Source organism: Solibacillus sp. FSL H8-0538 (assembly GCF_038003525.1).
Lineage (GTDB): Bacteria > Bacillota > Bacilli > Bacillales_A > Planococcaceae > JBBOPI01.
Map to the genome: position 1 here is coordinate 288,015 of NZ_JBBOPI010000001.1, position 57,671 is coordinate 345,685.

At 39.8% G+C, this 57,671-nt stretch carries 44 protein-coding genes, 17 tRNA genes, 3 rRNA genes, 3 pseudogenes and 1 riboswitch (2 of these 68 cut by a window edge); of the genes and pseudogenes, 48 read left to right on the forward strand and 19 right to left on the reverse strand.

The genetic code is table 11. The features are described from left to right. From MHH87_RS01320 to thiC, 3 genes and pseudogenes are all read left to right on the forward strand, one after another. Positions 1-1,384: the 3' portion of a methyl-accepting chemotaxis protein gene (locus tag MHH87_RS01320; protein ID WP_340747550.1), read on the forward strand. It extends 722 nt beyond the left edge of the window; the window shows 1,384 of its 2,106 coding nt (coding positions 723-2,106); its start codon lies beyond the left edge, outside the window; the stop codon is at positions 1,382-1,384. 269 nt (positions 1,385-1,653) lie between these two features. Further along, positions 1,654-2,580 (forward strand): annotated as a pseudogene (locus MHH87_RS01325) (AEC family transporter). A gap of 59 nt (positions 2,581-2,639) precedes the next feature. After that, a riboswitch (TPP riboswitch) is annotated at positions 2,640-2,754 on the forward strand. A 151-nt stretch (positions 2,755-2,905) separates the two neighbouring features. Beyond that, positions 2,906-4,684 (forward strand): phosphomethylpyrimidine synthase ThiC, encoded by a 1,779-nt coding sequence (gene thiC / locus MHH87_RS01330; RefSeq protein ID WP_340747551.1) that lies wholly within the window; start codon positions 2,906-2,908, stop codon positions 4,682-4,684. 101 nt (positions 4,685-4,785) lie between these two features. Here thiC and MHH87_RS01335 read toward each other — a convergent pair whose 3' ends face one another. After that, positions 4,786-5,028, reverse strand: a complete 243-nt coding sequence (locus MHH87_RS01335; RefSeq protein WP_340747552.1) for a hypothetical protein — start codon at positions 5,026-5,028, stop codon at positions 4,786-4,788. Between the two features lie 191 nt (positions 5,029-5,219). Continuing rightward, positions 5,220-5,432 (reverse strand): annotated as a pseudogene (locus MHH87_RS01340) (manganese catalase family protein); the annotation flags it as partial. A gap of 447 nt (positions 5,433-5,879) precedes the next feature. Between MHH87_RS01340 and MHH87_RS01345 the strand changes: the two are divergent. The 4 genes from MHH87_RS01345 (at position 5,880) to MHH87_RS01360 (ending at position 10,226) form a co-directional block, all read left to right on the forward strand. Next, positions 5,880-6,131, forward strand: coding sequence for an acyl carrier protein (locus MHH87_RS01345; protein WP_340747553.1), 252 nt, complete (start codon positions 5,880-5,882; stop codon positions 6,129-6,131). Then, entirely contained in the window at positions 6,124-7,518 is a 1,395-nt protein-coding gene (locus MHH87_RS01350; protein ID WP_340747554.1) for an AMP-binding protein, read from the forward strand. Before MHH87_RS01345 ends, MHH87_RS01350 begins: the two co-directional genes overlap by 8 nt. Before the next feature lie 254 nt (positions 7,519-7,772). Beyond that, on the forward strand, positions 7,773-9,224 hold the full coding sequence (locus tag MHH87_RS01355; protein WP_340747555.1) for an MBOAT family O-acyltransferase: 1,452 nt from the start codon (positions 7,773-7,775) through the stop codon (positions 9,222-9,224). Positions 9,225-9,305: 81 nt separating this feature from the next. After that, the gene (locus MHH87_RS01360) at positions 9,306-10,226 is read left to right on the forward strand and encodes a hypothetical protein (RefSeq protein ID WP_340747556.1); all 921 of its coding nucleotides are present in this window, start codon (positions 9,306-9,308) and stop codon (positions 10,224-10,226) included. Positions 10,227-10,706: 480 nt separating this feature from the next. Here the strand turns inward: MHH87_RS01360 and MHH87_RS01365 are convergent. Next, positions 10,707-11,540: pseudogene (locus tag MHH87_RS01365) on the reverse strand (IS3 family transposase); the annotation flags it as partial. 14 nt (positions 11,541-11,554) lie between these two features. Further along, positions 11,555-11,869, reverse strand: a complete 315-nt coding sequence (locus MHH87_RS01370) for a hypothetical protein (protein ID WP_340747557.1) — start codon at positions 11,867-11,869, stop codon at positions 11,555-11,557. Positions 11,870-12,200: 331 nt separating this feature from the next. Between MHH87_RS01370 and nhaC (MHH87_RS01375) the strand changes: the two genes are divergently transcribed. Continuing rightward, complete coding sequence (nhaC, locus tag MHH87_RS01375; protein ID WP_340747558.1) at positions 12,201-13,634, forward strand: Na+/H+ antiporter NhaC; 1,434 nt, start codon at positions 12,201-12,203, stop codon at positions 13,632-13,634. A 31-nt stretch (positions 13,635-13,665) separates the two neighbouring features. Here nhaC (MHH87_RS01375) and MHH87_RS01380 read toward each other — a convergent pair whose 3' ends face one another. Then, the gene (locus MHH87_RS01380) at positions 13,666-14,943 is read right to left on the reverse strand and encodes a hypothetical protein (RefSeq protein ID WP_340747559.1); all 1,278 of its coding nucleotides are present in this window, start codon (positions 14,941-14,943) and stop codon (positions 13,666-13,668) included. A gap of 44 nt (positions 14,944-14,987) precedes the next feature. On the opposite strand from MHH87_RS01380, the gene MHH87_RS01385 reads away from it, so the two are divergent. Beyond that, on the forward strand, positions 14,988-16,097 hold the full coding sequence (locus MHH87_RS01385) for a mandelate racemase/muconate lactonizing enzyme family protein (RefSeq protein ID WP_340747560.1): 1,110 nt from the start codon (positions 14,988-14,990) through the stop codon (positions 16,095-16,097). Beyond that, positions 16,098-16,778 carry a GNAT family N-acetyltransferase gene (locus MHH87_RS01390; RefSeq protein ID WP_340747561.1) on the forward strand — a complete coding sequence of 227 codons (681 nt, stop codon included), beginning with the start codon at positions 16,098-16,100 and terminating at the stop codon, positions 16,776-16,778. Positions 16,779-16,823: 45 nt separating this feature from the next. On the opposite strand, the gene MHH87_RS01395 is transcribed toward MHH87_RS01390, so the two are convergent. Then, complete coding sequence (locus tag MHH87_RS01395; protein ID WP_340747562.1) at positions 16,824-17,729, reverse strand: transporter substrate-binding domain-containing protein; 906 nt, start codon at positions 17,727-17,729, stop codon at positions 16,824-16,826. Positions 17,730-17,906: 177 nt separating this feature from the next. Continuing rightward, a complete protein-coding gene (locus MHH87_RS01400) occupies positions 17,907-18,569 on the reverse strand; it encodes a MerR family transcriptional regulator (protein WP_340747563.1) in 663 nt (220 codons plus the stop codon). 140 nt (positions 18,570-18,709) lie between these two features. Between MHH87_RS01400 and MHH87_RS01405 the strand changes: the two genes are divergently transcribed. From MHH87_RS01405 to MHH87_RS01525, 25 genes are all read left to right on the forward strand, one after another. Continuing rightward, positions 18,710-19,612: an ADP-ribosylglycohydrolase family protein gene (locus MHH87_RS01405; RefSeq protein WP_340747564.1), complete on the forward strand. Its 903-nt coding sequence runs from the start codon at positions 18,710-18,712 to the stop codon at positions 19,610-19,612. 1,128 nt (positions 19,613-20,740) lie between these two features. After that, positions 20,741-22,293: ribosomal RNA gene (locus tag MHH87_RS01410) — 16S ribosomal RNA — on the forward strand. Positions 22,294-22,505: 212 nt separating this feature from the next. Next, positions 22,506-25,435: ribosomal RNA gene (locus tag MHH87_RS01415) — 23S ribosomal RNA — on the forward strand. Positions 25,436-25,508: 73 nt separating this feature from the next. Next, positions 25,509-25,624 (forward strand): 5S ribosomal RNA (gene rrf / locus MHH87_RS01420). Together the 16S, 23S and 5S rRNA genes with 17 tRNA genes alongside form the textbook arrangement of a ribosomal RNA operon. 13 nt (positions 25,625-25,637) lie before the next feature. Continuing rightward, positions 25,638-25,713 (forward strand) — tRNA-Val (locus MHH87_RS01425). Positions 25,714-25,720: 7 nt separating this feature from the next. Further along, positions 25,721-25,796 (forward strand) — tRNA-Thr (locus MHH87_RS01430). A gap of 6 nt (positions 25,797-25,802) precedes the next feature. After that, a tRNA-Lys gene (locus MHH87_RS01435) sits at positions 25,803-25,878 on the forward strand. An 18-nt stretch (positions 25,879-25,896) separates the two neighbouring features. After that, positions 25,897-25,981 (forward strand) — tRNA-Leu (locus tag MHH87_RS01440). Positions 25,982-26,024: 43 nt separating this feature from the next. Further along, a tRNA-Gly gene (locus MHH87_RS01445) sits at positions 26,025-26,099 on the forward strand. Positions 26,100-26,105: 6 nt separating this feature from the next. Then, a tRNA-Leu gene (locus MHH87_RS01450) sits at positions 26,106-26,194 on the forward strand. Positions 26,195-26,219: 25 nt separating this feature from the next. After that, positions 26,220-26,296: transfer RNA gene (locus MHH87_RS01455), tRNA-Arg, on the forward strand. Positions 26,297-26,302: 6 nt separating this feature from the next. Beyond that, positions 26,303-26,379: transfer RNA gene (locus MHH87_RS01460), tRNA-Pro, on the forward strand. Between the two features lie 10 nt (positions 26,380-26,389). Continuing rightward, positions 26,390-26,465, forward strand: a tRNA-Ala gene (locus MHH87_RS01465). A 15-nt stretch (positions 26,466-26,480) separates the two neighbouring features. Then, a tRNA-Ser gene (locus tag MHH87_RS01470) sits at positions 26,481-26,573 on the forward strand. Between the two features lie 52 nt (positions 26,574-26,625). Continuing rightward, a tRNA-Met gene (locus MHH87_RS01475) sits at positions 26,626-26,700 on the forward strand. 3 nt (positions 26,701-26,703) lie between these two features. Further along, a tRNA-Asp gene (locus MHH87_RS01480) sits at positions 26,704-26,779 on the forward strand. Between the two features lie 11 nt (positions 26,780-26,790). Beyond that, a tRNA-Phe gene (locus tag MHH87_RS01485) sits at positions 26,791-26,866 on the forward strand. A 5-nt stretch (positions 26,867-26,871) separates the two neighbouring features. Further along, positions 26,872-26,945: transfer RNA gene (locus MHH87_RS01490), tRNA-Gly, on the forward strand. Positions 26,946-26,953: 8 nt separating this feature from the next. After that, positions 26,954-27,030 (forward strand) — tRNA-Ile (locus MHH87_RS01495). Between the two features lie 15 nt (positions 27,031-27,045). Then, positions 27,046-27,120 (forward strand) — tRNA-Asn (locus MHH87_RS01500). Between the two features lies 1 nt (position 27,121). Then, positions 27,122-27,193 (forward strand) — tRNA-Glu (locus MHH87_RS01505). A gap of 190 nt (positions 27,194-27,383) precedes the next feature. Next, positions 27,384-27,545 (forward strand): hypothetical protein, encoded by a 162-nt coding sequence (locus tag MHH87_RS01510; RefSeq protein ID WP_340747565.1) that lies wholly within the window; start codon positions 27,384-27,386, stop codon positions 27,543-27,545. A 123-nt stretch (positions 27,546-27,668) separates the two neighbouring features. After that, positions 27,669-27,791 (forward strand): hypothetical protein, encoded by a 123-nt coding sequence (locus tag MHH87_RS01515; RefSeq protein ID WP_340751054.1) that lies wholly within the window; start codon positions 27,669-27,671, stop codon positions 27,789-27,791. 644 nt (positions 27,792-28,435) lie between these two features. Beyond that, a complete protein-coding gene (locus tag MHH87_RS01520; protein ID WP_340747566.1) occupies positions 28,436-28,876 on the forward strand; it encodes a cell wall hydrolase in 441 nt (146 codons plus the stop codon). Positions 28,877-29,358: 482 nt separating this feature from the next. Further along, positions 29,359-29,532: a Fe3+ hydroxamate ABC transporter substrate-binding protein gene (locus MHH87_RS01525; RefSeq protein WP_340747567.1), complete on the forward strand. Its 174-nt coding sequence runs from the start codon at positions 29,359-29,361 to the stop codon at positions 29,530-29,532. An 875-nt stretch (positions 29,533-30,407) separates the two neighbouring features. Here the strand turns inward: MHH87_RS01525 and MHH87_RS01530 are convergent. Both MHH87_RS01530 and MHH87_RS01535 read right to left on the reverse strand, forming a co-directional pair. Beyond that, a complete protein-coding gene (locus MHH87_RS01530; protein ID WP_340747568.1) occupies positions 30,408-31,079 on the reverse strand; it encodes a YfbR-like 5'-deoxynucleotidase in 672 nt (223 codons plus the stop codon). A gap of 122 nt (positions 31,080-31,201) precedes the next feature. Further along, positions 31,202-31,384, reverse strand: coding sequence for a putative motility protein (locus MHH87_RS01535; RefSeq protein ID WP_340747569.1), 183 nt, complete (start codon positions 31,382-31,384; stop codon positions 31,202-31,204). 336 nt (positions 31,385-31,720) lie between these two features. Between MHH87_RS01535 and MHH87_RS01540 the strand changes: the two genes are divergently transcribed. From MHH87_RS01540 to MHH87_RS01570, 7 genes are all read left to right on the forward strand, one after another. After that, positions 31,721-32,455, forward strand: a complete 735-nt coding sequence (locus tag MHH87_RS01540) for a LysM peptidoglycan-binding and 3D domain-containing protein (RefSeq protein WP_340747570.1) — start codon at positions 31,721-31,723, stop codon at positions 32,453-32,455. Positions 32,456-32,949: 494 nt separating this feature from the next. Next, a complete protein-coding gene (locus MHH87_RS01545) occupies positions 32,950-33,495 on the forward strand; it encodes a superoxide dismutase family protein (RefSeq protein WP_340747571.1) in 546 nt (181 codons plus the stop codon). A 353-nt stretch (positions 33,496-33,848) separates the two neighbouring features. Further along, positions 33,849-34,877: a TAXI family TRAP transporter solute-binding subunit gene (locus MHH87_RS01550; RefSeq protein ID WP_340750845.1), complete on the forward strand. Its 1,029-nt coding sequence runs from the start codon at positions 33,849-33,851 to the stop codon at positions 34,875-34,877. A gap of 72 nt (positions 34,878-34,949) precedes the next feature. Continuing rightward, entirely contained in the window at positions 34,950-35,459 is a 510-nt protein-coding gene (locus tag MHH87_RS01555) for a DUF1850 domain-containing protein (RefSeq protein WP_340747572.1), read from the forward strand. Further along, on the forward strand, positions 35,449-37,464 hold the full coding sequence (locus MHH87_RS01560; RefSeq protein ID WP_340747573.1) for a TRAP transporter permease: 2,016 nt from the start codon (positions 35,449-35,451) through the stop codon (positions 37,462-37,464). The genes MHH87_RS01555 and MHH87_RS01560 overlap by 11 nt, the downstream gene beginning before the upstream one ends. Before the next feature lie 173 nt (positions 37,465-37,637). Then, on the forward strand, positions 37,638-37,781 hold the full coding sequence (locus MHH87_RS01565) for a hypothetical protein (protein ID WP_340747574.1): 144 nt from the start codon (positions 37,638-37,640) through the stop codon (positions 37,779-37,781). A gap of 180 nt (positions 37,782-37,961) precedes the next feature. Then, complete coding sequence (locus MHH87_RS01570) at positions 37,962-39,074, forward strand: amidohydrolase (RefSeq protein WP_340747575.1); 1,113 nt, start codon at positions 37,962-37,964, stop codon at positions 39,072-39,074. A 487-nt stretch (positions 39,075-39,561) separates the two neighbouring features. Here MHH87_RS01570 and MHH87_RS01575 read toward each other — a convergent pair whose 3' ends face one another. After that, entirely contained in the window at positions 39,562-40,269 is a 708-nt protein-coding gene (locus MHH87_RS01575) for a Fe-S oxidoreductase (protein WP_340747576.1), read from the reverse strand. Between the two features lie 104 nt (positions 40,270-40,373). Here MHH87_RS01575 and MHH87_RS01580 point away from each other — a divergent pair, with 104 nt between their 5' ends. After that, positions 40,374-40,814, forward strand: coding sequence for a DUF4395 domain-containing protein (locus tag MHH87_RS01580; RefSeq protein WP_340747577.1), 441 nt, complete (start codon positions 40,374-40,376; stop codon positions 40,812-40,814). A gap of 412 nt (positions 40,815-41,226) precedes the next feature. On the opposite strand, the gene MHH87_RS01585 is transcribed toward MHH87_RS01580, so the two are convergent. The 4 genes from MHH87_RS01585 to MHH87_RS01600 all read right to left on the reverse strand — a co-directional run bounded on the left by MHH87_RS01585 (position 41,227) and on the right by MHH87_RS01600 (position 45,246). After that, on the reverse strand, positions 41,227-42,303 hold the full coding sequence (locus tag MHH87_RS01585) for a sulfate/molybdate ABC transporter ATP-binding protein (protein WP_340747578.1): 1,077 nt from the start codon (positions 42,301-42,303) through the stop codon (positions 41,227-41,229). Between the two features lie 12 nt (positions 42,304-42,315). Further along, on the reverse strand, positions 42,316-43,194 hold the full coding sequence (gene cysW, locus MHH87_RS01590; protein ID WP_340747579.1) for a sulfate ABC transporter permease subunit CysW: 879 nt from the start codon (positions 43,192-43,194) through the stop codon (positions 42,316-42,318). Positions 43,195-43,205: 11 nt separating this feature from the next. After that, entirely contained in the window at positions 43,206-44,045 is an 840-nt protein-coding gene (cysT, locus tag MHH87_RS01595; protein ID WP_340747580.1) for a sulfate ABC transporter permease subunit CysT, read from the reverse strand. Positions 44,046-44,154: 109 nt separating this feature from the next. Further along, positions 44,155-45,246, reverse strand: a complete 1,092-nt coding sequence (locus tag MHH87_RS01600) for a sulfate ABC transporter substrate-binding protein (RefSeq protein ID WP_445683068.1) — start codon at positions 45,244-45,246, stop codon at positions 44,155-44,157. Positions 45,247-45,712: 466 nt separating this feature from the next. Here MHH87_RS01600 and MHH87_RS01605 point away from each other — a divergent pair, with 466 nt between their 5' ends. The 4 genes from MHH87_RS01605 to cysC are packed head-to-tail and all read left to right on the forward strand — an operon-like array spanning position 45,713 to position 49,272. Next, positions 45,713-46,414, forward strand: a complete 702-nt coding sequence (locus MHH87_RS01605) for a phosphoadenylyl-sulfate reductase (protein WP_340747581.1) — start codon at positions 45,713-45,715, stop codon at positions 46,412-46,414. A 12-nt stretch (positions 46,415-46,426) separates the two neighbouring features. Next, a complete protein-coding gene (locus tag MHH87_RS01610; protein WP_340747582.1) occupies positions 46,427-47,491 on the forward strand; it encodes an inorganic phosphate transporter in 1,065 nt (354 codons plus the stop codon). Positions 47,492-47,526: 35 nt separating this feature from the next. Continuing rightward, positions 47,527-48,666: a sulfate adenylyltransferase gene (sat, locus tag MHH87_RS01615; RefSeq protein WP_340747583.1), complete on the forward strand. Its 1,140-nt coding sequence runs from the start codon at positions 47,527-47,529 to the stop codon at positions 48,664-48,666. A gap of 12 nt (positions 48,667-48,678) precedes the next feature. Next, positions 48,679-49,272 (forward strand): adenylyl-sulfate kinase, encoded by a 594-nt coding sequence (gene cysC / locus MHH87_RS01620; RefSeq protein ID WP_340747584.1) that lies wholly within the window; start codon positions 48,679-48,681, stop codon positions 49,270-49,272. 156 nt (positions 49,273-49,428) lie between these two features. On the opposite strand, the gene MHH87_RS01625 is transcribed toward cysC, so the two are convergent. From MHH87_RS01625 to MHH87_RS01645, 5 genes are all read right to left on the reverse strand, one after another. Further along, positions 49,429-50,925, reverse strand: coding sequence for an aldehyde dehydrogenase family protein (locus MHH87_RS01625; RefSeq protein WP_340747585.1), 1,497 nt, complete (start codon positions 50,923-50,925; stop codon positions 49,429-49,431). Positions 50,926-51,042: 117 nt separating this feature from the next. Continuing rightward, on the reverse strand, positions 51,043-52,407 hold the full coding sequence (locus tag MHH87_RS01630) for a putrescine aminotransferase (RefSeq protein WP_340747586.1): 1,365 nt from the start codon (positions 52,405-52,407) through the stop codon (positions 51,043-51,045). A 112-nt stretch (positions 52,408-52,519) separates the two neighbouring features. After that, entirely contained in the window at positions 52,520-53,101 is a 582-nt protein-coding gene (locus tag MHH87_RS01635) for a TetR family transcriptional regulator (RefSeq protein WP_340747587.1), read from the reverse strand. Between the two features lie 85 nt (positions 53,102-53,186). Beyond that, positions 53,187-54,635: a Na+/H+ antiporter NhaC gene (gene nhaC / locus MHH87_RS01640; protein WP_340747588.1), complete on the reverse strand. Its 1,449-nt coding sequence runs from the start codon at positions 54,633-54,635 to the stop codon at positions 53,187-53,189. Positions 54,636-55,037: 402 nt separating this feature from the next. Further along, the gene (locus tag MHH87_RS01645) at positions 55,038-56,420 is read right to left on the reverse strand and encodes a sigma-54 interaction domain-containing protein (RefSeq protein ID WP_340747589.1); all 1,383 of its coding nucleotides are present in this window, start codon (positions 56,418-56,420) and stop codon (positions 55,038-55,040) included. Positions 56,421-56,612: 192 nt separating this feature from the next. On the opposite strand from MHH87_RS01645, the gene MHH87_RS01650 reads away from it, so the two are divergent. After that, positions 56,613-57,671, forward strand: partial view of an aminotransferase family protein gene (locus MHH87_RS01650; RefSeq protein WP_445683111.1) — the 5' portion only. The gene runs 249 nt beyond the window's last position; the window shows 1,059 of its 1,308 coding nt (coding positions 1-1,059); it begins with the start codon at positions 56,613-56,615; the stop codon falls past the right edge of the window.

Here is a 57,671-nt window from a genome sequence, read left to right on the forward strand (position 1 = left end):
CATTAACGAGAAGTTAGATGGAACAAATATGCAGGATGCCATTGATTGGACAGGCGTTAAAAATGCAATGGAAAATGGAAAGCCAGATAGTATTTATGTGGATTCTAAGCAACTAGGAGAAAACTCATTTAATGCTTTTGCCCCTATGATTCTAGACGGAATTGACGATACTTGGTCGGTTCAATTAGTACTACCAAAATCCAAAATTCTAGAAACCTATAATCAGGTTCTTGTATTCACGGTGGTAGCAGCCATTGTCATGGTCCTTTTAATGGCGACTGTCAGTGCAAGGTTTATATTTAAACAATTAAAGCCATTGAAGCTTTTGGGAGAATCAATTGAAACAGCAGCAGAGGGAGATCTAACTAAAAAAATAGATAAAAAATATATTAAATCAGATGAAATTGGCGCAGTTGCATTAGCTTATAATAATATGCTAGACAAAACGAATCATGCCATACAGACTGTGTTGAATTCTGCGACAATGCTCAATCAATCATCCAATCACATTCATGCAGCTTTTAACGAAATCGTAGCTTCTAGCCAAGAAGTTTCCGTAGCAATCAATGAAATTGCACAAGGTGCTTCGAAGCAATCCGAAGATACGGAAGTAACAAATTATCGCATGATCGATTTATCTGATCAAATCGATGCCATTACAATGCTATCGAATCAAATGGACGAATTGTCAAACAAAACAAGAGCCACTACAGACAAAGGGATGAAAGAAGTCGAAAGTTTGCGGGAACGTAATGCAGAAACGAATGAAATGAATGGAAGAATACAACAGCAAATTGAATCACTAGCCTCCAACATTGCAAACATCCATCAAGTTATTGCATCCATTCAAGGTATTACGGAGCAAACAAATCTGCTTGCACTAAATGCAAGTATTGAAGCTGCTCGCGCTGGAGAGCATGGTAAAGGCTTTGCCGTGGTAGCAGAGGAAGTTAGAAAACTGGCGGAACAGTCAAGAAAAGAAACCGAAGTCATTAAGACAACCGTGGAAAGTATTTTAGAGGACTCCAAACAAACAGTCTCAGTAATTTCCTCCAATGTCGGCTTAATGCAAGCTCAAAATGAATCAGTTCAAAGTACGGAATCGGCATTTAAAGATAATAGTGAGCTTTCTAGTTCTATTGCAACGGCAATTAATGAACTACTCTCTGAACTCTCTAATATGTTGAATCATAAAAATCAAGCAATGATGGCTATCCAAAGTATCTCAGCTATTTCAGAAGAAACAGCTGCTTCAGCGGAAGAGGTAAGTGCGTCAGCCGTTGATCAACAAGCAGAGCTAGAGAAAGTAGCAGATTCCATCAATAATATGAATCAAATTGCACATGAGTTACAAGCGGTTGTCAATCGATTCAAACTCACTTAATCAATTAGGTACTCATGTAGAAGCAAAAAGCAAGGCTGCCACCTAAAGTCAGGGACACTTGACTTTGGGTGGCAGTCTTTTTCGTTCATTTTAATTAGGAACAGAGAGGATAAGCGCTGCACTGGTAGGACGCCGCCCCGCTCAGGTAAGTGGCCGCAGCGCTCCGGTAGTACATCACTATGCTCTGCCGAACCCTCCCACATTCATTAGGATTGACCAACCCACTGGACAGTTCTACTATAAAAGCAGAACGAAAGGGGGACAACCACATGATGTATCTCGGCATGATTTTCTTTCAAATTGTTGCCCCGATTTTAGTGTTGCTGCTGGGCGCTGTTTTGCAGAAGAAGTTTCGCTTTAATTTGAAGGCCTTGTCGTAGCTGATTACGTATTGCTTTATGCCAGCTGCTGTTTTTGTGAATTTATATGAAACGAGTGTGGAGCTGTCGGTGCTTGGGCAGGTGTCGGTGTTTATCACATTATTTATCGGCAGTCAGATGGTGCTTAGTCACTTTTTAGCAAAGGGGCTCGGTCTTGCCAAAACGGAATCGGCGGTGTTTAAAAATAGTGTAGTGCTCATTAACTCGGGCAACTACGGTATTCCGGTGGCGCAAATGATTTTCGTGACGCAGCCGATAGGGGTAGCAATTCAGTTGATCCTTGTGATTTTTCAAAATATGACGACGTATACATATGGGCTATATAATTTGATTTCCTCGACGAAATCAGGGCTTGCCATTGTGAAGGATTTCTTAAAAATGCCGATTATTCATGCACTAATTATTGGTGTCGGCATGAAATTCTTAGATATTGGCATTCCGCAGTTTATTCGTATTCCGATTGATCATGTGGCAGATGGCTTCATCGCTGTGGCACTGATTACACTTGGGGCACAGCTTTCTCAGCTAGAAATCAAGTCGATGTTCAATAAGACAGTCTTTGTGAGTTGCTTTACGCAACTCATTATTGGGCCAACTGTGGCGTTACTCATTATTTTCGTACTTGGCTTAGATGGTGTGGTGGCGCAATCGCTCTTTATCGCCAGTGCTTTTCCAACCATACTCAATAGCTCGAGTCTTGCGTTAGAATATGACGTGGAATCAGCAACCGCTGCGCAAACGGTGTTACTCTCAACTATTGTTAGCTGTATAACAGTGACGGTTGTCATTTATATAGCAGAAATACTTTTTGCGTAAAAATGAAAATGAATCTTCCATCTATTAGTAATATCTGCTAAACTAACATCAAACTAAATAGCCTTAACTAGGGGAGTCTGATGAGTCAGGCTGAGAGAGAAACGCATAGAGGTTTCTTGACCCTTTGGACCTGATCTGGCTCATACCAGCGTGGGAAAGTTAACGATTATCGCCATACGTGAAATGTGCGATAAATGAAACCCTTACAACACAGCCGGATCCAATATTTCTTGGATTCGGCTTTTCTTATTTAGCAATAGTATCTGTTGGGGTGAGCTGGATTCGGTCCTATTTCAAAAATCTTTTACTAGGGGAGAATTCGTTTATGACAACAGTTAGCGAAAAAAACATTTCCATCATGTCCAACTTTGAGGGAAGTAAAAAAGTGTACTTGGAAGGATCACGACCAGATATTTTAGTGCCGATGCGTGAAATTACACTCAGTCCAACAACAGGTAGCTTTGGTGAAGAGGACAATGCACCAGTGCGTGTTTATGATACGAGTGGTCCGTATACAGATCCTACCTATAATATTGACATTACAAAGGGTTTGCCTGCTTTACGCAGTGCGTGGATAATAGAACGTGGCGATGTCGAGGAATACGAGGGTCGTACGATTAAGCCAGAGGATAATGGCTACCGCAATGCTGATGATCCACGTATGAAAGAAAATGTTTTTCCTGAACTTTCCCGAAAGCCTCTACGTGCAAAAAAGGGCCGTAATGTGACACAGCTACACTACGCAAGAAAGGGCATTATTACACCCGAAATGGAGTTTGTAGCAATTCGTGAAAATATGGACCCTGAATTTGTCCGTGCTGAAATTGCCGCAGGTCGTGCGATTATGCCGTCGAATATTAACCATCCAGAGGCAGAACCAATGATTATTGGGCGTAACTTCCACGTGAAAATCAACGCGAATATTGGTAATTCAGCCGTATCCTCTTCCATTGCAGAGGAAGTGGAAAAAATGACATGGGCAACGCGCTGGGGTGCGGACAATATTATGGATTTATCTACGGGTAAGCATATTCATACAACGCGAGAATGGATCATTCGCAATGCGGCTGTGCCAGTAGGAACGGTACCAATTTATCAAGCGCTTGAAAAAGTGAATGGCATCGCGGAGGATTTAACGTGGGAGGTCTATCGTGATACGTTAATCGAGCAAGCAGAGCAAGGGGTCGATTACTTTACGATTCATGCAGGCGTATTGCTGCGTTATGTGCCACTGACAGCCAATCGTGTGACGGGCATCGTGTCTCGTGGCGGTTCTATACTGGCGCAGTGGTGCTTATATCATCATGAGGAAAACTTCCTATACACGCATTTTGAAGAAATCTGTGAAATTATGAAAACGTATGATGTGGCCTTTTCATTAGGGGATGGCTTACGTCCTGGCTCAATTGCAGATGCCAATGACGAGGCACAGTTTGCAGAGCTTGAAACACTGGGAGAGCTAACGCAAATTGCATGGCAGCATGATGTACAGGTTATGGTGGAAGGGCCAGGTCACGTGCCGATGCATCTTATTAAGGAAAATATGGACAAGCAATTGGAAGTATGTAAGGAAGCTCCGTTTTATACATTGGGGCCATTAACAACAGATATTGCGCCAGGTTATGACCATATTACATCAGCTATTGGTGCAGCCATGATTGGTTGGTTCGGTACGGCCATGCTGTGCTATGTAACACCGAAAGAACATCTAGGTTTACCAAATCGTGAAGATGTGCGTGTTGGGGTGATTACGTATAAAATTGCAGCACATGCGGCAGATTTGGCAAAAGGTCATCCAGGAGCCCAAGTGCGTGATGATGCATTATCAAAGGCACGCTTTGAATTCCGTTGGCGCGATCAATTCAACTTATCGCTAGACCCAGAGCGAGCAGTGGAATATCACGATGAAACATTGCCTGCAGAGGGTGCAAAAACAGCACATTTCTGTTCAATGTGTGGGCCAAAGTTTTGCAGTATGAAAATTTCGCAGGATATTCGTAATTTTGCAAAGGACAAGGATTTAAATACGACAGAGGCTATTCATCAAGGGATGCAGGAAAAAGCAGCGGAATTTAAAAAAGCAGGTAGTCAACTGTATCAGTAAGAGAGAATTGTTCAATTCGTCAATAGTTTTCTGCAGTACCCTATAATGTGAAAAGCAGTCCTCTGTAAACGTCTAGTTACAGGGAACTGCTTTCTTTGTTATTAAACTTTAAATTTATTAATTTCCTGTTGGACATGTACGGCGCCTTCACTTAATGATTTCGCAACGGCACTAATTTCATGGATTGTGGCTGTTTGTTCTTCAACAGCAGCTGCAATCATTTCAGATTGTTCGGCCGCATTACTTGCCACAGAGGACATTTCATTGACGGATGCAGCAACCTCTTCAGTACTCGCAGAAACTTGTTGTGTAGAAGCCGAAACATCTTCGATTTGAGACGTCATGTCTTCAATTGCACCCTGTTTGAGAAAATCTTTAACGATATTAATCAAGATAAAATCTAATTAATTTTCTTATGTAACTAAAGCATGCTTTAGTTTTATAGTGTTATTTTACTAAATCTATAATTTGATCTCTAATCTTTTCCCAAATACCCATTTGTATTGATACGTCTTTAATCTGTTTGACTATCATTGGCAATCATCTCATGGTGAGAAAATTCTGCAGTTGCGATGTCTGTTAGGAGTCCGACAACTTTGTCAGGAATGGAGTAGCGCTGGTTTATATATCGGAGAGTTTCGGCGATTTCGCCGTCAGTACCGTATTGTCGACTAGGAATTTAGCTAGTTTGAGGTTACAGGTGCTTACTTTTACGGGGTATTGTAGCTTTTTTTTCGTATATCCACATTTAAAAGAACTCCTTTTCCAAAACTGTGAATCAGGCAAAAAGCCCTTATTTTAGTTATTGACCTTCTGAAAAGCGTTATGCTAGAATCATATCTGCAAATGATTCTCGTTATCAAGAAAAGATAATGAAAATGTGCTAATAAGTGCTGTCTCGATGAAAAATAACAGAATTATTGAATTGAGTAATCCATAATGGTTGCGCATTTTGTCCATTATTTCTTCCAACGATATTCTAAATATTTTTCTTCGAGCTAGAGTGTGCATTATCCATGACAAAAAAGTATAACTTCAGACAGATCTAATATGGATTAGGTTACCGTAGATTTCAGGTGCATCATCTTCAAGATGGGGTTGCTGAACCCTAGAAGATTTGTCAGATATAAAAACTGTTTGAGCTAACAAGATCTTCACACAGATGCAGGAGAAAGTAATTATTGAAAGGGTGTAAATGATGAGAAATATCGAAAAATATAGAAATACATTTATCAATGTGCTGGACTTAGAGGAAGATGATGTATGTGAAAATTTAGCACTTGGAGTAACAAGAGAATGGGATTCAATTGGACATATGACACTCATTTCTGAGATTGAGGATGTTTTTGATGTCTCATTAGATTCTGAATGGATTACAGAGTTCGATTCTTACCTATCAGGAATGGAGCTATTGAAACGGTTGGGAGTAGACTTTATTAATGAATAGTTTCAAAAAATTTGAGGAGTTTTGGAACCGCACTGCTGTATATGCTGAACGAGAATATTCTTACTCTGAAATGATAGAAATTGCTGACGCTATCTGTGGTAAAGTAGGTGAAAGAACGCTCGTTTTTTGTTTATGTTCAAATAATAAAGAGTCTTTATTTGGCTACGTAGGTTTTATTAGAGGTGGTGTTGTACCTGTACTTTTGGATGCATCCATCCATATTGATCGGTTGCGCAGACTCATTAACCTTTATAAGCCTACATACATTTGGGCGAGTAGTGAAAATCAAGACCTATTAAAAGTAATGGATAGTTCATTTGCGTTTGGAGATTACACATTATATAAGTGTCCGACATTTTTCCAACATGATCTTGATGAACATCTTGCGCTTCTTTTAACAACCTCGGGAAGTACTGGGAGCCCAAAATTTGTTCGCTTAAGTTATGAAAATATTTTCAAAAATGCTGAATCCATAGCGAAGTACCTAGACATCAATGCAGACGATAAACCTATAACAACACTTCCAATGAACTACTCCTATGGTCTTTCTATCATCAATAGTCATTTCATATGCGGGGCGACGATAATTGTAACGGATGCATCTATCATGAAAAAAGAGTTTTGGGACTTATGTAGAGAGCAACGGGTAACAACTTTTGGAGGAGTTCCTTTCATATATGAGATGCTTAATAGGCTGAAGTTTGAAGAGTTTAATCTTCCAAGTTTAAAAAAACTAACTCAAGCAGGTGGGAAATTAAGCTCAATGTTATCGTACAAATTTGCTAAAGTATGTAATCAGAAAGGAATTCATTTTTTTAGCATGTACGGTCAAACTGAAGCAACAGCGCGGATGACCTATTTACCATGTGAAAAAAATCTTGATAAAGTCGGAAGTATTGGTATCGCCATTCCAGATGGAGAACTGATTCTGCAAGATGATAATGGCAACAAAATTACAGCGCCTAATATTATCGGCGAATTGATATACAAAGGAGCAAATGTTTCTTTGGGGTATGCTGAGTCGTTATTCGATCTTTCGAAAAAAGATGAGAACAACGGTATTTTGCGCACAGGTGATTTGGCTTACTTTGATCAGGATGGGTATTATTTTATATCTGGCCGAATCAAAAGAATGATTAAAGTCTATGGAAACCGTATCAGCCTAGATGAAGTTGAAGGACTTTTAAATGAGCATGGTCATGATTGTATCTGCGCTGGGACGGATGATCAAATGTATATTTACACGTTAAAAGAAGATCGTGTTCAAATTAAAAAAATAATTAAGGAAAAATTAAACTTAAAGGGCTTTGAAATTATAAGAATTGAGGAAATCCCACGTAATCATTTTGGAAAAATCCTCTATTCTGAGTTACCTAAATATGGATAATTTATAATCACCTGAACCCGTAACAGGAAATGTGATACACGTGACAAAACCTTAAATACTGAGATCTGAAACTGAGTGTGCACCTTCTAGGTGAAACATTGAAATAACGTGAAACCTACATTAGTACATGGTTTATTAGTTCTTAAGCGTTTCGTCGACACATTTCAGGGTTTCATGCAACTTGGACAACTTTAGGGGTATTTTTTGCCTCGTTTTATGAAAAATCTTAAGTTTATTTTTTATCAGGTGATTGGATGAGTTTTATATCAATTGAGTTTCTTCTATTTCTCGCAATAATCGTTTTTACGTATTATTTAATCCCACATCGATTGAGATGGATTCTTTTATTAGTAGCAAGTTACGTTTTTTACGCTATCTTGAGTATCCAATTTATACCGTTACTACTTGCAAGCACAGCTTTTACTTATTTTACTGGAATTATAATTGAAAAACAGGAGACAAGAAAACAGAAGAAAAAAGTCATGCTAGTTGGTATTTCCGTATTATTATTTTTTCTCGGTTGGTTTAAATATTTTAATTTTGTAAATGACTCACTTCGAGCGATTGCAAAATACATGAATTGGAATTTTACCGTACCATACCAAGAAATTGTCCTGCCATTAGCCATTTCTTTTTATACATTTCAGGCAGTAAGTTATCTTGTGGATATCTACTATGGAAAGCAAAAGGCAGAAAGACATTACGGTTATTTTTCGATATTTTTTGCATTTTTTCCACAGTTGGTTGCTGGGCCGATTGAACGTGCTAAGAAATTACTTCCGCAATTTAAAGTTGAACAGAATTTTAATTATGAAAATTTAACCTATGGGATGAAGCGAATCGCATGGGGTTTTTTTAAGAAGACATTAATTGCAGATCGACTAGCTCCAATTGTATCAAGTGTTTTCGATAGTCCTAACCCGACTGGTTCACAAATCGTACTAGCTACTATTCTATTCTCGATACAATTGTTCGCTGATTTTTCAGCATGCAGTGACATTGCCATCGGTTGTGCAAGAATGCTGGGGATAAATTTGACAGAAAACTTTAAGCAACCGCACTTTGCTGTTTCGATATCGGATTTTTGGAGTAGATGGCATATAACGCTCTCTACATGGCTCAGGGACTATATCTTTGTCCCGTTATGTAAGGGGAAAAAGAAGAGAAGTGAAATTTATTTAGCAATTGTGATTACTTTTTTAGTAAGCGGCATTTGGCACGGAGCCGCTTGGACTTTTGTTTTATGGGGTCTAATTCATGGGTTTTATCGCGTGTTTGGAGATTATACAAAACATTTTCGTGAAAAAATGGCTTCATTTATTCAATTGGATAGAAGTCCAGTGCTGCATAAATGGATGAAAATTTCTATAACTTTCCTGCTAGTTTGCTTTTCTAGAGTTTTTTTTCGATCGGATTCCGTTACACATGCATTTGAAAATGCACAGCTTTTCTTAACAATTAACTCCTGGAGACCATCGGGAATTATTAAAGCATTTGAAATATTTTCGCTACTAGATTTAGTGATTTTCATTTTTTTCTTTATTATTGTACAAATATTTCAGTATATCGAAAGAAAAAATGTTTCAACATGGGAATGGCTTTCGCAGCGCTCGATATTCGCTAGATTTGCATTTTATATTTTTATCATTGTTTCAGTCCTTATATTCGGTGTTTCGGGTGAGGGGTTTGTTTATGGTGGATTTTAATCTAAATACAAAGTATATGGGGAATTTTGGTTACGTTTTATTCGTGAGCCATTCAGTAATTTTAGTAAAAGAAGCACTGTATTGAAAGGATTTGCTATGGGACGTTTATTCATTAAGTTAACAATTATCATTACTGTTGTTTTACTACTGTTTATGCCAGTAAATAACTTTGTAAAGCATTCTCATGATTACAACATAAACCATGCAATACTGGCGTTTAAGAAACATCCATATCCAGTTGATATCATCAATCTAGGTGCATCTCATTCAATGTATGGTTATTATTTTAAGCCTACTGGTTTGTCCCATCTGGACTTAGCACTTCCTGCTCAGACGATTCAGTACGACTTTAAATTGTTGAGAGAGTATGGCAAGTATCTTAAACCTGATGGTGTAGTCATCGTTTCCATCTCTCAAATTACTTTCGCAAATTCTGAGGCCAAGCACGTAGGAAATTATTATGAAGTTTTGGATCGTACCGAAATTGAACCATTTAATTTAATTGATTATTTCAGTTACTTGTACCTACCTGGGTCAAATAGTGGGAGTTTTAATTCTGCGCTCTCAGGTAAATTGAAAAACTTTAAATGGAATTCTCATCAACCTTGGGCAAATAACGGTAAAAACTATTCGGGAAGAAAGTATGCGAAAGTAGAAGCAGAATATAGAGAAGCGGTTGAAAACGATAACATTGAACGAAATGTGAAGCAGTTAAGAGAGATGGTAGACTATTGTAGCGAGAAAGGCTACCGAGTAATATTAACCATGGAGCCAGTACATCAGTCTTATCAAGAATATTTCAATGAAGAAGTAATGAATAGACTTGTTTTTCAGTACTTAAAAGCTCTTGAATTAGATGTCCCTTTTTTAAATTATATGAGTGATCAAAGATTCGTAGACAACAGAGATTATTTTATCGATCCAGATCATTTAAACAGAGAGGGAAGAAAAATGTTTTCTTGGATAGTTTACACGGACCTCAAGAAATTGGGCTATTTATGAGCGATTTATATTACTATTATTGATATTAACTTATTTAAACGTGGAAGATTTATTTTCTATTGATGCCCAGTTAAACAGGGTGTAACAAAGTTTGTGCTATCATCTCCTGGAAGACAAGAATTGAAATACAATTCTTGTCTTCCAGGAGATTTTTTTATGTCTACAACGACAAAAGATGTGAATAAAATTAGGTTAGATTCAACATTTTTTGTGAATTATTTCAAAAAATAATACTTTGAATATTTTTCGATTTATTTAGGGAATGCTCGAAATCTGGTAATCCCAATAGTTTTTTGAATTTCGAGCATTCCCTAAACAACTGAAGTTTTTGTAGTTGCAAAATAGAATTTGTTTGTTTATAAATAGATTCTGAAATTTTAAGTAGTAGCAATACTAACTGGGCTAATGAAGCGTTCGTAAATTAGAAATCCTCATCAGTGAACTGACATAACGATTTGAGACACACATAAAACACCTATTTTAGGCTGCTTGATGACCAAATTCTTTTGGCGTCAGGTAGTCTAATTTTTCTTGAATTCGTTCCTCATTGTAATACAAAATATATTCTTCTACACGTTTTCCTACTTCTTCCAGTGGTAACGAATTAAATTTCACATATTGAAATGCCTCTGTTTTCAAAATCGCATGAAACGATTCAATTACCGCATTATCGCAACAGTTCCCACGATGAGACATGCTCCCAATCAAGTTCATTTTCTTCACATAATTTTGATACGCATACGATGTGTACACACTTCCTTGATCCGAATGCACAATTACACCTTCTGGATAGTTTCTTGATATTAAGGCCGTCTTTAATACGTCCATCACTAACGGTGTTTGTTGGTGGTCGTATAGCTTATATGCCACGACTTCATTGTTAAAAAGATCTAAAATCGTCGCTAAGTAGAGGGTACGATTCCCGTACTGGATGTACGTAATATCCGTGACCCATTTCTCGTTCGGATTCGCTGCGAAGAAATCACGTGCTAAGATATTTGGCACAACAATTTGTTGTCCACCTTGTGATTTCCATTTGCGTTTTGGTTTAATTCGACATTGTAGATTATGCTTTTGCATCAAGCTTTGTACGGTATTTCGATGTAAGATAATTTGGTACATATTTTTTAAAAGTCGCCTAATTTTCCGATGCCCATTTCGATATTTTGTTCGCTTACACAACTCAATAATTTTTTGCTCCACATCCGTTAATTCTTCTTTCACGCCTTCCTTCAACCAACGATAATACGTCGCTCTAGGAATGCCTAAAACCTTTAAAATCATTGTCACTGTATATTTTTTACGTAGTTTCTCGACAGTTGGTAGTGCTACTTTCCGTTCAACTCCTTTTCGATCGCCATGAACTTTTTTAAGATTTCATTTTCCATTTCTAAATGCGCCATTTTTCGGTTCATTTTATCTGTTTCTGATAGACCCTCAGGACCATGACCATAGGAATATTGCTTGCCAATCGGTTGGTCAAATCGATAGAGTTCATTGTTTCTATACCTTTTCATCCATGTTTTAATTTGTGATCTATTTTTAATACCATATTTCATTATGTAACGAACGCGCGATAGTTCAACAATGAACAAGCTTAATATAGCCGTATTTAAGTTGAAATAAGGTTTTCTAATGCACAAAGTTGGGCTCTTCAAGTGATATGAATTGAAAAGGAATGCAATTTTTTGTCCATATTTTGTAGCAAACATAACAAAATAAAGCCACCAAAATTGTAAGCTTTAAGGCTAGAAAATAACTTAAAATAAACGCCCTCACGTAATTTGTGAGGGTTTTGTTTTATCTGAATTTCTATGTTGGAACAGTGAATTATAACATCAACTAGTTAATAACGACATATTTTAATATTTAAAAAATTAAAATAAAAACATTTACTAAATTATAAATGGAGTGTTAATATCTATTTAGCGACTATTTAGCGACTTATAAACGACGACTCAAGGGGGATGTTATATGAACAAAGAGATGAGCTTTAGATGGGCGATTTTACCATTAGTTAGTATGATTGCCGTCATGTTTTTTGCAATTATCAAATTAGAGCAGGGACCGCATATGCCATTAATTGTTGGTACGAGTGTTGCGGCATTTGTTGCGTGGAAGCACGGGTTTAAGTGGAATGAAATTGAAGAAATGATGTATAGAGGCATTCGTTTAGCATTGCCGGCTGTTATTATCATCATGCTTGTGGGATTAGTAATTGGTTCATGGATGGGTGGCGGTATTGTTGCCACGATGATTTATTACGGTTTGCAAATTATTTCACCGGCTTGGTTTTTAGTAACAATTCTACTTATATGTTCGATTGTTTCACTTGCAATTGGTAGCTCTTGGTCAACGATGGCAACGATTGGTGTAGCTGGGATGGGAATTGGTCTTAGCATGGGTATTCCTGCACCGATGATTGCGGGTGCCGTTATTTCGGGCGCATACTTTGGTGATAAAATGTCACCATTATCTGATACAACAAACTTAGCAGCAGGCTTAACTGGTACAAACTTATTTGATCATATTAAGCACATGATTTATACGACGGTGCCTGCTTATTTAATTTCAATTATTGGCTTTTGGATTATGGGTCGAAAATTTGCTGGGACAGATATGAATACTTCAGAAATTCAAATGATGTTAGGGACGATTGGCGATGAATTTGTGATTTCGCCGTGGTTATTAGTTGTACCGCTATTAATCATTGTCATGGTAGCGATGAAAGTACCGGCTATTCCGGCCCTTTTATTAGGTGTAGTACTTGGCTTCCTTTCACATATCGTTATTCAAGGAGGGGAAATGGCGGATGCAGTAGGAGCTCTGCAAAGTGGCTACTCAATCGTTTCTGGTAATGAAATGGTTGATGCATTATTTAATAACGGTGGAATCGACAATATGATGTACACCGTATCAATGACGATTATTGCGATGACGTTCGGTGGGATTTTAGAGTATTCAGGCATGCTGAACTCAATAATTCAACAGATTTTACGTTTTGCAAAATCAACAGGTAGCATAATTGCGGCAACAATTGCATCTTGTTTTGCAACAAATGCGAGCTGTTCGGAACAATATATTTCAATAGTCGTTCCAGCACGTATGTTTGCAACCGCTTACAAGGAACGCGGCTTACATTCGAAAAATTTATCACGCTGCTTAGAAGACGGTGGAACATTAACATCTGTATTTATTCCGTGGAATACATGCGGTGTGTTTATTGCTTCAACACTTGGCGTGACGGCGTATGAATATGCACCGTATGCGTTATTAAACTTCATTGTACCGATTATTTCTATTATTTACGGGTACATCGGCTTCACGATTGTTAAACTGACGGATAAAGAAATTGAAGAAGCCAAGCAATCAGATCTTCGTTTAGAACAAGAAGCAGCAATGCAATAAAAAAGAACGAGCTATGTGCTCGTTCTTTCTTCTATATATAAGTTGAAAAATTAAGTGTATAAAGAGCACGTGGACGTCCCTGCTGATACGTCATCTCCTCACCAACAATGGTCACATAAGAGTACTCTACTAATTTTTTTAATATGCGTTCGGTTGTACGGCGTGTAACTTGTAAATAATCTGCTAAATCCTGTGTCGTAAAGCTAGGGGAAGGGTGCGCCTTACTAAATTCAATAAGGCGGGAAATATTTTTCGGACTTAAATGCGTGTCACGCGTTATTTTTAATATGAGCGGATCAGTTACCTGTAACGCTATGGACTGCTGCTGTTTCCCAATCGGCCCGTGCAATTGTTTAAGGTCATCGAGTAGATACATTGTATTCGTCTCGGCAAAGGTTAGTGCTTGTTTTGCATGCTCGCGCGCTTGTAATATGGATACCCCATAACCAAAGCCAAAACGGAATTCAATTGGAGAGGCACTTAAATACTGCTGCAACTTTGCGAGCCCTTGATGTAAATTACCATTCGTCGTATAAAACTCGAAATGATGCAGATCAATTTGGCGATAAAAGGCGGAGAGACTGGATGTTATATTCTCCAACAATGAATCAGCAGGAATTTCCTTCACCAATAAATGTCCGACAGCTACTTTTGCTAAATCACTTTTTGAGCGCTCTGAAATTGCCTTTGCTTCATATAAATAACGTAAAATAGAACTTTTCGGATCCATCATGCGCATCACAGGAATATTTAACTCTATCAATTTGCTGTATACTGCGTGTATACTGGTAATGATAAAATCCACTTGACCAGAATTCCACAACTCTTGATGACGATTAATATACGTGTCATACGGGGTATGGAGTGTAATCGTTTGAATATGCGGGCGCTGCGTCGTATTTAAATCGCCCAACACGCTGTCGATGAAATTTAAATTCATTACATCAATAGATAAACGGTCTAGTGCGATTGGCTTTTCAACAAGTAATGCCAGTAAAGTGGTGGAAATTGACGTCTCGTCCTGCTTTAAGTAAGTCCATGGTGTTGGCCACTCGTCAAGTACCGGTTTTGCGTAAAGATACGGTAAGGTCCCAGAAAGTAGCAGCACATCGCAAGGTTTGACCTGCTTTAATAATGCAGGTGTCTCTTCCGGCACATGATAGGTATAAAAGTCAAGTTGGAATTGAGGATTGTCCGCGAGTATTTCTTGCAAAACTTTTTGAAATTGTTCAGAACAAAGAACAGCAATTTTTGTTGAAATTAGAAACACCTCTTTTTTTTTATTTATATAACGACTATTTAACGACAACTATAACAAAACTTACATTATATGTAAAGTATAAGGGGATTATTATGAAAATCAAATCAATCGAAATAAATTGCATTGAATTACCTTTAATTGAACCATTTATCGTCAGCTACGCAACATACCCAAATATGCCTTCGATCATCGTGAAAATGACGACTGAGTGTGGATTAGTAGGATGGGGAGAAGCGGTGCCAGATGAGCATGTGACAGGGGAAACGTTAGAAGGCACATACGCAGTACTGCAGCATACATTAGCTCCAGCGTTAATCGGAGAAAACCCGATGAATTTTGAACAACTACATCAAATGATGGATAACTTAATTTACAGTGCACCAGCAGCAAAGGCAGCGATTGATATTGCCTGCTTCGATGTTACGGGGAAAAAGCTACAAGTACCAGCGTACCAACTAACAGGCGGCCGTTACCACAAAAAGTTTCCGATTACGCATGTCCTAAGTATTGCCGAGCCGCAAGCGATGGCCGATGAAGCAGCAAGACGTGTAGAAATGGGTTATCGTTCATTTAAAATGAAAGTAGGTCGTGATGTCGCGAGTGATGTTGCACGCATTAAAGCAGTACGAGAGCGTGTCGGTGATGAAATCGCAATTCGCGTAGACGTCAACCAAGGCTGGGTAAACAGTTCTACAACAATGCAAGCCTTACGTGAGCTTGAAAAAATAGGATTAGACTGGTTAGAGCAGCCGGTTCGTGCAGATGATATTGACGGCATGGTCGAAATTAAAGAGAAAACAACGATTCCGATGATGATTGATGAAGGTGTGCGTGGCGTTTGCGAAATGCGTGAAATCATCGCCAAACGCGCAGCAGATAAAGTAAATATTAAGCTTATGAAAAGCGGTGGAATTTATCCTGCAATGAAGCTTGCACATATGGCAGAAATGGCCGGCATTGAATGCCAAATCGGCTCAATGGTTGAATCTTCAGTTGGTTCAGCGGCAGGCTTCCACGTTGCTTTTTCGAAAAAAGTATTTACTAGTGTCGAGTTAACAGGCCCGCTAAAGTTTTCAAAAGATATCGGCAATCTACACTATGACGTGCCGTTTATCGAATTAACTGAAAAACCAGGCTTGGGCGTCGATGTAGACGAAGTTGTTTTAGCAGAATTAACAACAATTAAGTGTGTGGTGAACTAAATGATTGCAACAGGATCTTTAGGTGAGCAGCAGTATGAAGTATATGTACTGGATACAAGCCATGTGCCGGAATTAATGACCTTACAGCAGGAAGTAGTAGAGGCGTTACCGGATAAAGCTATTCTCCAGCCTTTAGACGAAGAGGAGCTATTATTTATTTTACAAGGCAACGGACTAATGATAGGGATCTTTGTGGGGGACAAATTAATTGCCTTCCGCGCACTGTTAGAACCGGAGCTTGATGCAGAACACCTTGGTTATGATATCGGGTTAACGACAGAAGCGGATTTACGCCAAGTTTTATACCAGGAAATCTCAAATGTACATCCAGATTTCCGTGGTTACGGTCTGCAGCGCTTAATGGCAGAAATCGTGATGGCGCAAGTAGATTCGTCTAAACACCCGATTATATGCGCGACGGTGATGCCGTATAATATCGCAAGCTTAAAAGATAAATTTTTACAAGGCATGCATGTTGCCGCGCTTAAATACAAATACGGTGGGAAATTACGCTACGTCTTTGTGAAATATTTAAATGAAGCAGTTGTGTGCGGCGAAGAGACTGTGGACATTTCGATGGGTGATACAGAAGGGCAACAGCAATTATTAAAAGCAGGCTTTGTGGGCATAGAAATGAAGTCAGCTGGTGATGACTTCATTGTGACGTATCGCAAGAAATAAAAATAAGCCTCAAGTTGTTTTCGTAACAGCTTGGGGCCTTATTATTTAACGATTTGCTTGGTCTAGCAATTGGAATAAATCTTTTCCGTAAAACTCTTCGGCTAATTTTCTTAGTGCATCTGTTTCCTTTAACTCTGCGATAGCTTCGTCATAGGCAGCAGCAAATTCTTTTTGTTGTTTATTAAATAGCGGCCATGTTTTAATCACGGCGAATTCTTTATATACTACGTCATTAATTAAACTATGATAAGGACCATCTTCGTCTGTTACTTGAGATGAAAAGATCGCTTCAATTGTAATTCCACCATCTACACGTCCCTCGTTTACCCATTGGACGATATCCACGTTAAACTCATCACCTGCAACTAAATTTACTTGGTTGTTAGGATTCGCTGTATTATATTCTTCGATGATTGTATATTGTGCACTGCTTGCTGCAATTGGTGCTAGAGAAAGCTTTTTAGAAGCAAAATCACTTAAATTATTGATATCTGTTTTGTCGGATTTTAATAAAAGACCCGCGCTACTTAAACCGATAAATTCTTCAGGGAATAAAAATTTTTTTGTGCGTTCTTCTGTGAAGAAGGCGTTTTTAACTCCAACATCATACTTTCCTTGCTCTACGCCAATAAATAAATCATCGTCTGTTGTTGGGATATATTCAAATTCATAGTCCTCTAATTTTTCATCGACTAATTTCATCACTTCCACGTCATAGCCTGTTGCATTGCCGTTTTCATCTACATACGTTATTGGTTTTGCTGCTTGAGCAAATGCTACTTTTACTGATGCCACTTCTGTTGATTCGGCGTTAGCTGTCTCATTCTCATTTGCCGCAACATCTTTACTGCTGCTAGTTGTGTCGATATCTTCTGTGTTGCCACATGCTGCTAAAATAGTAACGGATGCAAAACCTACTGCTAAAAATTTACCTAACTGTTTAAAATTCAAGTTGTTCATTCCTTCCAAATATTTACTAGTCTAAATATAAGCAAAATTTATAGGGATTGTAAATATTAACTTTTCAATTTATTTAGAAAGTAAAAGGGTTTACAAGAAGGAACGCAATTATTGCAGTAGAATTTAATGGAAAAAAGATTACCCTAAGTTATTTAGGGTAATCTTTTTTTATTTCTTCAACAATTTTGCAAATAAACCTGTTTGTTTTTCTTTCTTTTGTGCTTCGTAGTCGTTCAGTTGTTGTTCATGCTGTTGCGTATTTATGCGATTTAGTGCATTCATGATGGCACTATTTTGTTGCTCCACACGGTCAAGCTGGCGTGTTGGAAGCGCAGCCGGTTCATTTGCTTTTTGGAGCAAATGATTCATCATTGAACCAAGCTCTTGTTTTAACGTATTGTTTTGATCCATTAGTAAATCATTTTGCGTACGCTGTGCTTGGATAAGTTCAATTAATTGGGCGTTTTGCTGTTCAATCCCATACACATGCGTTGCGAGTAATTCCATGGAACGGGCTAAATCATCGTATTTCGTTGGGTCAATGATCTGTGGCGTTAATGGATCAAATTGATTCGCCACAGTGTCCACTTCAAAGCCGGGTGCCATGACAAGCTGCGCCGCTTCTTTTAGTTTTATGCCACGCTTTTTATTTAAGGTAATTAATGCCTTTACAATTTCGATATCTTTGTCTGTAAACTCGCGGTGCTGACGGGCATTACGTGAAACTTTATACCCTTGCTCCTCTAAGATCGATACATAATGATTTACAGATGTCTTACTAACCCCGATGTGCTCGGCAAATGCTGTTGCTGCATATGTACTACTAGTCACTTTTTACTTCTCCTTTATTGCCTATGTATGATATTTGTGACAAGTATATCATTTATAAGTGCAAGTTGGGGGCTTCATAGAAATGTCTCAAATCTAAAATATATTTGTTGTACAATAAAAGGAAAAGGTGGTTTATTTAGGTGGATCAATTACGAGCAGCAATTTTTGGGTTTTGTGTAGGGGATGCACTAGGTGTGCCAGTGGAATTTGAGGAGCGGGATACATTTCAAATTACAGAAATGGTCGGCTACAGGAGCTGGAATGTGCCTGCGGGGAGCTGGTCGGATGATTCAGCGATGATGTTTTGTACGATGGAGCATTTTGTGGAGCAGTCGGATTTGGACGCTTTAAAGGAAAAGTTTTGCGACTGGAGATACCGTGGTTACTGGACCCATGATAATGAGCCAACCTTTGATATTGGAATCACCATTTCTGAAGTCATTCAGCGCTGGGAATTTTACGGCTATTTAGAAAAAGCATGTGACATTGAACAAAGCAATGGCAACGGGGCACTTATGCGTATTTTACCACTTGCTTTTGAAGTGAAAAAACGAGGTCTAGTAGGGGATGATTTATTTGATTTTGTGAAGTCGTATGCCACTCTTACACATGGCCATATTCGTTCAACACTAGCCTGTGCACATTATATCTATGTTGCACGCGGGCTACTGGAAGGTGATGGTTTTATCGTAGCGTTTAATCGGGCAAACGCCATGCTTCAACAGAAATTACTGGCTTATCCGAAAGAGGGAAAACATTTTTTTCGCTTTGCAAACTTACAGAATACTTCCCGTGAAAGTATTCATAGTTCTGGTTATGTAATTGATACAATTGAAGCGGTTTATTGGAGCTTACTTCATACAAAGTCTTACGAGGAAGCCGTATTGAAGGGGATTCATCTAGGTAATGACACTGATACGATTGGCGCACTGATTGGTGGACTTGCGGGCATCATGTACGGGTACAATAGCATCCCTGAACGTTGGCTAAATGAGCTCGCGAAGGGTGAGGGAATTGAGGATCTGATTAGGCGTTTTGAGTGAAAAGTGGGTTTGAAGTATCCAAGCTCAAACAATTGCTTCATTTAATACACAAAATTTAAGGCTCAATTGGGAAAGTCAATTTAACCTCAACCATGGAGCATTTTATAGTAGGAGCTGTTTGTTGCTAGCAAATTAGGAAGTACTAATATTTATCTTCATTTATTATAAAAAACGTAATTATAAGTCAGCGAATAGGCTAGATAAAATTAGGTTTGTGAATACTTATAGTTGATGTTCATTGAATTCCGCAGTTGAAAAAGCTTAAAAGTGCTACGGTTAAACCTTTGAATTACTTTCTGTTCTCTTTCCCAATGACAAATTCCTTAACACGTATAGCCCGATGATGAATTACTTATTCGTGTGTAAAGCGTCCTAAATCAATTACTATTCTAATAGAAGAAGTAGAACCCATATAGCTCGAGTACAGATATTTTCGGATATATAATTTATGATTCGGTCCGGTGTTTCGTTTTTCGTATATAGTATTAGTGAGTTGTTAAACGATATTAAAATAGTAATATTGTTTAATAGCTCGATCTTATGCCTCGTAGAGAATAGTAATTTTATTATTCTCTACTTATTTATTGGTGAAAGAATCATGCATATTAGCATTTTCTAATTCGATTAAAATGCAGAGTATGAAGTAAGGAGGATACATTCCTTCATCTAATAAGTGAGAAAGAAGGGGGGACGGAATGTTCTTTTTTTATCCGATAACGACTTGAACTACTGCTAAAAGAAGCACCTAGACCGTTACTTGGAAGATTGGCTGGGAACGTAACTTTAGTTAAGGGTAAAAAAGTTTAGAAAAAGTGTTGACTTTATATTTAAAGATAAGGTATTATATTAAATGTCGCTAAGATGTGACGAACTAAGAAATGCATAATGATTTCGAAAGTCATGAAAAACTTTTTCAAAAAAGTTGTTGACGAACGAAAGAGGAAATGTTATATTAGTAAAGTCGTTAAAACGGCAACGAAATAATGAACCTTGAAAACTGAACAAGCAAAACGTTAATTAAAACAACGTTTCAACGCACTGACTTCTGTCAGTGGAGATTGAAACAAAAACATAGATATCAACTTTTAGTTGATACGCTAGCAAAGCAAATGAGCTTTCAAACTAACTTTTATGGAGAGTTTGATCCTGGCTCAGGACGAACGCTGGCGGCATGCCTAATACATGCAAGTCGAGCGAATGATGAAGAAGCTTGCTTCTTCTGATTTAGCGGCGGACGGGTGAGTAACACGTGGGTAACCTACCCTATAGATTGGGATAACTCAGGGAAACCTGGGCTAATACCGAATAATACATTTCCTTTCATGAGGAGATGTTAAAAGATGGTTTCGGCTATCACTATAGGATGGGCCCGCGGCGCATTAGCTAGTTGGTGAGGTAACGGCTCACCAAGGCAACGATGCGTAGCCGACCTGAGAGGGTGATCGGCCACACTGGGACTGAGACACGGCCCAGACTCCTACGGGAGGCAGCAGTAGGGAATCTTCCACAATGGGCGAAAGCCTGATGGAGCAATGCCGCGTGAGTGAAGAAGGATTTCGGTTCGTAAAACTCTGTTGTAAGGGAAGAACAAGTAGCGTAGTAACTGGCGTTACCTTGACGGTACCTTATTAGAAAGCCACGGCTAACTACGTGCCAGCAGCCGCGGTAATACGTAGGTGGCAAGCGTTGTCCGGAATTATTGGGCGTAAAGCGCGCGCAGGTGGTTCCTTAAGTCTGATGTGAAAGCCCACGGCTCAACCGTGGAGGGTCATTGGAAACTGGGGAACTTGAGTGCAGAAGAGGATAGTGGAATTCCAAGTGTAGCGGTGAAATGCGTAGAGATTTGGAGGAACACCAGTGGCGAAGGCGACTATCTGGTCTGTAACTGACACTGAGGCGCGAAAGCGTGGGGAGCAAACAGGATTAGATACCCTGGTAGTCCACGCCGTAAACGATGAGTGCTAAGTGTTGGGGGGTTTCCGCCCCTCAGTGCTGCAGCTAACGCATTAAGCACTCCGCCTGGGGAGTACGGTCGCAAGACTGAAACTCAAAGGAATTGACGGGGGCCCGCACAAGCGGTGGAGCATGTGGTTTAATTCGAAGCAACGCGAAGAACCTTACCAGGTCTTGACATCCCATTGACCATTATGGAGACATAGTTTTCCCTTCGGGGACAATGGTGACAGGTGGTGCATGGTTGTCGTCAGCTCGTGTCGTGAGATGTTGGGTTAAGTCCCGCAACGAGCGCAACCCTTATTCTTAGTTGCCATCATTTAGTTGGGCACTCTAAGGAGACTGCCGGTGACAAACCGGAGGAAGGTGGGGATGACGTCAAATCATCATGCCCCTTATGACCTGGGCTACACACGTGCTACAATGGACGGTACAAACGGTTGCCAACCCGCGAGGGGGAGCTAATCCGATAAAACCGTTCTCAGTTCGGATTGTAGGCTGCAACTCGCCTACATGAAGCCGGAATCGCTAGTAATCGCGGATCAGCATGCCGCGGTGAATACGTTCCCGGGCCTTGTACACACCGCCCGTCACACCACGAGAGTTTGTAACACCCGAAGTCGGTGAGGTAACCTTTATGGAGCCAGCCGCCGAAGGTGGGATAGATGATTGGGGTGAAGTCGTAACAAGGTAGCCGTATCGGAAGGTGCGGCTGGATCACCTCCTTTCTAAGGATAATTACGGAAGATTTCATCTTGGATGAAATCACAATTAACGTTTTGCTGTTCAGTTTTGAAGGTTCATTCTTAAATGAATGATATACTTCAAAACTTGTTCTTTGAAAACTGGATAAAACGACATTGAAAGCAATGAAATAAATCAAGTAATAAACTGTAAGTTCTTAAGTCTTACCTTCGGGTAAGCAGTAACTAATCTTTATGGTTAAGTTATTAAGGGCGCACGGTGGATGCCTTGGCACTAGGAGTCGATGAAGGACGGCACTAACACCGATATGCCTCGGGGAGCTGTAAGTGAGCTTTGATCCGGGGATTTCCGAATGGGGGAACCCACTATGTTTAATAGCATAGTATCTACGCGTGAATACATAGCGCGATGAGGACAGACGCAGGGAACTGAAACATCTAAGTACCTGCAGGAAGAGAAAGAAAATTCGATTCCCTGAGTAGCGGCGAGCGAAACGGGAATAGCCCAAACCAAAGAGCTTGCTCTTTGGGGTTGTAGGACATTCTATACGGAGTTACAAAAGAATGAGCTAGACGAAGCGACTTGGAAAGGTCTGCCATAGCAGGTAATAGCCCTGTAGTCAAAAGTTCATTCCCTCTTGAATGTATCCTGAGTACGGCGGAACACGTGAAATTCCGTCGGAATCCGGGAGGACCATCTCCCAAGGCTAAATACTACCTAGTGACCGATAGTGAACCAGTACCGTGAGGGAAAGGTGAAAAGCACCCCGGAAGGGGAGTGAAATAGATCCTGAAACCGTGTGCCTACAAGTAGTTAGAGCCCGTTAATGGGTGATAGCGTGCCTTTTGTAGAATGAACCGGCGAGTTACGATTACGTGCGAGGTTAAGTTGATAAGACGGAGCCGCAGCGAAAGCGAGTCTGAATAGGGCGAATTAGTACGTGGTCGTAGACCCGAAACCAGGTGATCTACCCATGTCCAGGGTGAAGGTGAGGTAACACTTACTGGAGGCCCGAACCCACGCACGTTGAAAAGTGCGGGGATGAGGTGTGGGTAGCGGAGAAATTCCAATCGAACCTGGAGATAGCTGGTTCTCTCCGAAATAGCTTTAGGGCTAGCCTCGTGATTGAGAATACTGGAGGTAGAGCACTGTTTGGACTAGGGGGGCATCTCGCTTTACCGAATTCAGACAAACTCCGAATGCCAGATATTTATACACGGGAGTCAGACTGCGAGTGATAAGATCCGTAGTCAAAAGGGAAACAGCCCAGACCACCAGCTAAGGTCCCAAAGTAATCGTTAAGTGGAAAAGGATGTGGCGTTGCTTAGACAACCAGGATGTTGGCTTAGAAGCAGCCATCATTTAAAGAGTGCGTAATAGCTCACTGGTCGAGTGACGCTGCGCCGAAAATGTATCGGGGCTAAACGATTCACCGAAGCTGTGGATGCATACTTTGAGTATGCGTGGTAGGAGAGCGTTCTAAGTGCGCTGAAGTCAGACCGGAAGGACTGGTGGAGCGCTTAGAAGTGAGAATGCCGGTATGAGTAGCGAAAGACGGGTGAGAATCCCGTCCACCGTATGACTAAGGTTTCCTGAGGAAGGCTCGTCCGCTCAGGGTTAGTCGGGACCTAAGCCGAGGCCGATAGGCGTAGGCGATGGACAACAGGTTGATATTCCTGTACCACCTCCTCACCGTTTGAGAAATGGGGGGACGCAGTAGGATAGGGTAAGCGCGCCGTTGGTTGTGCGCGTCCAAGCAGTAAGGTGTGTATGTAGGCAAATCCGCATACTTTAACATTGAGCTGTGATGGCGAGTCCGTATGGACGAAGTTCCTGATTTCACACTGCCAAGAAAAGCCTCTATCGAGGTGAGAGGTGCCCGTACCGCAAACCGACACAGGTAGTCGAGGAGAGAATCCTAAGGTGTGCGAGAGAACTCTCGTTAAGGAACTCGGCAAAATGACCCCGTAACTTCGGGAGAAGGGGTGCTCTTGAGCGTGTTAAAGCGCATGAGAGCCGCAGTGAATAGGCCCAGGCGACTGTTTAGCAAAAACACAGGTCTCTGCAAAACCGTAAGGTGACGTATAGGGGCTGACGCCTGCCCGGTGCTGGAAGGTTAAGAGGAGTGGTTAGCGCAAGCGAAGCTGCGAATTGAAGCCCCAGTAAACGGCGGCCGTAACTATAACGGTCCTAAGGTAGCGAAATTCCTTGTCGGGTAAGTTCCGACCCGCACGAAAGGCGTAACGATCTGGGCACTGTCTCAACGAGAGACTCGGTGAAATTATAGTACCTGTGAAGATGCAGGTTACCCGCGACAGGACGGAAAGACCCCGTGGAGCTTTACTGTAGCCTGATATTGAATTTTGGTACAACTTGTACAGGATAGGTAGGAGCCAGAGATCCCGGAGCGCCAGCTTCGGAGGAGGCGTCGGTGGGATACTACCCTGGTTGTATTGAACTTCTAACCCATGCCCCTTAGCGGGGTAGGAGACAGTGTCAGGCGGACAGTTTGACTGGGGCGGTCGCCTCCTAAAGAGTAACGGAGGCGCCCAAAGGTTCCCTCAGAATGGTTGGAAATCATTCGTAGAGTGTAAAGGCATAAGGGAGCTTGACTGCGAGACCTACAAGTCGAGCAGGGTCGAAAGACGGGCTTAGTGATCCGGTGGTTCCGCATGGAAGGGCCATCGCTCAACGGATAAAAGCTACCCCGGGGATAACAGGCTTATCTCCCCCAAGAGTCCACATCGACGGGGAGGTTTGGCACCTCGATGTCGGCTCATCGCATCCTGGGGCTGTAGTCGGTCCCAAGGGTTGGGCTGTTCGCCCATTAAAGCGGTACGCGAGCTGGGTTCAGAACGTCGTGAGACAGTTCGGTCCCTATCCGTCGTGGGCGTAGGAAATTTGAGAGGAGCTGTCCTTAGTACGAGAGGACCGGGATGGACATACCGCTGGTGTACCAGTTGTCTTGCCAAAGGCATCGCTGGGTAGCTATGTATGGACGGGATAAGTGCTGAAAGCATCTAAGCATGAAGCCCCCCTCAAGATGAGATTTCCCATTACGCAAGTAAGTAAGATCCCTCAAAGACGATGAGGTAGATAGGTTCGAGGTGGAAGTGTGGCGACACATGGAGCTGACGAATACTAATCGATCGAGGACTTAACCACATTATTACATTATGAATTGCATTCAATGAACCGTTTATCCAGTTTTGAAAGAATAAGCTTTCAACTAAATAAGTGAAGTGATGATGGCAAAGAGGTCACACCCGTTCCCATACCGAACACGGAAGTTAAGCTCTTTAGCGCCGATGGTAGTTGGGGGCTTCCCCCTGTGAGAGTAGGACATCGCTTCGCTTATTTTTTATGTGGAGGATTAGCTCAGCTGGGAGAGCACCTGCCTTACAAGCAGGGGGTCGGCGGTTCGAGCCCGTCATCCTCCACCATCTAAATGCCGGTGTAGCTCAGTTGGTAGAGCAACTGACTTGTAATCAGTAGGTCGAGGGTTCGACTCCTTTCGCCGGCACCATTTAGAGAGCCATTAGCTCAGTTGGTAGAGCATCTGACTTTTAATCAGAGGGTCGAAGGTTCGAGTCCTTCATGGCTCACCATTTTCATATTTGTCTGCTGCGGGTGTGGCGGAACTGGCAGACGCACTAGACTTAGGATCTAGCGCCGCAAGGCGTGGGGGTTCGACTCCCTTCACCCGCACCATTTAATTTCATATATTGTCAGAATAAAAATTTCTTAAGCACATGCGGAAGTAGTTCAGTGGTAGAACACCACCTTGCCAAGGTGGGGGTCGCGAGTTCGAACCTCGTCTTCCGCTCCAACATGTGCCGGGGTGGCGGAACTGGCAGACGCACAGGACTTAAAATCCTGCGGTGAGTGATCACCGTGCCGGTTCGATTCCGGCCCTCGGCACCATTTTACTTTTCAACATTAAATTATAGCGCCCGTAGCTCAATTGGATAGAGCGTCTGACTACGGATCAGAAGGTTGTGGGTTCGACTCCTGCCGGGCGCGCCATATAGACGGAATGTAGCTCAGCTTGGTAGAGCACTTGGTTTGGGACCAAGGGGTCGTAGGTTCGAATCCTGTCATTCCGACCACTACATTATTGGGGCCTTAGCTCAGCTGGGAGAGCGCCTGCCTTGCACGCAGGAGGTCAGCGGTTCGATCCCGCTAGGCTCCACCATTTAAATATTGTCTCGGAGGTATACCCAAGTCCGGCTGAAGGGATTAGTCTTGAAAACTAACAGGCGGGTTAAACCGCGCGGGGGTTCGAATCCCTCTACCTCCTCCATTTTTTAATCAAGTTAAATGGTATATTTAAAACTTAAATTACATATTATTTTCGCGGGGTGGAGCAGTGGTAGCTCGTCGGGCTCATAACCCGAAGGTCGTCGGTTCAAATCCGGCCCCCGCAACCAAATGGTCCCGTGGTGTAGCGGTTAACATGCCTGCCTGTCACGCAGGAGATCGCCGGTTCGATCCCGGTCGGGACCGCCATTTTTAATTGTGGGTCAGTAGCTCAGTTGGTAGAGCATTAGATTGAAGCTCTAAGTGTCGGCGGTTCGATTCCGTCCTGACCCACCATATTTGCGGGTGTAGTTTAGTGGTAAAACCTCAGCCTTCCAAGCTGATGATGAGAGTTCGATTCTCTTCACCCGCTCCATTTTGAATGGGCCTATAGCTCAGCTGGTTAGAGCGCACGCCTGATAAGCGTGAGGTCGATGGTTCGAGTCCATTTAGGCCCACCATTCAATTATTATTATTCCGAAGTAGCTCAGTGGTAGAGCATCCGGCTGTTAACCGGACGGTCGTAGGTTCGAGTCCTACCTTCGGAGCCATGGCCCGTTGGTCAAGCGGTTAAGACACCGCCCTTTCACGGCGGTAACACGGGTTCGAATCCCGTACGGGTCATCTCAAACGTGTAGCACTTTGCTACACGTTTTTTATTTGTTAAGGAAATTATAAAATTGGTTCTATACTAAATGGTTCTATACTAAATGTTGGGGTATTACTACAATTTGAGGGTAAAAAAAGACACGTAACACCCAAATGTCTTATACTTTAGTTGCTGAACAAAAGATAAGATGGGGGTTACGTGTACATGCATTCTAACATAAGTTTACCAGGATTTGAAGACGCGATTATTTTAAAGACAGAGGTGCGTGGAGGGCAGTATCTGATTCATTTTGAAATGCCCATAACGACGCAGGTTTGTCCAAACTGTGGAGAAGATACACGCCGTGTGCGATTATCGTTGGACTAAGGTAAAGCATTTAAAAATGGCAGAGTAAAAGGTACCCTATAAGATAGACACTTTAAAAAAGGTCTATCTTATAGGGTCTTTCTGTTTATAACGAAGAAAAATGGAATGGTGGAGCGGATTAAAATGTCAAAAAAGTTATTCACTAAAAAACAACAAGAACAGCTTAAATGCAATCCTTATGTGAAGGCTGTCAGTGAAAAGGCCATTACGTATACGGATGAATTTAAGCGTTTATTTATTGCGTAAAATGAACAAGGGAAATTGCCACGTCTGATCTTTGAAGAGGTTAAACAAGAAGTGAACCGTTATATGACGTACTCTAATCATTATCGTGGGCAATGGAACAAAAAAAAGAAGGACGCTGAGAAGTACAGACGTCATCTGATTGAAAAAGCAGTCTAGCCCTATTATAAAATGTCTTTTACAAAGGGAATAATTTAGAGTGGTATCCTCAATGTACTTTTTAATTTTGTCAATAGCTATTGTTTCATAACGAATTATTTTTAAAATGTATGCCTTACATATGCTTCAAATGAATGTTCCATATTGTAGCGACAAACTTCAAATCCTCACAAATAAAACAACCTCACGATTCCGAGTGCACTAAAAAAATTGACTTCTACTGAAAATTCTATAATAAGTATATGCTCAATAGTAGTAGGTCATTGGTACTCTTGCACGCGCTTTTCGAGGGCGGTGGTGAGCCTATACCACCTTTCCCACAGGAGCCCCACACCACTGTCCCAATGCTTTCTGAATAAAATAAAGCAGAAGCATAAAAGTACTATTTCGGGGTTTTTCAGTGCCCTCTAAAAACTAAGCTTACTTATTTTATAAACAAGGACATCATTGTAGGCTTTTTTTCATACTATATTGTTGGGGTGAAAAAAATGCCAAGAATAAAATACCGAGATGCAGATATTGACTTAATGGCTAGGATGATGAGAGCCGAAGCTGAAGGTGAAGGAAAACAAGGCATGTTATATGTTGGAAATGTAATTGTTAATCGTGCTATCGCAGATTGTTTAGACTTTAAAGATGTAAGGACAATTGAAGATGTCATTTATCAGGTACAAGGAGGAAATTATTCTTTTGAAGCTGTTCAAAAAGGAAATTTATTTTATGAAAGAGCGAGACCTACTGAAAAAAAATTAGCAAAACAGACTTTGGATTATTGGAGAGACCACCCAGGGAAATATGCGCTTTGGTATTTTAATCCATATGCCCCATGCCCACCAACATGGTACGGTCAACCTTTCGCTGGTCAATTTAAAAATCATTGTTATTATGAACCAGCAGCTGGAACATGTGAAAGTGTTTATAACGGTTAAGTAATCTAAGGGCTATTATTAATTCAGGAGTTTGTTAAAATTTTTCCTTTTTGATGCTATATGTTCAACATGTTCAGTCGTAGGTACTGGTAGCCAGAATTATTCATTCGATTCAACTCCTGTAGGTATGTAACGGTTATTGGAAAATAAATATTAAAAGCCCAACCGAATCTTATTTTCCAAAACCTTGTTTTTGTATAAATTAATCCCACGAAATAAAAAGGGAACTTCCTGATTAGCAGGTGTTCCCTTAATATATATATAACATTTAGTAATAGTAATCGATTCAAGGAAGCAAGATTGTGAGTTATTGTACTGATTGTTCAATAGAGCAGTCGCGCCTTCTGCTAACTCCCTATTATAGTGGAACAAGCTCTGCTACACCACCAACTCAAATTTCGGAAAACCACTATGGTGATTACGGTATGTTTTGTAGTAGTTTTAATAGTAGAATGAGAAGTTTCAGTAAAGGTGGTAATATGATGGCACTAATAACTCCAAAATGTATGATGTGTAATAAAGAAATCCAGCACGATGAAGAAGTATTTGTGCAAATTCGATACCCGAAGCAAAAAGGATTCACCGAAATCAAAGCGTATTTAAATATCGAAGGTAAGTTTATCTGTAAAGAGTGTTCACCGAAAATTAGTATTTAATATATTGTGCTTTATTGATACTGTAGATAATAGCTACGTTAGTTAAACATAGGATATATGAAATACAAAATAAAAACAGGGTTGATTCTACACATTTTGTAGAACAAACTCCGTTTTTATTTTTAACCTTATTTAGCAACAATCTTCTAGAAAACAGTTAAAATTATAAAGCCATGCCAACTATCGTGTTTAAACAAAAAACACCCTCACCATGTCCTGGTAAGAGTGCTCTATAAACCCTGAGGTAATAAGCATTTTAATAAAGCCGCAGATGCCGTATGTTATTATAGAAAGTTTTAAACCACCACTCCTCAAAGTGGGTGTTCGCAAAAGTAATCCTGTTTATCCTCAAGTCAAAAGAGTTGAGGCCCGCCATTCCTACTTCGATGTAAAACTCCCGTTTATAGCATAAAGGTTAAAACTTAATATTGGATACGCACAACGCAGCTTCAATTGTTATTGTATAGCATGCAATTTCATCGTGCAAGTAAGAACATTTACAGTAAAAAGTCAATTAAAATGCGTTAGGAAGTCACTATTTTACATCACTTTTTTTCAACCGTTTGATCAGGTTTAGTGTGAATTGAATACTGGTATGTCGTGTGGTGAAAACCGTCACTCATAGTATAGGAGGAATTTTTTTAGACAAGGCTCTGTTCAATTTGAATATTGATACTATGATTCCGATAAGAATGCGAATACTACTGCAATCAGGCCTAACATAAAACGCGAGAACGGACCGTGTGTGTAAACATGGCTGGCTCATGGGGTTTGTGTGCTTAGTGTGATTGCTCTTTCTCGATGAAACATAAACAGTGGCGTTTAAGAGTACCTAGACAAACAAAAAAAGCCTTCCTTGTTAACGGAAGCCTTTGTTAAGGTTTCTTAAGCTGCTGTAGCACTTGTTCTGTGAGGATTTCAATATTAATTTGTGTTTCCTCGGCTACCGCGTCGCGTAAAATTTCATTGCGGAAATAGTCGATACTGACTGGGAGCGGAATTAAGAGTAGCTTAGTTAGAGCAGTTTGATACATATAAACAAACTCTTTATCCGTATTGCCTCGTTTTAATTCGGCAAAGGATTCGTAAAATTGGTCGAGCTTGTCAGCAAATTCGAGTAATCTGCCTTCCATTGTTGCATCCTTGCCTTCCTTCATGCGTTCAAAAAAGATACTTTGCAAAGAAGGGGGAATCTCTTCAAGGATGAATTTCTCCATCATTTTTTCTTCCACATGTGCGAGCATTTGTTTTAACTCAACACTCGCATGCTTAACGGGTGTTTTAATGTCTCCTATAAATACTTCAGCAAAGTCATGGTTGATGGTTTTTTCGTATAATGATTTCCAGTTGATTTCCGCGCCGTTAAGTTCTTCAAGCGTCGCAAAAAACATCGCATATTGGGACACTTTCCATGAGTGGGCGGCTACATTATGTTCCTCAAATTTAAAGCGTCCGGGGCAGCGGATGATGCGTTCCAAATCACCTAGGCTTGTGAAAAACGTATGAATTCCTATAAAAATCACTCCTTCATGTTTAGTTATTTGCATCTTACTATAAAAAATACCCGATTAGCTGGAAATTGCAGTGTTTTAATAAATTCTTAATCGCTCATTTACATTGTATCTTTCTATATATGAAAAAGAGATGCCCTAAAAGCACCTCTTTCACATCAAACTTGAACGTCAATAACTTGCCCTTTGTAAGGATGTGCAGCAACAGGTTGTTCCGGCATATCCTCGAGCATTTTTATTGCACTAGCTGCTCCTAAGTTTAGGGATTGGTCTAAAATGCTCATTTGAACTGTTTGTTGCAGTTGGGCAACTTGAGCAGACATCATTGAACTAATATCCATGCTGATCCCCTCCTTTACATATATATCGTCATGTATTCTAAAAAGTAAAAGCTAAATTTATAGTGCTTTGTAATATTACTGAAACATAATATCCAATCAATAAAGCGCTATAAACGTTGGTCTAACAACAGTAAGTATGAATTTTAACCCAAATAGATTTTAAATTATGTAAAATAAATACATTTTGCATGTCACGAAACCGTAATCCATGACACATTCCATCGTCATAGTTCTGCAATGTGCAAGGTGTATAGTTGTCTTCAATGTTAAAAAACACGACCGAAGCAATTTTTATGTTCGGCGTGAATTTGTATTATATGGGGGCAACACAATATTATGAACAAAAAGTTATTAGCGTTAGCTACTATATTTACTCTCAGTGCGGGAGGTTTCTCAATCAACGCAACCGCAGCAACGCACTCTGTGGAGCGTGGAGAGTCACTTTGGTCAATCAGTCAAGAGTATAATATGACAGTTGACGAATTAAAGGAATTAAATAGTATAGGCTCGAATACGATCTATCCAGAACAATCATTACACGTAGATGGGGAAGGCACAGCTTATTTAATCGAAGAGGGGAATTCATTATTTACAGTTTCCCTCGAGCATAACGTAGAAGTGGAAGCGTTAGCAGAATGGAACGACGTCAACACGGATGTAATTGTAACAGGGGAAACATTAGCAGTAACGGAGCCAGTTGAAACAACAACGGCACCGGCTCAGCCAACTGCGAAGCAAACATCAAATAATGCGTCAAAATCAACAACTGCAAGCAATACCATGAAAATAGTAACAATGGAGGCAACAGCATATACGGCTTATTGTGAAGGGTGTTCAGGAATTACGGCGAATGGCACGGACTTACGTGCTAACCCAGACTTAAAAGTAATCGCGGTGGACCCGAAAGTCATTCCACTAGGTACAAAAGTATGGGTAGAGGGCTACGGTGAAGCGATTGCAGCCGATACAGGTGGCGCAATTAAAGGTAATAAAATCGATTTATTCATGCCGCATAAGTCAGATGCTTACACATGGGGACGTAAATCTGTAACGGTGAAAATTTTAGACTAATTATGTGATCCGCTTAGACAAAATCTAAGTGGATTTTTTTCTGACTCTTCCCTATAAATATGTACTTGATTAAATTATCTCTAAAAATAAACCCAGCGACATTGTAAAATCACGAAATAGACGATACAACATATCCAAAAATATGTGCAAATGGGTCGGATATCACTTGCTGACGCTTATTACCGAATAAGTTGTATAACGCTTTGCTAGGGTCGTGCAAATCCTGCATAAAAAAATGCAGTGACGTAAAACGAAACTCCGACAGATTATAACAACTGAGAATTTATAACATGAAAAAAGGTTGATGCTCGTAGCAAGAAAAGATTTTGGTATGGAGCCTTTTTGTGGTTAAAAAGTGAAGCATACTGAACCACGAAATAAAGGGAATTATCCTGCACAATTTCGGGGTTAGGTACGTCTTTCTAACGTAATGTAGCTACTTCGCAGAATAAAATCCCATCTGTGTACCCACACTAGTTGCGGGAGGGACGATAATGAAAAAACAAATTTTATTAGCATCAGTAGTAATTATTTTAAGTGGCTGTAATTTATTTAAGAAAGAGGAAGTAGTACCTGTTAACGCGCCGGAAACTTTGACAGCAAAAGCGGTCATGCACAATACAAAAGGTGAACTGATTGGTGAAGTTATATTCACCGAAAAAGATGAAGGGGTTGAATTAGCTGCGGTACTGAATGGTTTGCCACAGGGTGAGCATGGAATTCATATTCACGAAACAGGGAAATGTGACGCACCAAAGTTTGAATTAGCTGGTGCACATTTTAATCCGACGAATAAAAAGCACGGGATTGAAAATGCAGAGGGCCCACATGTAGGAGATTTACCAAACTTAACAGCGGCGGAGGATGGTTCGGTTCAGTTGAATTTTATTGCAACGAATTTTACGCTGAAAAAAGGGGAGAGTAATTCTTTATTTGATTCAGACGGGAGCGCTGTTGTCATTCATGAAAAGGCCGATGATTATAAAACGGATCCATCGGGGAATTCGGGTGCCAGAATTGCTTGTGGTGTCATTGAATAAGTTAAGAACTGTGTCCAAAATATGGCACAGTTCTTTTTTTATGGTATAATTTTTCTAGGAGCGCGCTGTAACTTAGTATAGAGTGAGTTTTTATATAATATTATACAGGAATAATTTGTATAAATATTCGATTTGTTGCATATTAAAGCGGTGAATTGTTAACTCCTTAGATTACATAGACTTGTGAAGTATAAAGAGAATTAAAGTTTTTTTGCGCATAACGATTCTCTTTATAGTAATATATGAAAATCTATTATCATTTTAAAGAATTTTCATTATTATTTGACTTTTAATTAAAGTTGTATGTAAAATATACCTATATTTGAAAAGTTTGATAGGGGGATTTAGAAATGATGAAATCAAATAAGTTTCTTTTTTTAATGGTCTTCAGCATGCTATTGCTAGTTTTAGCTGCATGTAGTAGTGATGATGATACATCAACTACAAAAGACACGGGTACGGATAAAGAAGAAGCAACAGAGACAGAAACTGCAGAAGAAGAGAAACCATCGTTTGATGTGGATTTCTTAAGCGTATTAACTGGTGGAACTCAAGGTACTTACTATCCATTAGGTGGTACTTTTGCTGACTTAATTACAACTGAAACAGGTGTAAAAACAACGGCTGAAGTTTCTCAAGCATCAGCTGCCAACATGACAGCTCTTCAAAATGGTGAAGGTGAAATCGCTTTCGTACAAACAGATATCGCATACTATGCAACGGAAGGCTTATTAATGTTTGAAGGTCAAACAATCGATACAGTTTCTGCTTTAGGTGCACTTTACCCAGAAACAGTTCAACTTGTAACATTAGCTGATTCAGGTATTAAATCATTTGAAGACTTAAAAGGTAAAAAAGTTTCAGTAGGTGCGCCAGGTTCTGGTACATACGCAAACGCTGAGCAATTACTTGAAATTCATGGTTTAACGATGAAGGATATTCAAGCTCAAAACTTAGATTTCGGTGAGTCAACAGATGGTATTCAGTCTGGTCAAATCGATGCAGCGTTCATCACTGCAGGTTACCCAACTGGTGCAGTTGAAGCGCTTAACGCTACAAATGGCGTTTACATCGTTCCTGTTACAGCAGATAAAGCAGCCGAATTAATTGCGAAATATCCATACTATGCAGTGGATGCAATTCCTTCAGGCACTTATGGTTTAACAGAAGAAACTCCAGCTGTATCAGTTGGTGCAATGCTTGCTGTTAAGAAAGATCTTCCAGAAGATTTAGTATACGCAATTACAAAAGCTATTTATGACAACACAGATAAAATTAGCCACGCAAAAGGTGCATTCATCAAAGCTGAAACTGGTTTAGCTGGTATCGGAATTGAAGTACACCCTGGGGCTCAAAAATATTTCGATGAAGTAAACAACTAATCGAACAAGTGAAAGGGAGGCTCTGTAGCGAATCGCTTCAGAGTCTTCTTTTGCATTTATTGAGGTAGGCATATGAAAAAGTGGGTTGTTATGGTCATAATTTGTGGGTTGATTGCATTAATGTTTATACCGTTCGGACGTGCACTTACATTTACTGAAACACGGACAGACCAGCCGACGTTGCATTACATAAAGTTAACAGAGCACACAGATTTTCAAATTATTTTTACGCATTCCATTCATTTAACGGATGTCATTGAAAGCTATCATGTACGCCCCACGAATGATTTTCAATTATTGTCGATGGAATACTCAGATGTGGCGATTGGCATGCCAGCCTATGCAGAGGATGGTCAAACACTAATCTATGAGGACGGCGTATATACGCTATCTTATGATGAAGCGATTTTACAGAACTTCACCTTATATATTGGTGATGTTGACTACAAATTACAGCTTCAATACATGACGAATATAATTGATTTAAAAGAACAACTTACACGTGGTAAATCTTATTTATTTGAAGTGAAAAAACTATCATTCTATGAAAAATTGAAAGGAGTCGAATTATATGGTGGATAAAAAGGACCAGGAATTACTGGAAGACAATTACGAAGAGCTTTCATTGGAAGCGCAGCAGGAATTACTAGAAAAATATGATTTAGAGTCCAATCAACGTAAGCCAGATGGAATTTTAAATTATGTCATTTACATTGGACTGTTGGCCTTTACACTATTTCAAGTATATACAGCTATTTTTGGACAGTTTCCAGCACAAATTCAGCGTACGGTCCATTTAGGCTTTGGGTTAACGTTTGTGTTTCTATTATTCCCTGCTCGACGTGTATTATCGAAAAAGAAGATTCCATTTTACGATTATATTTTAGCAATTTTAGCGATTGGTGTAGGAAGTTATTGGGTTATTAATTATAATCGCCTCGTACAAAGCTTAGGCCAATTAGAGAGTCTGGATTTTTATATTGGGCTAGCAGCAATTATTCTTGTTCTTGAGGCAGCAAGACGTGCGGTAGGACTACCGATTACGATTATTGCCGGACTATTTTTACTGTACGCCTTTTACGGTCCTTACATGCCAGACTTTATGGCACATCGAGGTCAAAGTGTTGAAGGTATTGTGAATTTAATGTTCTTCTCGACGGACGGGATTTTAGGAACACCATTAGCGGTTTCGTCAACGTTTATTTTCGCCTTCCTCTTGTTTGGTTCCTTCCTTGTGAAAACAGGGGTAGGGGAGTATTTTAATGATTTAGCAATTTCCGTTGCGGGGAAATTAATTGGAGGACCTGCGAAGGTAGCGATTTTCTCGTCTGCTTTGCAAGGAACAATTTCAGGGAGCTCCGTAGCAAACGTAGTAACTTCAGGTGCGTATACAATACCGCTCATGAAGCGACTTGGCTATAATAAAGATTTTGCAGGTGCAGTTGAGGCTTCTTCTTCAACAGGGGGTCAGTTAATGCCGCCAATCATGGGTGCCGCAGCGTTCTTAATGGTGGAGTTCATTGGCCGCGGCGTTACGTACTGGGATATTGCGAAAGCGGCAGCAATTCCGGCAGTATTATATTTTGCTGGGATTTGGATTATGACTCATTTCGAGGCAAAACGCCTTGGTCTGCGTGGTTTAACGGATGAGGAAATGCCAAATCGTAAAGAAATTTTCAAGAAAATCTATTTATTAATTCCAATTGCGTTAATTATTTTCATTATGATGGTAGGTGTGCCGGTTATTCACTCTGCACTATACGGCATTATCGCTTGTATTATTGTTGGGATTATTAATCCGGACGTACGCTTCGGCTTCAAAGAAATTGTTGATTCGATGGTAGACGGGGCACGTACAGCCCTTGCAGTAGCAGCGGCAACAGCGTGTGCAGGGATTATTGTTGGTGTTGTTGTGAAAACAGGCTTAGGTTTATCATTAGCAAATAGTCTCGTGAAACTTGCAGGTGGTAGCATTCTATTAACATTATTCTTTGTAATGATTGCATCCCTTATTTTAGGAATGGGTGCACCAACGACGGCAAACTATGTTATTACGTCAACAATTGCAGCACCAGCGATTATTACATTACTTGCACCAGATGTAGCGCAAAGTGCAGTACCAATAGTTGTCTTATTATCAGCACACTTCTTCGTGTTCTATTTCGGGATTATCGCGGATATAACACCGCCAGTTGCGCTCGCCGCCTTTGCAGCTTCTGGTATTTCAGGAGGGGACCCGATTCGAACGGGTATACATTCTGCAAAGCTCGCAATTGCGGCCTTTATCATCCCGTATATGATTGTGTTCTCTCCGGCCTTACTCATGATTGATGTAACTGTGCTTGAAATTATTTGGGTGGTGTTCACGGCGATGATGGGAATGATCGCAATTGGTGCAGGAATTATTGGCTTCTGGTACCGCTCACTACACTGGGCAGAGCGCATTGTATTAGTTATTGCGGGTGTAGCAATGATTTATCCGGAGTCGTTCTCAGATATTATAGGGCTAACTGTATTTGCAGTAATGTGGGTACTACAGTACATGTCAAAAGATAAACCTGCTGGATCAAAGCCAGCTATTTCATAATAAATAAGAATGGGGCTGTAGCAGAACGATTGCTACAGCTCTTTTATTTATCTTGTTTTGAGATGGGTGTTATACCTTTTATGCATATAATGTATATGTGAGTTGAGATTTGCATCCATCTTCTGTATAGTTTAATTAATTTATTTTTCAGGCTAGTTAGGGAGGCTGATAAAATGACAAACTTATTGCACTCGACATTTGAAACGTACTTATTGGATGAAGAAGTAGAGATGGAGCATTACGAAGAACGCAGTGTAGAACAAGTGGAGTATTTTTACCGCGAACAATATCCACCAGGTTTTTTTTCAAGTCTGTAGTTTACGTTAAATGAAGCTGAACTTTCATAACCACATAATAAAGGATATTATGTCGACCTATTTTTGGGATTGGATGTATTTTTCTAATTTTCTACTTATACTAGGCTACTATTATTAATATATTAATGATTGTGCTGTATAATAGAAGTAAGTGAATACAAAAAATTTGAGGTGCGAAATATGGTTGAAGTAACAGCATTAGAAGAAATCATCTATGATTGGTTTGAGTATTTCCACAGCCATCCAGAAGTAAGCTGGAAGGAATTTAATACGACAAAAAAAATTGCATCGATTTTAGATGATATGCAAGTTCAGTATAAAACGTTTGACGATGTGACAGGTTTAGTGGCTGAAATTGGCCAGGGGGAAGAAATAATTGCCGTTCGTGCAGATATTGATGCGCTGTGGCAAGAGGTAGACGGTGTTATGCAAGCGAACCATTCTTGCGGTCATGATGCTAACATTTCAATGGTGCTGGGTGCACTTTATACGCTAAAGAATATGAAGCTAGGAAAGCGTATTCGTTTTATTTTTCAGCCAGCTGAAGAGCTTGGTGGCGGTGCGTTGGCGATGATTAAGCATAACGTTATTAAAGATGTATCTTATTTATTTGGTATTCATTTACGTCCTATAGAAGAGTTACCACTTGGGAAAATTGCACCAGCCATTCATCATGGAGCGGCGGTATTTTTAAACGGTGTGATTAGCGGTGAAGACGCGCACGGAGCTCGTCCACATCAAGGGAGAAACGCCATTGATATAATAGTGGCGGTTCAGCAAATGGTCAAAAATATTTATATCGATCCATTTGAAGTGTACTCAGTAAAATTAACAAAAATAGTAGCAGACGGAGGTAGTGTTAACATTATTCCTGGAAATGCTACATTTTCGCTAGATGTTCGTGCACAGAAAAATGAAATTCTCAATATAATTCAAGAGCGCATAGAACAAGGATTAAAGCAGATTGAAGCGATGTTTGGTACATCTATTGGCTGGGACTGGATTGATAAAACGCCAGGTGCGGAGGTTTCTGAGGAAGCTGCACGCATTGCTGAATTATCCATTATTGAATCAATGGGAATGGAATATTTAGCGCCTCCTGTTGAGACACCAGGTAGTGATGACTTCCATTTTTATACAATAAAAAGCCCCGATTTGAAAGCTGTAATGATAGGGGTAGGGGCTAATTTGACTCCTGGATTACATCATCCAAACATGGTTTTTAATCGTCAAGCGTTAATTGACGGCACGAAAGTATTAACAACGACATTAAAAAACGCAGCAAAAGGCTGAAATAAGTAATTTACCCCGTTCAGAAATTTGGACGGGGTTTTTATTTGGGGTAAGTTAACTAACCGAGTGTTTGAATGGACTATGTGGGGTGTAACTCCGTAGAAGGAATTGCTAAGGGATCTAAAAGGAGGGCTATCCGCACATAAATTAACAAGCTGATTAAGCTGAGATGTGAACGCACCAAGCTAGCGTCCGAACGAACTAACAGCCCTCGTGAACGAACCAACATGCTCGGAATGAACCAACAGCCCCTGTGAACGAACCAAGCTAGCGGTCGAACGCACCAACAGCCCTCGTGAACGAACCAACATGCCCGGAATGAACTAACTGGCCTCGTGAACGCACCAAGTTAGCGTCCGAACGAACTAACAGCCCTCGTGAACGAACCAACTCTCCCCCGAATGAACTAACAACCTATCAGCCGGAACCTACTCCAACACAAGAAACAATAAAAAAAGCTCCTAAAAAGAAGCTTTCATCAAAAATATTATTTCAATGGACAGAATCCGCATGCCATTAATCCAGGAATATCTTTTGAGAAGCAACAACTTTTGCGGACAGGTACATTTACTAATTTAGAAGGACTTTGCCCGCCTGTGTAATTTAAAAACAGTGAACTATTCGAGAAGTGACGCCAAACATTCACGTCTTCTAGCATTTCTAAATCTTCGAAGGCACGGTCCGCAAGTGCAGGATTTTCGAGTAGCGTATGGAAATGCCATAGCATATATCCAAAAATATTTTCCCATAAAATGAGCGGGGAGATGGTAGTTGTTTTGCGTAACTGTTGAATAACGACAGAAGTTTTATATAAAATATCGGTCATGACACGTTCGCGCTCATCATCCTCCACATAGCGGAAATCATTTACATTAATATACATACCGAGTGTGTGAATTCCGTGTTCCTGAATAATTGCAAAACGAATGTCCTCAGGCTTCCCATCCCAAATCTCATCATATGTAGTAAGCATATAAAATTGCATCGCGACAAACATGCCGTAGCGACGACCAAAATGGGAAATGGCAGCTGATTCAGTAGCGGCATTTGTGATACCCATCATTAAATTGCGGAAATCCGTTAAATAAAAGTCTTTGTGCAAGTTCGCCAATGTAAATAATGGGCGATCGGGCTCCTCTGTAAAAATGCTATAAGAATTTAATTGGCGTACTTGATCGTACGAAAGCGCGGGCATAAAATCACCTTTTCGTTTTTATCTTTACTATAACACTTCTTAGTTCACAAATTGATTGGAAAAGGTTAAGATAAATAAAACTTATAAGAAAGGTTGGTTTTAAAATGACATTACCACTTTCCATTCCTAGACCATTAGTGCGTACGAATCAGTGGACGATTTTTTTATCGGTTGTTTTAACTTGGGTGACAGGGCAAGTATGGATTTTAGCGATTCCGCTTATTGCAAATATACTTGGGTTTTTAATTGGCTTTAATCCGATTATGCGTTTTGCGAAGTTGTTTTTGAAGAAAGATTCGAAGGCTTATATCCCAGAGGATGCGCAGCAACAGCGATTTAACTCTAGCATTGCGTGCATTTGCTTAGCAGGGGGATTGATCAGTTTTTTAGCAGGCTGGAACGCAGGGGGCTATGCCTTTACCATTATGGTAGCAGTTGCTTCATTTGTGGCGATTTTAGGCTTTTGTGTCGGGTGTTTTATTCACTTCCAGGCAAAGCAATATTTGTATCGCCGTTCAGTTAACCAACCAACCAAAAATAATTAATAATATTTTCTAGGAACGTATTGACAATACAAGTGATAATGATTATCATTATCGTATAACCATTACTACTCACTTGCAATACAGTGTAAGTGAGTGTGAACTTTAGCTGCTTTTCTCCAGAAGTTTGCTAGTTCATGATAACGTTCTAACCCCCCTCATTTAGAACGTAGGGAGACAATTAATTGTCTTACATCTTTAAATTTTCGTTAAAGCTTCTTTTTGTATAAGAGAAGAACTTTGCGCCCACATCTTCTCCAAGATATGGGCGTCTTTTTTTGTAGATAAGTAAGGACATCAACTTGCTCTATTTTCGGCGAAGTGTGTCTTTCTACCATAAAAATAACAATTATATTTAACATAGTCTTTGCAAATGAAAAGAGCGCTTCAAATAAAAACGCTCCTACACTGGCTATTATATCGAAAAATCTTCTGGAATAAATACTTTTAATTGCTTTGGTCGAACGTAGACGACATCGCCTTTTTGCAAATCTAACAGCTTATATTGCTCTTTTAAGAGCTCTGCTTCGTAAAACTCCTCAGAATCTTCACTGCGCAGTTCAACTTGTACAAGTGAGCCAACTAAATGAATATGGTTGATTACTACAGGAATACAATCCGGCGTTTCTTGTACTTTATCAATTTGAATATCATGCGGACGCACATACGCAACTGCGTGATCATGTGTACGGTTTTGTAGCTCATCTGACACGGTAATTTCAATCGGACCATGTGTGAGCTTGCCGTTATGTAGGCGGCCTTTAAATAAATTTACATTGCCTAAAAAGTCGTACACAAATGGACTATTTGGATGCTCATATACTTCTTCAGGGCTACCGATTTGCTCTATTTTTCCATTGTTCATAACGATGACGCGGTCTGCTACATCTAGTGCTTCTTCTTGGTCATGTGTGACAAATAAGCTCGTCACATGGAAATCATTATGTAGCTTTCGTAGCCAACGACGTAATTCTTTACGTACCTTTGCATCAAGCGCGCCGAATGGTTCATCAAGCAATAATACTTTCGGTTCAACAGCTAATGCTCGAGCTAAAGCAACACGTTGACGTTGACCGCCTGATAATTGGGAAGGGTAGCGGTCTGCAAAGTGCTCAAGTTTCACTAAACGCAGTAGTTCAATTACTTTTTCTGCAATTTCGGTTTTAGAAGGGCGTGTTTTGCGCGGGCGAACTTTTAGACCGTACGCAATATTATCAAAAACCGTCATATGGCGGAATAATGCGTAATGCTGGAATACGAAGCCGACATTTCGTTCTTTCGGATTCACGTTCGTAATATTTTGCCCGTCAAATAAAATGACCCCTTCATCTAGCCCCTCTAGTCCAGCAATAATACGCAGTAATGAGGTTTTGCCAGAACCTGATGGACCAAGTAGTGCAACCAATTCACCAGACTGGATATCAATTGAAATATCGTTTAATGCTTGGAAATTGCCGAATGTTTTTGATACGTTTTGAATTTGAATACTCATTAAATACCCTCCTTAGACGTGCTTTGATTTCCATTCAATAACATTTTTAATGATGATCGTAATGATTGCTAAAATGGACATGAGCGATGCAACCGCAAACGCTGCTGAAAATTGATATTCATTATATAAAATCTCGATATGGAGCGGCATGGTGTTGGTCATACCACGAATATGTCCAGATACGACTGAAACGGCACCAAATTCACCAATTGCGCGAGCATTACATAAAATTAGCCCGTATAATAAGCCCCATTTAATATTAGGTAGGGTTACTAAAATAAATGTTTTAAAACCGCTTGCACCAAGAGAAATTGATGCTTCTTCCTCTGTTGTGCCTTGCGCCTGCATTAAAGGAATAAGCTCACGTGCTACAAATGGCAGTGTTACGAAAATTGTAGCGAGCACGATGCCTGGTAGTGCAAATACTATTTTAATATCGTTTGTAAATAACCATTCACCGAATAGCCCCTGTGCTCCAAATAATAAAATAAATACTAAACCTGCGATAACCGGGGAAATGGCAAACGGTAAATCAATGAGTGTAATTAAAATATTTTTCCCACGGAACGAGAATTTTGTAATATACCAAGCAGCCAATAAGCCGAAAATCGCATTGAGTGGGACAACGATCGCAGTAACGAGTAATGTTAACTTAATGGCAGATAGTGCATCTGGGTGTGTAATGGACGCAACGTAGGTATCCCAACCTTTTTCGAAGGCCGTAATAAAAATCGTTGCAAGTGGAAGCACTAAAAATAACGCTAAAAATGCAAGTGCAATAAATGTTAATGTAAAACGTACAAATACAGGTTCCTGTAGGGCGATCGGTCGCTTTGCTGCGACAGGTGTGGACGTTGAAATTGGTTGTTCAATCGGGATTTGTTCAGCCATAATAACCCTCCTTAGCTATGCATAAATTTCCGGTTTGTAAACCACTGAATGACGTTAATGAATAATAAAAGTAAGAAGGAAGCAACGAGCATAACCGATGCCACAGCTGTAGCTCCTGCGTAATCATACTGTTCGAGCTTCGTCATAATAATAAGTGGCGTGATTTCTGTTTTCATCGGCATATTCCCAGCAATAAACACGACCGAACCGTATTCGCCAAGTGCGCGTGCAAAGGCTAATGAAAAGCCTGTAATAATGGCAGGTGTTAGTTCTGGAAAAATAACTTTTGTAAATGTTTTCCATCTTGATGCACCTAAACTCGCAGATGCTTCTTCTACTTCAACACTTAAATTCTGCAAAACAGGCTGCAATGTTCGGACTACGAAAGGGAGCCCGATGAATGTGAGTGCGATAATGATACCGAGTGGGGTAAAAGCGATTTTAAAGCTAAAAAACTGCCCAATCCATCCGTTTTGCGCATATAAAGAAGTAAGGGCGATGCCGGCAACAGCAGTTGGTAGGGCGAACGGTAAATCAACAAGACCATCAACTAGTCGTTTGGCAGGGAAATCATAGCGCACAAGTACCCACGCAATAATTGACCCGAAAATGACATTAATGACACCAGCAGCAAAGGCTGTTCCTAGAGTGAGTTTATAAGAAGCCACAACGCGAGGATGAGTTACCGTATCATAAAACTCCGACCAACTAAGGGACATGGTATTAAAAAAGACCATCGATAAAGGCAGCAACACTATTATACTGACGTAAATCATCGTATAGCCAAGTGACAGCGAAAAACCGGGAATAACCGAGTAATTTTTTTTCTTTTTAATTGTTACACTGCTCATCTAAACAACACCTCATCATTGTGAAAGTACATTTAACTACGAAGCCTTATAATTTAGATAAGTAAGGACAGCATCTCGCCCATTTTGGACGAGATGTGTCTTTCTAAGATTATTGACCGTCATAAATTTCATCGAATGTACCACCATCGCTGAAATGCGTTTTTTGTGCTTCTTGCCAACCACCGAACTCATCGATTGTGATTAGTTCAAGTTCCTCAAAGTTATCCGCATATTTCGCTAACACTTCTGGGTCGCGTGGGCGGTAGTAGTTTGCAGCAGCAAGTTCTTGCCCTTTTTCTGTGTATAAGTATTGCAAGTATGCTTCAGCTACTTCACGTGTACCTTTTTTATCAACAATTTTATCTACAATTGCTACAGGTGGCTCAGCTAAAATACTTAAGGATGGTGTCACGATTTCAAATTCATCTGTAGCTAATTCATTTAATGAAAGATACGCTTCATTTTCCCAAGCGATTAATACATCACCGATACCGCGCTCAACGAAAGTAGTTGTTGATCCACGTGCACCGGAGTCTAATACTTCAACATTGCTAAATAGTGCTTTAATAAATTCTTTAATTTGTGGTTCATCATATTTCAGTGTGTTTTTTGCGTAAGCCCAAGCCGATAAGTAGTTCCAACGAGCACCACCAGAAGTTTTTGGGTTCGGTGTGACAACAGAAACATCGTCTTTAATTAAGTCATCCCAGTCTTGAATATTTTTCGGATTGCCTTTACGTACTAAAAATACGATTGTAGATGTGTACGGCGTAGAGTTGTTTTCAAATTCTGTTTGCCAATCTGCGTTTAATAAGTCGCGTGATGCCGCAACTTCATCAATGTCATAAGCAAGTGCTAATGTCACAACGTCTGCTTCTAAGCCATCAATAACAGCGCGACCTTGTTTACCAGAGCCACCATGTGATTGTTGGATTGTTACTTCTTGACCAGTTTCAGCTTTCCAGTAAGCAGAGAATTCTTCATTGAATTCTTGGTATAGCTCACGCGTTGGATCATAAGAAACATTTAATAATTCGACTGGTGGTTTGCTTTCAGTTGTCGTTGCTTGCTTACTTGTCGATGATGTCGTTTCACCAACTTGCTCAACGTCTTCCTCTTTTTGACCGCAGCCTGTTAATGTAAGGACAAGCGCTGCAAGTAAAAGTAAAAATACAATAGATTGTTTTTGGATTTTTTTCATTTGGGACTCTCCTTTTTAGTGAGACAAAAAAGGTTGCTTACTATTACGGGGGAAGTAATAGCAGGCAACCTTCAGTTTGTCTGATCGGTATTTTTTTATTTTCGCATTTAAGGTCATTCGAGCTCTGAAATGACGTTTTTTGCTTACTCATACATTAATTATATTTATCCTATAAGTCAACTATGAATTAATAATTATTTTTAAAATTTTTCAAAATGGAATGTTTCTCCTACTAAAATATAAATTTTTATTTTAATTTTATAAAACCTAGTTGAATAGTTGGTTAAAAAGTTTTATAATCTAAATAATCGAAAAATAAAAAAGCTGACTAGACAACTAGAGGCGTTTTAATGCAGGGTACTTTATGCCGGCATTAAAGCGCCTTTTTTTGTGGTTAAGTAAGGACTTAATCTTGCTTTATTTTGAAGCGAAATGTGACTTTCAAAATTTAAAAGGGGGAAATGTATTGTTAACTTATGCAACATGGCAAGAACCAGTAGTTCAATTTGAACAAGATGAAGAATACAAAGGTGCACTAAACGTTTTAAATTGGGCGTATGCGAATTACGGTGAGGAGATTGTGTATGCATGTAGCTTCGGAATTGAAGGGATGGTTCTCATTGATTTAATTGCAAAAGTAAAAGCGGATGCGAGGATCGTATTTTTAGATACGGATGTTCATTTTAAAGAAACGTACGAAACAATCGATCGCGTGAAAGCAAAGTACCCGGCGCTCCAAATTGAATTAAAGAAACCGCGCATGACATTAGGAGAGCAAGCAAAGCAGTACGGGGATGAGCTGTGGAAAACGAATCCGAATCAATGCTGTGGCATTCGTAAGCTGGAACCACTTCATGAAACATTATCGGGTGTGAAAGCTTGGATTTCGGGTCTTCGCCGTGAGCAATCGGAAACGCGCGCGAATACTGAATTTATTAATCTTGATAACAAATTTGAGTCTATTAAAGTGTGCCCTTTAATTCATTGGACGTGGAAGGATATTTGGCGTTACGTGTCAAAGCACGATTTACCATACAATCCACTGCATGATACAGGGTACCCAAGCATTGGCTGTGAAACATGTACGAAGCCTGCGTTTACTGCGGAGGATTTCCGTTCAGGTAGATGGCAAGGCAGCGGGAAAACGGAATGTGGACTGCACGGGTAAAGGGGGCCTTTTATGCTTGAATACATTGCCATTGCGTTCGCACTATTTTTCGCAATGAATATCGGTGCAAGTGGTGCAGCTGCTTCTATGGGGGTTGCCTATGGATCTGGCGCTGTAAAAAATGCCCGCATCGCACTAATTATTTGTGCAGTGGGTGTCATGCTCGGTGCTGTAATTGGCGGAGGTGAAGTCGTTAAAACCATTAGTGGTGGCATAATTCCAGAAGGCGTCATTACCGTGAAAATTGTCATAATTATTTTAGTTTCTGCGACAAGTACATTATTTTTAGCAAATTTAATGGGTATTCCGCTTTCAACAAGTGAAGTAACGGTTGGTGCTATTGTGGGCGTCGGCATTGCTTACCAAGTTTTATTTATTAAATCACTGTTATTTATTATGGCTTTTTGGGTCATTGTACCAGTTATTGCCTTCGTTATTTTATTTATCGGAGGGAAGATTCTTTATCATTTCCAAGGAAAGGGCTATTTAAAGGACCGACCGATTTTTACAGTATTACTAATTATTGCGGGCTTTTTTGAAGCATTTTCTGCTGGGATGAATAATGTTGCCAATGCAGTAGGGCCATTAGTTGGCGCCAGCATTATGACGACGTATCAAGGTGTTTGGATTGGTGGACTGTTCGTGGCTATAGGTGCTTTGCTGCTTGGCAAACGTGTGCTTGAAACGAATGGTAAAAAAATTGTACGCTATGAAAAAACAGAAGGTATTTTAATTTCAAGTACGGGTGCCATTTTAGTAGGGGTAAGTTCTGTTTTCGGCCTACCTGTTCCATTAACACAAGTAACATCATCAGGCATTATTGGGCTAGGGATGGCGAAAAATGGAACGGAGATTTTTGATAAGCATATCGTGAAAAAAATTGTGCGTATTTGGATTGTTTCGCCACTCTTTTCATTAGCGATTTCTTATATGTTAGTAAAGTTATTTTTAGAAAGTGATTTGTACTCGATTATTGTATTAGCAAGTGTAGCAATTGGTACGATTGGTACCGTTAGTTTAATGAGAATTGTTAAAGAGGAAGAACGTACATTTAATGATGAAGGTAGCGGTATTTAAACGAAGTATTTTAATTTGATTAGGAGGAAAATAAATTGAGTTTACAACCACATGGAGGGAAGTTGGTTCAGGCTTTTGAACCGAATTTCGAGACAGCAAAAATGACAAAAGAAATTGAGATGGATGCAATTTCATTAAGCGATTTAGAGTTAATTGGGATCGGTGCGTATAGCCCGCTTGAAGGATTTTTAACGCAAGCAAATTATGAGTCAGTCGTGAATAACATGCGCCTATCTTCAGGCACAGTGTGGAGCATTCCGATTACATTACCGGTTGAAGAAGCAGTGGCAACCACTTTAGTCATAGGTGAGCAAGCGAAATTAACATTTAACGGGGAAGTGTACGGAGTAATCGAAGTTTCAGACATTTTCGTACCAAATAAAGAAGTAGAGGCAATCAATGTTTACGGTACAGGAGATAAGGCGCATCCTGGTGTGGCAAAATTATTTGAACGTCCAAACACATATATAGGTGGGAAAGTGACGCTTATTAAAAAGTCACAAAAACCGTTCCCAGCGTATACATTTGAGCCACAGGAAACACGTGAGATTTTCGCAGAGAAGGGCTGGAAAACGATCGTCGGCTTCCAAACGCGTAACCCAGTTCATCGTGCGCATGAATATATTCAAAAAGTGGCACTTGAAATTGTTGATGGTCTGTTTTTAAACCCACTAGTAGGTGAAACGAAATCCGACGATATTTCAGCGGAAATTCGTATGGAAAGCTATGAAATGTTACTTGAAAAATATTATCCAAAAGAGCGCGTACAACTAGGTGTATTTTTAGCGGCGATGCGTTATGCAGGTCCACGCGAGGCCATTTTCCATGCATTAGTTCGTAAAAATTATGGCTGCACGCACTTTATTGTTGGACGTGATCACGCGGGGGTAGGCGACTATTACGGTACGTATGATGCACAAAAGCTATTTGATTTATTTGAGCCAGAGGAAATCGGCATTACACCGCTAAAATTTGAGCATAGCTTTTACTGTAATGAGTGCGAAGGCATGGCAACAACGAAAACATGTGCGCATGGGGCAGAAGCACGCGTTATTTTATCTGGAACAAAGGTGCGCGAAATGCTACGTAGCGGGGAAATCCCACCGAGCACATTTAGCCGAAAAGAAGTAGTAGAAGTATTAATAAAAGGGCTACGCAAAGAAGTTCACGCGTAATGGAGGACTAATATGAGCACAAATATCGTATGGCATGAGGCGTCGATTTCAAAAGAAGAACGCCGCACGCAAAATAAGCATTCAAGCTTTATTTTATGGTTTACAGGACTATCAGCATCAGGTAAATCTTCGGTAGCAAATGCATTTGCACGCACATTATTTGAGCGCGGCAATCAAGCATTTGTATTAGACGGGGATAATATTCGTCACGGTTTAAATAAAGACTTAGGTTTTGATGAAGAAAGCCGAAAAGAAAATATCCGACGTATTGGAGAAGTGGCGAAGCTTTTTGTAGAGAGCGGACAAATCGTTACAACGGCTTTTATTTCTCCGTATCAGGCTGATCGTGATACCGTTCGCGAGCTCGTAGCAGAAGGTGAATTTTTAGAAATTTATGTAGAGTGCTCCGTGGAAGAATGCGAGCGCCGTGATCCAAAAGGGCTGTATAAAAAAGCGCGTAACGGAGAGATTCCAAACTTCACGGGTATTAGTGCACCATATGAGGCTCCTGTGAATCCAGAAATTGTTTTAAATACAGTGCACCATTCTATAGAGGAATGTGTTGCGCAGCTAACAGCGATATTAACGGAAAAAGGGTTAATATAACCAAATAAAAACAGGAGGAATGAACAGTATTCCTCCTGTTTTTTTATGGGATTTATTAAAATGGGAGTATAAATAGTTTTGGGAAACTAGGTTTACGTAAGAACTTATAGTCAACTAGTCAAGCTAAGTTTATTCTGTTCAATAAGTTTAGTTATCTTAACTAGGGAACCAGCCATTTGGTTCAACATTTAGGCGGATATTGATTTGCTTTACTTCTTGGAAATCTTCTAAGCCGTATGTGCCAAGACTGCGGCCAATACCACTTTGCTTGTAGCCACCCCAAGGAGCTTCTACATAGGTTGGGTGGTAGTCATTGACCCACGTAATGCCGGCACGTATTTGTTTGATAACACGTAATGCTTTGGCGCCGTCATTTGAGAACACACCACCTGCTAAACCATAATCTGAATCATTTGCTAAACGAATCGCTTCTTGTTCTGTCGCAAATTTTTGGATCGTGACAACTGGACCGAAAATTTCTTCACGCACGATTCTCATATCATTCGTAACATCCGCAAAAACAGTTGGTGCAATGAAGAAGCCTTGATCTAAACCGTTTTCTGTTAAGCGTTTGCCACCAGCCACGAGTTTTGCACCTTCATTTTTACCAATTTCGATATAGTCAAGAATGCGATTTAGTTGTTTTTCGCTCACGATAGCACCCATATTAGATGTTTCATCTAAGCCTGGGCCGACCTTGATTTGATTGGCACGCTCGACAAAGCGCTCCACATACGCATCGTAAATTGTTTCTTCTACTAAAATGCGGCTTCCAGCAGAACATACTTGACCTGATCCGTAGAAAATACCAAATAATCCGTAATCAACAGCTGCTTCAAAGTCCGCATCGGCAAAAATAATATTCGGCGATTTACCACCAAGCTCTAGTGAAATCTTTTTTAGATTACCCGCAGCTGCGCGCATAATTTCTCGTCCTACTTGTGTACTTCCTGTAAATGAAACAATATCGACATGTTTACTTTCAGAAATTGTTTGGCCAACGATAGCTCCGTGTCCCATGACCATATTTGCTACGCCTTTTGGAAGTCCTGCTTCTTCTAAAATTTCAAATAGTTTCATAGCGGTCATTGGCGTTACTTCTGATGGTTTGAACACAATTGTATTTCCAGCAGCAAGGGCAGGGGCGATCTTCCACACACTCATTAGCAATGGGAAGTTCCATGGTACGATTAAGCCTGCAACGCCAACCGGTTCTTTAACAATGAGCGCCTGCACATTATCAGGTGCGTGATATGTTTGGCCGTCTGGTTGTAAAATCATGCCGGCATAATAGCGGAAGCAATTTGCAGCATCAGCGATATCATACGTAGCTTCCGTTTTAATTTTTCCGTTATTGAGTGTTTCTAATGTTGCAAGTTCTTCAGCGCGTTCATCAATTTTTGCCGCAATAGCTAAGAGGATTGCCGAGCGTTCATGCGTTGTTTTTTGAGACCACACGCCACTTTCAAATGCCTCTTTTGCTGCTTGAATTGCTTCTTCCGTTTCTTCTTTTGTAGAGTATGAAGCATGCCCAATTACTTCTTGTGTTGCGGGATTAATCACGTCATATATCTCTACTGATGTGGATGTACGCCACTCACCGTTTACATAGTTTTTTAATGTGATTGCCTTTTTCTGTGTATCAATTGTCATGTTTTCCCTCCGTCAATGTTCATTTTCATGTTCTATTGTTCGAAAGTCTACTTATTTAGTAGTCTTTGGCAAATTTCAACTAGCTAAGGACATTATGGTGATACAGAGTTAATTGATTTATAGGCTTTCTAATACTTTTTTGAATGTCGCAATTACTTCATCGGCTTCTTCAATTGCAATTGTTAGAGGTGGCTCGATACGAATTGTTTTTGAGTTAATAAGTGTACCGGCAACAAGAACGCCCTCATCAAACATACCTTTTGAGATGTTGTAGCCGACTTCATCTAAGTGGAATTCGATACCAATCATTAATCCTTGACCGCGAATTTCCATTACTTTATCTTCATGACCTGTAGCTGCTTCGCGTAGTCCGTTTAAGAGATACTCACCGACTTCTGCCGCACGTGCAGGTAAATTTTCTTCAAGTAGAACATTAATTGTTGCAAGTGCAGCTGCACAAGCTAGTGGATTTCCCCCGAATGTTGTTGTATGCATGAATGGGTTGTCAAATAGAACTTGGAATGTTTTTTCATTCGCAACGACAGCACCAGCAGGCATTACACCACCACCAAATGCTTTTGCTAAGCATAAAATATCTGGTTCTACATCAAATAATTCAGATGCGAACATTTTACCTGTACGTCCCATACCTGTTTGTACTTCGTCGAAAATAAGTAGAGCTCCGTATTGGTCACATAAAGCACGCACTTCTTTTAAATAATTTTCCGGTGGTAAGATAATACCGCCTTCGCCTTGAATTGGCTCTAAAAGAACAGCAGCGACATCTTCGCCTACCTGTGAACAAATTTCAAATGTTTTACGCAGAAAATCGATATCGCCAAATGGCACGTGACGGAAACCTGGAATTAAAGGCAAGAAAGGTTTACGGAACATGCCTTTTGCTGTACCAGATAAAGCTCCTAAGCTTTTGCCATGGAAAGCACGTGTAGTCGAGATAAACGTTGTGCGATCGCTGTACATTTTTGCGATTTTTAGTGCAGCTTCTACACTTTCAGTGCCGCTATTTGTGAAGAAAGAATATTTCAAGTCACCCGGGGTAATGTCGGCTAAAACTTTACCAAGCATTGCGCGTAATGGATCGAGTAAGTCTTGGCTATGTAACGCCTGATGTTGTAATTGATCTTTTACAGCTTTAACAACTTTAGGGTGACGGTGACCTACGTTGTAAATTCCGAATCCACCTAGACAATCAATATAACTTTTACCGTTAACGTCTTTGAAACAAGAGCCTTCATCAGACCATTCAACAGCAGCGAATTGATTATCTAGCGTTACTGTTTTACGGTACTCTAAAAAGCCTGGGTTAATATTTTCGCGGAAGCCGTTAATTGTTTCACTTGTAATCCACTTTGCATCTTCAGCCGTAATTGTAGGCTTTTCGATTAATGATAAAACCTTATTGATATAATCCTTTACTTGCTCATGTTTTGTATCGATCGTTTCTACCTGTGCATTAACCATTACTGTTCATCCCCTTTGATTTAGTAAAATGACTGACTGTCAGTCAGTCATTTTATAATACATTGAAATTTCTGAAAAGTAAATATATGGTCACCCACTATTTAAAAACAAATTAGTGGGTGACTAGTGATCTTTTAATAAAATGGAATAATTCATTTTTTGATTCCTCGCACGTCATATCTTGGTCATTGGCGATATAAAAACGTTCAGCTGCATTTTCTGCTAAGTTTATGAGTAACTTAGAAGTCCACATAACCTGAATATCTGCTAATATCTTTTTTTCATTGATCGCCTTATTTAAGATTTTCTCAAACCACTCATAATAGGGTTGGTAAATTTTTTCCCATGTTTCCATTGAATAATCAAACGCAGCACCAGAATAACAAAGCACGACTACATCTTTATATTCATTGGTAATGGCATATGTTTCATCGATATAGATTTGTAAGGCACTCCAAAAATTATCACTCGCTGAAACACGTTGTTTAATTTTTTTTAAGGTATGCATTAATAAATTTTCAGCAATTGCTGGAATGAGCGCGTTTTTAGATGAGAAATACAAATAAAATGTTCCTTGCGCTACATCTGCTTTTTGTACAATGTCAGAAATCGCCGTTTTTTGAAGTCCTTTTTCAGATATTATTTCAATCGCAGCTTTTAAAATGCGATTATATTTATCCCCTTTATCATTCACAAATAATTCCTCCATACATCTGTAGTACATATCATCGTACTAAAAGTGATATAGAGAATCAATAAGATTTCGCATAACTACTAATTCAGATAGATTGTTCCAATTTTGGGTTGATTGTTATTGCCCCGTCGTCTTCATCAATCTTTTCTTCGTATGCGAGACGCTCAATTTTAATGTTGAAGTAGCCATAAATAATCGCAATTACTGGACTAATAAGGCATAAAAATGCAAAGGGTACATAGTCAAGAGTTGCTACACCTAATGTTGCAGACATAAAAGCACCACATGTGTTCCAAGGTACGAGCGGTGAAGTCATAGTACCGGCATCTTCAAGTGTCCGAGATAAGTTTTTAGGATGTAAATCGCGCTTGCGATAGGCAGATAAATACATACGACCAGGTAATAAAATTGATAAATATTGGTCACAAGCGACTATATTTGCTGTAATGCAAGTAGCTACAGTTGTTGCAATTAAGCTACCCGTTGATTTCGCTACTTTTAGTAAGCTATTTACGATTGTTTCAAGGATACCTGTAGATTCTAAAATTCCACCTAGGCTCATGGCAAGCATTACAAGGCTTACAGTATACATCATCGCTTCTGTACCACCATTGTTAAGCAGATTGTTTAAAATTTCATTGTCTGATTCCAATGAGAAACCATAGACCATCATACTTAGTATATCGCCGATAGATTGACCTTGAACTAGGATTGCTACTACACATCCAAGTAAAGTACCGATAACTAACCCAGGGATAGCCGCCATTCTCATAGCGATTAAGCCTAAGACAGTAACGGGTACTAGGAGTAGCCACGGACTAATAATAAATATGTCTTGTAGTTGTTGTTGAAGAAGGGCAACATCTTGTAAGTTGTCCGCACTTGGGACATGAGCCATACCTAAAAAGAAAAATAAAATAACTGAAATGGTCCATGCAGGCAATGTTGTATAAAGAAGGTGACGGATATGATCGAACAGTTCTACTCCTACGATACCAGGTGCCATATTTGTCGTTTCAGAAAGGGGAGATATTTTATCTCCAAAATAACAGCCTGAAATAACCGCGCCAGCTACCATTGCAGGATTAAAGTCTAAAACAACTCCGACCCCCATAATAGCAATACCGATTGTTCCAGCAGCTGTCCAAGCATTTCCAGAGGCAACTGAAACAACGCTACAAATAATGACTGCTAATGGTAGAAATAGCCCAGGTGATAATAAATCTAATCCATAATAAATCATTGTTGGCACAATTCCCGCAGCGAGCCACGTAGAAATAACCGTTCCTAAAATAATTAGAATAAGTAGTGCCTGTAGAGATAACGAAATGCCGCTAACAATTCCTTTTTCTATTTCTTTCCACGTATACCCTAAAAATAAGGCAACAATAACTGCAATCGTTGCACTTAGTAAAATCGGAATATGTGGATCCGATTCATAAACAAAAAGTCCGGTAAATAAAATCACAACCATAGACACAATGGGAATTAAAGCAACTTTTAGTGAAGGTGCTTTTTTCACTTTATCGCCCAATAACTTATCCTCCTTAGGAAAATCAGATTTTAGTTTTACTAACAATAGACCTGTTTTGTGGAAAATTAGGGTATAGCGACAATAAAAAATAGTTTAACTAATACATAACACTCCTTTCTATTCCAACGTCAAACCAATGAATGATATTCATTCATTGGTTCGATGTTGTCGACCTAGTCGCAGTTAGATTAACGAAAGTATATATCGTATGTTATTTTTTGTAAATAAAAAAATGTTATGTTTCCTTACGTTTTAATTCGTAATAATAATGGAGTCACTAAAATTATTTCAAGAAAGCGTTTTCAGTTATATTAGCGCGTTAGGAAAGTTGACATACAAATCAGATATAGGAGCTGTCTTGCAGAATTAACAAGACAGCAAATGGTAGATAAAGGTTTGAAGTTAAAATAAGTGGGCGTATTTTTTTAACTTGTACATGACCGTGGGTTGACTAATATTTAAAAAATGAGCCATCTCATACGTTGTTTTGCATTGCTGCTTGGCTTGTTTGAGTAGTTGAATTTCTACTTGTTCCACCGCGAGTTTTAAACAGTGCGTTTCTGGAGGGAGGTAAACTGGTTCAACTAACGGTAGAGTATCTTGTTGATAAATATGGCTTGGTAAATGATGTGGATAAATAATTTGATGGTCAATTGTAAGTAGTAGACGCTCCACTAAATTTTCAAGCTCGCGTACATTGCCTGGCCAGTCGTAATGAATTAAATACTCATATGTTTGCGGATCAAATTTTTTTTCAAGCTGATAGGATACGTTTAGTTTTGTTAAATAGTGCTGAATCAATAATGAGATATCTTCTTTTCGTTCATTAAGGGCGGGAATGTGAAGGGGGATCACGTTTAATCGGTAGTATAAATCTAAACGAAATTGTTTTTGTTGAATCATGACTTCTAAATCTTGATTCGTTGCAGCGATGAGTCGGAAATTGATGTGGCGCTCTTTCTTACCACCTATTCGTTTAATCTTTCGCTGCTGTAATACATTTAGTAATTTTGCTTGCATTGTAAGGGGTAATTCACCAATCTCATCTAAAAATAATGTACCACCATCTGCATGTTCGATTAGCCCTTTTGCTCCTTGCTTATTTGCTCCCGTAAACGATCCAGCCTCGTACCCAAACATCTCGGATTCAAATAAATGCTCAGGAATTGTACTGCAGTTAATTTCGATAAAGGGTTCATCTTTACGGTTACTCGCCTCATGCAAAATATGTGCAAAGGTGCTTTTTCCCACTCCAGAAGGGCCAAGCATTAATACCGTCGAATTTTTTTCAGCAATATTATCAACTGTTTTGAGCAAATTTTTCATTACGACGCTTCGAGCAATGATGCCATTTTGTAAATTTTCCTTTTCCCGTAAATCCGCGACCTCAATTTTGTAGCCTTCCATCTTATTTTCAAGTTTTTCATATTGTTGTTGGAGCTCCCAAATTTCAGTTTGGTCATGGCTATAGCAAATCACATACTGTAGGTTGTTTTCATCATCAAAGATAGGATTTCCGGTCGACATGATGACGCGCTTTGTTTTGGTATGCTGCAAAACCGTTAATTTCGTCCGTTCACGCAAAACAGTCGCACCAATAGACGGTGAGAGTAAACCATTTTCCTCAAGTTCATAAATCGAAGTACCAATGTAATTGCCAGGCTCCATACCGTATAAAATCCAATGTTGTGGATGTGAATGTACGATGATGCCTTTAGAGTCAATAATCGTAATATTATTATTTGATGTTTCTACAATTTTTTCGAGTAGAAAATAATGATCCATGCAAAATCCCTCCTATTTAATTTAAAACTAAATCAAATTTGCAATTCTAATTAAAGATTAAATCATAATTAGTAGGTTTTAATTAAATATTAAATTAAATGACGTCTGGAAGCGAGTAAATTTATGGAAAATAGGCTGGCACGTAAATTGCTACATGAAGGTTAGAGTCAATTACAAATAAAAAAGGGGCGGATTATCTTGAATAATTATTCATTAGAACACTTAAAAGCGCTTGATCAAAAGCACTTCTTACATCCTACATCTCCGGTAGTAACAGAAAATGGTCCAGAATTTATTTTTGAAAGAGGAGAAGGGGTCTATTTATACGATAAATCAGGTCGCAAATTATTAGACGGGATGTCCTCTCTATGGAACGTTAATATCGGTCACGGTCGTAAAGAAATTGCAGAAGTAGCAGCAGCACAAATGGAGAAGCTTGCTTATAATTCTTGTTTTGCATCTTTTAGTAATGAACCGGCGATTTTATTAGCTGAAAAACTGGCACAATTAGCTCCTGGCGATTTAACTGCCACATTTTTCACATCAGGCGGTTCGGAATCGAATGATACGGCATATAAATTAGTGCGTCATTACTGGATTTTAAAGGGTGAGCCGACACGCAAAAAAATTATTACACGTACGAAGTCTTATCATGGTGTAGCAGGGGGGTCGACAAGTGCTACAGGCTTAAAGGCATTCCGTGATTTTGCGGAATCCAATGCACCGGACTTTTTATATGTGGATCATTTCTCCACAGTGGCGCTTCGTGAACTGATTGAAAAGGAAGGACCTGAAACGATTGCTGCATTTGTGGCAGAACCAATCCAAGGAGCGGGTGGTGTACATATTCCGCCAGCAGATTATTTCAAAGAAGTTCGTACAATCTGTGATGAGTTTAATATTGTGATGATTACGGATGAAGTTATTACTGGTTTTGGACGTACGGGGAAATTTTTCGGGATGGAGCATTTCGGTGTAGCGCCGGATATGATGTGCTTTGCAAAAGGTGTAACTAGCGGTTATATGCAACTTGGTGGGGTCATGATTTCAGAAAAAATTCACCGCGAATTAGGCGAGTTATCACAAGGTGTACTACTGCACGGCTACACATATAGCGGTCATGCTACAGCCTGTGCCGTTGCGTTAAAAAATATCGAAATTATAGAACAGGAAAATCTTGTAGAAAACTCAGCTTTACGCGGAGAAGAATTACTACAAGGATTAAAGCAAATAGAAGGAAAATATGATTTC

Excerpts from the sequence above, each read along its gene's own strand:
- MHH87_RS01555 (WP_340747572.1), top strand. The coding sequence starts at position 34,950 with ATGAAAAAGTGGGTTGTTATGGTCATAATTTGTGGGTTGATTGCATTA.
- MHH87_RS01390 (WP_340747561.1), top strand. The coding sequence starts at position 16,098 with ATGATTGCAACAGGATCTTTAGGTGAGCAGCAGTATGAAGTATATGTA.
- MHH87_RS01510 (WP_340747565.1), top strand. The coding sequence starts at position 27,384 with ATGCATTCTAACATAAGTTTACCAGGATTTGAAGACGCGATTATTTTA.
- MHH87_RS01540 (WP_340747570.1), top strand. The coding sequence starts at position 31,721 with ATGAACAAAAAGTTATTAGCGTTAGCTACTATATTTACTCTCAGTGCG.
- MHH87_RS01570 (WP_340747575.1), top strand. The coding sequence starts at position 37,962 with ATGGTTGAAGTAACAGCATTAGAAGAAATCATCTATGATTGGTTTGAG.
- MHH87_RS01550 (WP_340750845.1), top strand. The coding sequence starts at position 33,849 with ATGAAATCAAATAAGTTTCTTTTTTTAATGGTCTTCAGCATGCTATTG.
- cysW (WP_340747579.1), bottom strand. The coding sequence starts at position 43,194 with ATGGCTGAACAAATCCCGATTGAACAACCAATTTCAACGTCCACACCT.
- MHH87_RS01575 (WP_340747576.1), bottom strand. The coding sequence starts at position 40,269 with ATGCCCGCGCTTTCGTACGATCAAGTACGCCAATTAAATTCTTATAGC.
- nhaC (WP_340747558.1), top strand. The coding sequence starts at position 12,201 with ATGAACAAAGAGATGAGCTTTAGATGGGCGATTTTACCATTAGTTAGT.
- MHH87_RS01385 (WP_340747560.1), top strand. The coding sequence starts at position 14,988 with ATGAAAATCAAATCAATCGAAATAAATTGCATTGAATTACCTTTAATT.
- MHH87_RS01565 (WP_340747574.1), top strand. The coding sequence starts at position 37,638 with ATGACAAACTTATTGCACTCGACATTTGAAACGTACTTATTGGATGAA.
- MHH87_RS01335 (WP_340747552.1), bottom strand. The coding sequence starts at position 5,028 with ATGACGTCTCAAATCGAAGATGTTTCGGCTTCTACACAACAAGTTTCT.
- MHH87_RS01645 (WP_340747589.1), bottom strand. The coding sequence starts at position 56,420 with ATGGATCATTATTTTCTACTCGAAAAAATTGTAGAAACATCAAATAAT.
- MHH87_RS01610 (WP_340747582.1), top strand. The coding sequence starts at position 46,427 with ATGCTTGAATACATTGCCATTGCGTTCGCACTATTTTTCGCAATGAAT.
- MHH87_RS01545 (WP_340747571.1), top strand. The coding sequence starts at position 32,950 with ATGAAAAAACAAATTTTATTAGCATCAGTAGTAATTATTTTAAGTGGC.
- cysT (WP_340747580.1), bottom strand. The coding sequence starts at position 44,045 with ATGAGCAGTGTAACAATTAAAAAGAAAAAAAATTACTCGGTTATTCCC.
- MHH87_RS01515 (WP_340751054.1), top strand. The coding sequence starts at position 27,669 with ATGTCAAAAAAGTTATTCACTAAAAAACAACAAGAACAGCTTAAATGC.
- cysC (WP_340747584.1), top strand. The coding sequence starts at position 48,679 with ATGAGCACAAATATCGTATGGCATGAGGCGTCGATTTCAAAAGAAGAA.
- MHH87_RS01355 (WP_340747555.1), top strand. The coding sequence starts at position 7,773 with ATGAGTTTTATATCAATTGAGTTTCTTCTATTTCTCGCAATAATCGTT.
- thiC (WP_340747551.1), top strand. The coding sequence starts at position 2,906 with ATGACAACAGTTAGCGAAAAAAACATTTCCATCATGTCCAACTTTGAG.
- MHH87_RS01535 (WP_340747569.1), bottom strand. The coding sequence starts at position 31,384 with ATGGATATTAGTTCAATGATGTCTGCTCAAGTTGCCCAACTGCAACAA.
- MHH87_RS01625 (WP_340747585.1), bottom strand. The coding sequence starts at position 50,925 with ATGACAATTGATACACAGAAAAAGGCAATCACATTAAAAAACTATGTA.
- MHH87_RS01600 (WP_445683068.1), bottom strand. The coding sequence starts at position 45,246 with ATGAAAAAAATCCAAAAACAATCTATTGTATTTTTACTTTTACTTGCA.
- MHH87_RS01525 (WP_340747567.1), top strand. The coding sequence starts at position 29,359 with ATGGCACTAATAACTCCAAAATGTATGATGTGTAATAAAGAAATCCAG.
- MHH87_RS01350 (WP_340747554.1), top strand. The coding sequence starts at position 6,124 with ATGAATAGTTTCAAAAAATTTGAGGAGTTTTGGAACCGCACTGCTGTA.
- MHH87_RS01585 (WP_340747578.1), bottom strand. The coding sequence starts at position 42,303 with ATGAGTATTCAAATTCAAAACGTATCAAAAACATTCGGCAATTTCCAA.
- MHH87_RS01560 (WP_340747573.1), top strand. The coding sequence starts at position 35,449 with ATGGTGGATAAAAAGGACCAGGAATTACTGGAAGACAATTACGAAGAG.
- MHH87_RS01530 (WP_340747568.1), bottom strand. The coding sequence starts at position 31,079 with ATGCAAATAACTAAACATGAAGGAGTGATTTTTATAGGAATTCATACG.
- MHH87_RS01580 (WP_340747577.1), top strand. The coding sequence starts at position 40,374 with ATGACATTACCACTTTCCATTCCTAGACCATTAGTGCGTACGAATCAG.
- MHH87_RS01520 (WP_340747566.1), top strand. The coding sequence starts at position 28,436 with ATGCCAAGAATAAAATACCGAGATGCAGATATTGACTTAATGGCTAGG.
- MHH87_RS01345 (WP_340747553.1), top strand. The coding sequence starts at position 5,880 with ATGATGAGAAATATCGAAAAATATAGAAATACATTTATCAATGTGCTG.
- MHH87_RS01630 (WP_340747586.1), bottom strand. The coding sequence starts at position 52,407 with ATGGTTAATGCACAGGTAGAAACGATCGATACAAAACATGAGCAAGTA.